At 73.3% G+C, this 57,671-nt stretch carries 23 protein-coding genes and 2 pseudogenes (2 of these 25 cut by a window edge); 8 read left to right on the forward strand and 17 right to left on the reverse strand.

The window, feature by feature from the left end:
- The 6 genes and pseudogenes from F1721_RS09040 to F1721_RS09065 form a co-directional block, all read right to left on the reverse strand.
- A pseudogene (locus tag F1721_RS09040) lies at positions 1 to 5,755 on the reverse strand (thioester reductase domain-containing protein) (its annotated part extends 506 nt beyond the left edge of the window); the annotation flags it as partial.
- 268 nt (positions 5,756 to 6,023) lie between these two features.
- Positions 6,024 to 14,051 (reverse strand): annotated as a pseudogene (locus F1721_RS09045) (SDR family NAD(P)-dependent oxidoreductase); the annotation flags it as partial.
- Between the two features lie 22 nt (positions 14,052 to 14,073).
- Positions 14,074 to 24,225 (reverse strand): type I polyketide synthase, encoded by a 10,152-nt coding sequence (locus F1721_RS09050; RefSeq protein WP_150066148.1) that lies wholly within the window; start codon positions 24,223 to 24,225, stop codon positions 14,074 to 14,076.
- A gap of 21 nt (positions 24,226 to 24,246) precedes the next feature.
- On the reverse strand, positions 24,247 to 32,268 hold the full coding sequence (locus F1721_RS09055) for a type I polyketide synthase (RefSeq protein WP_150066149.1): 8,022 nt from the start codon (positions 32,266 to 32,268) through the stop codon (positions 24,247 to 24,249).
- Positions 32,269 to 32,296: 28 nt separating this feature from the next.
- On the reverse strand, positions 32,297 to 33,583 hold the full coding sequence (locus F1721_RS09060) for a PucR family transcriptional regulator (RefSeq protein ID WP_211840393.1): 1,287 nt from the start codon (positions 33,581 to 33,583) through the stop codon (positions 32,297 to 32,299).
- Between the two features lie 2 nt (positions 33,584 to 33,585).
- Positions 33,586 to 35,160, reverse strand: coding sequence for an aminotransferase class III-fold pyridoxal phosphate-dependent enzyme (locus F1721_RS09065; protein WP_150066150.1), 1,575 nt, complete (start codon positions 35,158 to 35,160; stop codon positions 33,586 to 33,588).
- Between the two features lie 181 nt (positions 35,161 to 35,341).
- Between F1721_RS09065 and F1721_RS09070 the strand changes: the two genes are divergently transcribed.
- Positions 35,342 to 35,704 carry a YybH family protein gene (locus F1721_RS09070; protein ID WP_150066151.1) on the forward strand — a complete coding sequence of 121 codons (363 nt, stop codon included), beginning with the start codon at positions 35,342 to 35,344 and terminating at the stop codon, positions 35,702 to 35,704.
- Between the two features lie 53 nt (positions 35,705 to 35,757).
- On the opposite strand, the gene F1721_RS09075 is transcribed toward F1721_RS09070, so the two are convergent.
- The gene (locus F1721_RS09075) at positions 35,758 to 36,945 is read right to left on the reverse strand and encodes an acyl-CoA dehydrogenase family protein (protein ID WP_170301418.1); all 1,188 of its coding nucleotides are present in this window, start codon (positions 36,943 to 36,945) and stop codon (positions 35,758 to 35,760) included.
- A 190-nt stretch (positions 36,946 to 37,135) separates the two neighbouring features.
- Here F1721_RS09075 and F1721_RS09080 point away from each other — a divergent pair, with 190 nt between their 5' ends.
- Positions 37,136 to 37,633, forward strand: coding sequence for a flavin reductase family protein (locus F1721_RS09080; protein ID WP_150066153.1), 498 nt, complete (start codon positions 37,136 to 37,138; stop codon positions 37,631 to 37,633).
- A 44-nt stretch (positions 37,634 to 37,677) separates the two neighbouring features.
- On the opposite strand, the gene F1721_RS09085 is transcribed toward F1721_RS09080, so the two are convergent.
- From F1721_RS09085 to F1721_RS09100, 4 genes are all read right to left on the reverse strand, one after another.
- The gene (locus F1721_RS09085) at positions 37,678 to 38,136 is read right to left on the reverse strand and encodes a hypothetical protein (protein WP_150066154.1); all 459 of its coding nucleotides are present in this window, start codon (positions 38,134 to 38,136) and stop codon (positions 37,678 to 37,680) included.
- A 3-nt stretch (positions 38,137 to 38,139) separates the two neighbouring features.
- Positions 38,140 to 39,102, reverse strand: a complete 963-nt coding sequence (locus F1721_RS09090) for a ribonucleotide-diphosphate reductase subunit beta (protein ID WP_150066155.1) — start codon at positions 39,100 to 39,102, stop codon at positions 38,140 to 38,142.
- 53 nt (positions 39,103 to 39,155) lie between these two features.
- On the reverse strand, positions 39,156 to 39,956 hold the full coding sequence (locus F1721_RS09095; RefSeq protein WP_150066156.1) for an AfsR/SARP family transcriptional regulator: 801 nt from the start codon (positions 39,954 to 39,956) through the stop codon (positions 39,156 to 39,158).
- A gap of 455 nt (positions 39,957 to 40,411) precedes the next feature.
- Complete coding sequence (locus tag F1721_RS09100; protein ID WP_150066157.1) at positions 40,412 to 41,524, reverse strand: helix-turn-helix transcriptional regulator; 1,113 nt, start codon at positions 41,522 to 41,524, stop codon at positions 40,412 to 40,414.
- A gap of 535 nt (positions 41,525 to 42,059) precedes the next feature.
- Here F1721_RS09100 and F1721_RS09105 point away from each other — a divergent pair.
- The gene (locus F1721_RS09105; protein ID WP_150066158.1) at positions 42,060 to 43,307 is read left to right on the forward strand and encodes a phthiocerol/phthiodiolone dimycocerosyl transferase family protein; all 1,248 of its coding nucleotides are present in this window, start codon (positions 42,060 to 42,062) and stop codon (positions 43,305 to 43,307) included.
- A 58-nt stretch (positions 43,308 to 43,365) separates the two neighbouring features.
- Here F1721_RS09105 and F1721_RS09110 read toward each other — a convergent pair whose 3' ends face one another.
- Positions 43,366 to 44,697: a flavin monoamine oxidase family protein gene (locus F1721_RS09110; protein WP_150066159.1), complete on the reverse strand. Its 1,332-nt coding sequence runs from the start codon at positions 44,695 to 44,697 to the stop codon at positions 43,366 to 43,368.
- Between the two features lie 514 nt (positions 44,698 to 45,211).
- On the reverse strand, positions 45,212 to 46,057 hold the full coding sequence (locus F1721_RS09115) for an NAD(P)H-binding protein (RefSeq protein ID WP_150066160.1): 846 nt from the start codon (positions 46,055 to 46,057) through the stop codon (positions 45,212 to 45,214).
- 81 nt (positions 46,058 to 46,138) lie between these two features.
- On the opposite strand from F1721_RS09115, the gene F1721_RS09120 reads away from it, so the two are divergent.
- Positions 46,139 to 47,077, forward strand: a complete 939-nt coding sequence (locus F1721_RS09120) for an AraC family transcriptional regulator (RefSeq protein ID WP_150066161.1) — start codon at positions 46,139 to 46,141, stop codon at positions 47,075 to 47,077.
- 38 nt (positions 47,078 to 47,115) lie between these two features.
- Here the strand turns inward: F1721_RS09120 and F1721_RS09125 are convergent, their stop codons facing one another.
- A complete protein-coding gene (locus tag F1721_RS09125; RefSeq protein WP_150066162.1) occupies positions 47,116 to 47,886 on the reverse strand; it encodes a GolD/DthD family dehydrogenase in 771 nt (256 codons plus the stop codon).
- Between the two features lie 182 nt (positions 47,887 to 48,068).
- Between F1721_RS09125 and F1721_RS09130 the strand changes: the two genes are divergently transcribed.
- The 3 genes from F1721_RS09130 to F1721_RS09140 all read left to right on the forward strand — a co-directional run bounded on the left by F1721_RS09130 (position 48,069) and on the right by F1721_RS09140 (position 51,843).
- Positions 48,069 to 49,064 (forward strand): methyltransferase, encoded by a 996-nt coding sequence (locus tag F1721_RS09130; protein WP_150066163.1) that lies wholly within the window; start codon positions 48,069 to 48,071, stop codon positions 49,062 to 49,064.
- A gap of 75 nt (positions 49,065 to 49,139) precedes the next feature.
- Positions 49,140 to 50,924 (forward strand): FUSC family protein, encoded by a 1,785-nt coding sequence (locus tag F1721_RS09135; RefSeq protein WP_150066164.1) that lies wholly within the window; start codon positions 49,140 to 49,142, stop codon positions 50,922 to 50,924.
- 64 nt (positions 50,925 to 50,988) lie between these two features.
- The gene (locus tag F1721_RS09140) at positions 50,989 to 51,843 is read left to right on the forward strand and encodes an LLM class F420-dependent oxidoreductase (protein WP_150066165.1); all 855 of its coding nucleotides are present in this window, start codon (positions 50,989 to 50,991) and stop codon (positions 51,841 to 51,843) included.
- A 13-nt stretch (positions 51,844 to 51,856) separates the two neighbouring features.
- Here the strand turns inward: F1721_RS09140 and F1721_RS09145 are convergent, their stop codons facing one another.
- Positions 51,857 to 52,981, reverse strand: a complete 1,125-nt coding sequence (locus F1721_RS09145; protein WP_150066166.1) for an aromatic ring-hydroxylating oxygenase subunit alpha — start codon at positions 52,979 to 52,981, stop codon at positions 51,857 to 51,859.
- A 658-nt stretch (positions 52,982 to 53,639) separates the two neighbouring features.
- Between F1721_RS09145 and F1721_RS09150 the strand changes: the two genes are divergently transcribed.
- Positions 53,640 to 55,403, forward strand: coding sequence for a BCCT family transporter (locus F1721_RS09150; RefSeq protein WP_150066167.1), 1,764 nt, complete (start codon positions 53,640 to 53,642; stop codon positions 55,401 to 55,403).
- 125 nt (positions 55,404 to 55,528) lie between these two features.
- Here F1721_RS09150 and purU read toward each other — a convergent pair whose 3' ends face one another.
- Complete coding sequence (gene purU / locus F1721_RS09155) at positions 55,529 to 56,377, reverse strand: formyltetrahydrofolate deformylase (protein WP_150066168.1); 849 nt, start codon at positions 56,375 to 56,377, stop codon at positions 55,529 to 55,531.
- A 10-nt stretch (positions 56,378 to 56,387) separates the two neighbouring features.
- Positions 56,388 to 57,671 carry the 3' portion of an L-serine ammonia-lyase gene (locus tag F1721_RS09160; protein ID WP_150066169.1) on the reverse strand. Its footprint extends 90 nt past the window's final position, so only the last 1,284 of its 1,374 coding nucleotides appear in the window; its start codon lies off the right edge, out of view — the gene reads right to left on this strand; the stop codon is at positions 56,388 to 56,390.

The following is a 57,671-nucleotide window of genomic DNA, read 5'->3' on the forward strand; positions in this document are numbered from 1 at the left end:
CGCGGTCGCCGGAGATCGAGTCCACCCGGTACACCGAGACCGGGATCCCGCGCTGCCTGGCCAGCTCGATCATGCCCTCCGCGACCCACTTGGACTGCCGGTAGCCGTTGCTCAGCGCCTCCGGCGGACCGGCGGGGTCCAGCTCGGTGACGTGCGCCCCCGGTGGCTGGGCGTACACGCCGGTGGAGGAGACGTAGTGCACCGGCACGGTGCGGTGCCGACCGGCCAGCCGCAGGACCTCCTCCGTGCCGCCGACGTTGACCTGCTTCAGCTCCGGGTACGGGTAGATCCAGTTGACGTTCGCGCCCGCGTGGAACACCACGTCCGCGGTGCGGGCCAGCTCGTCGAAGGCCTCCGCGGTCAGGCCCAGCCCGGGTTCCCCGAGGTCGCCGCGGACGATCTCGACCCGGTCGAGGTCGACTCCCGTCTCGTACCACTCGATCGCCCGCCGCAGCCGGTCCGCCGCCTCCTGATCGTTGGCGCCGCGCACCAGGCAGTGCACCCGGGCGCTGGTGCGCCGCAGCAGGTCGCGCAGCAGGAACGAGCCGAGGAAACCGGTCGCCCCGGTGAGCAGCACGTGCTCCGGCTCGGCGGTGTGCGGCGCCGAGTCCGCGGTGACGTCCGGTGCCAGGCCGACCTCGCCGGTGAAGTCGACGCCGCCGGTGTCCGCCGCGGTGCCGAGCAGTTCGGCCAGCACCCGATCGGCCAGCGCTCCCGGGGTCCGGTGGTCGAAGACCGCGGTGGCGGGCAGCTGGACCGACACCGCCTTGGCCAGCCGGTTGCGCAGGTCCACCGCGGTCAGCGAGTCGAAGCCGACGTCCTGGAACACCTGGTCGGCGGCCAGCTGCTCGTCCCGGCCCAGGACCGCGGTGGCGTGGTCCAGCACGATGCGGCGCACCAGCTCGCGGCGCGCGGTTTCGTCCAATGTGGCCAGTTCGGTGCGCAGCGCGCCGCTGTCCACCGCGCCCGCCGCGACGGCTTCCGGGCGGCTGCGGGTTCCGGTCAGGCCGCGCATCAGCGCTGGCTGCGCCGGGTGGGTCCGAGCGGCGGCGAGGTCCACCGGCATGCCGATCACCGCGGGGTTCGGCTGAGCGGTCACGGCGTCCAGCACCGACATGCCCAGGTCGGCGGGCAGCAGCAGGAGACCTTCCTTGGCCATGCGCGCCAGGTGCACCTCGGTGAGGTGTTCGGTCATGCTGCTCGCGCCCTCCCACAGGCCCCAGGCCACCGACACCGCGGGCAGGCCCCGCGCCGCGCGGTGCGCGGCCAGCGCGTCGAGGAAGCTGTTGGCCGCGGCGTAGTTCGCCTGGCCCGGTGTTCCCATCACCCCGGTCACCGAGGAGAACAGGACGAACGCGGAGAGGTCCGCGTCCTCGGTGAGCTCGTGGAGGTGCCAGGCGGCGTCCACCTTGGGCCGCAGCACCGCCGTCAGGTCCTCCTCGGTCATCGAGGTGAGCAGTCCGTCGGCCAGCACACCCGCGGTGTGCACGACGGCCGACAGCGGGTGGGCGGCCGGGATCCCGTCCAGCAGTTGTCGCACGGCTTCCCGCTGGTTGACGTCGCAGGCGGCGACGGTGACCTGGGCGCCGTGCGCTTCGAGCTCGGCGACCAGTTCCGCGGCTCCCGCCGCGGCCGGGCCCCGCCTGCTGGTCAGCAGCAGGTGCCGGACCCCGTGCCGGGTGACCAGGTGCCGGGCGACGGTCGCACCCAGCGCGCCGGTACCACCGGTGATCAGCACCGTTCCCCCGGTCCGCCAAGCCGCGGGCCGAGGCAGCAGCGGCAGCCGCGCCAGCCGGGGCACCAGCGCGCGACCCGACCGCAGGGCGAACTGGGGCTCACCGACGGCCTGGGCAGCGGCCAGGACCCGCTCGACGGGTGGTTCGAGGTCGGGTTCGACGTCCACCAGCACGATCCGGTCCGGGTGCTCCGACTGCGCGGAGCGCACCAGCCCGCACAGCGCGGCACCGGTCAGGTCGGCCTGCTCGGCGTCGGTGGTGGCGACCGCGCCCCGGGTGAGCACGACGAGTTTGGTGCCGGTCAACCCGGTATCGCTCAGCAGGTCCTGCAGCTCGGCCAGGGCTCGTCGCAGCGCGCTGTGCGTGGGGGCGACCGGATCTGCTTGCGCACCAACGATGTGCGGTTCGAGCAGCAGCACTTCCGGTGGGTCGCGGCGGATCCGGTCGCGGTCCTCCGGGGAGCTCAGCCGCGCCCAGCTGGGCTGGTGGGCCGGGGTGGGGAGCGCGGTGGGCACCCAGGTCACCTGGAACACCGCGTCGCGCTCCGCGCCCTGGCCGGGGGTGATCGGCTCGGTGCCGATCGCCTCGACGGTGAGCACCGGCTGTCCGGTGGGGTCGGCGGCGCGGACCGCGAACTCGTCGTCACCGGTCGTGGTGAGCTGCACCCGCAGGCTGCTCGCCCGCGTCGCGTGCAGGCGGATCCCCCGCCAACGGCGCGGAACCAGCGCGGGGTCGCGCAGGTGTGGGAGCAGGGCGGCGTGCAGGAGCAGCGGGTGGATGCCGAACCCGGTGACCGCACCGGCGTGCTCGTCGGGCAGCGCGACCTCGGCGAACAGCTCCCGGCCGCGCTGCAGGACCGCGGTCGGGTCCGGCCCTCCGGCGATCGCGCCGTCCGGCGGCCAGTCGGCGGCGGGTTCGGCCAGCGCCACCTGCCGGGCCAACGCCCCGCTGGCCACCCGCTCCCACGCGCCGTCCTCCACGTCCTCCCGCGCGTGCACCGCGAACCGGCGTTCCCCGAGGGGGTCGGGGGACTCCACCGACAGCCGGAGCGCGGTGGCCGCACCCGCGGCCAGCCGGATCGGGTGGTGCAGGACGAGTTCCCGCACCACGTCGCAGTCGGTCTTGTCGGCGGCGTGCAGGGCCAGCTCGACCACGACCGCGTCGGCGACCTCGGGGTGGGCGGCCAGCCAGGGGTGCGCGCCGGTGGACAGGCGGCCGGTGAACAGCACCTCCGACCCGTCGGTGGGCGGGACGAACGAGCCGAGCAACGCGTGCTCGGCCGGGTTCAGCCCGAGGTCTCCCGCGCCGGACGGGGCTCCCGCTGGCAACCAGTACCGCTGGCGCTGGAACGGGTAGGTGGGCAGCTCCACCGCTTTCGCGGATTCGCCGAACACGCCGGACCAGTCGGGGCTGATGCCCGCCACGTACAGGCTGCCGAGCGCGCTGGCCGCGGTGCGCGGCTCGTCCTGCCCGGCTCGCAGGGCGGGCACGACGACGTGCCCGTCGCGCGGCGAGTCGTCCAGGATGCGCTGCGCCTGGGCGGACAACGTCCCGTCCGGCCCCAGTTCGAGCATCGCCGACACCCCGGCGGCGTCCAGTTCGGACACCGCGTCGAGGAAGCGGACGGTGTGCCGGGCGTGCTGCGTCCAGTAGTCCGGCCCGAACAGGTCCACCGGTCGCCCGGTCAGCGCGGACATGATCGGGATGCGCGGTGCGGCGCAGGTCAGCCCGGCGGCCACCCGGTGGAACTCCGCCAGCATCGGCTCCATCAGCGGGGAGTGGAACGCGTGGCTGACCCGCAGCCGCTTGACCCGGCGGCCCATCTCCGCGAACCGCGCGGCGACCGCTTCGACCCGCGGCCCGGCACCGGAGACCACCACCGAGCGCGGCCCGTTGACGCCCGCGATGCCGACCAGCGGCTCCGCCGCCACGGCCTGCTCCGCTTCGGCCTCGGTCGCCTCCACCGCGATCATCGCGCCACCGGCGTCGAGGCCGTCCATCAGCCGCCCCCGGGCGGCGACCAGCCGCGCGGCGTCGGCCAGCGGCAGCACCTCCGCCGCGTGCGCCGCGGCGATCTCGCCGACGGAGTGCCCGGCCAGCCAGTCCGGGCGCAGGCCCCAGCTGCGGACCAGCCGGAACAGCGCGGTCTCCAGCGCGAACAGCGAGGTCTGCGCGTACATCGTGCGGTCCTGCAGCTCGTCGCGGTGCATTAGCGCCTCGCGCACCGAGAACTCGGCGTGGCTGTCCAGTTCCGCGTCCAGCGCGTCGATCGCCTCGTCCAGGGCCTGGGCGAACACCGGGTGGGCGGCGTAGAGCTCCCGGCCCATGCCCGCGCGCTGACCGCCCTGGCCTGCGAACAGCAGAGCCAGCTTGCCCGCGCGGCCGTCGCCGGTCAGCGCCTCGCTCACCCCTTCAGCGACCGCCTGCAGCCCCGCGACCAGCTCCGCCCGGTCGGTGCCGACCACCGCAGCGCGCTTGTCGAAGTGGGTGCGCGTGGTCGCCAGCGAGAATCCGATGTCGACGGGACTGGCGTCCTGCGCTGCCAGGTGCTCGGCCAGCTCGGCGGCCCGCGCGCGCAGCGCCTGCCCGGTCGGTGCGGACAGCACCAGCGGAACGGCGGCGGATTCCGGCGCGGTCGCGCGGGGTTCCGGTTCGGGTGCCTGCTCCAGGATCAGGTGCGCGTTCGTCCCGCTGATCCCGAACGACGACACCCCGGCCCGGCGCGGCCGGTCCGCCTCGGGCCACGGCCGCGCCTCGGTCAGCAGCTCGACCGCACCGGAGGACCAGTCCACCTCCGGGGTCGGTTCGTCCACGTGCAGGGTCTTGGGCAGCAGACCGTGTCGGATGGCCTGCACCGCCTTGATCACACCCCCGACCCCGGCGGCGGCTTGGGCGTGCCCGATGTTGGACTTCAGCGAGCCCAACCACAGCGGGCGGTCCGCGGGCCTGTCCCGCCCGTAGGTGGCCAGCAGCGCCCGCGCCTCGATCGGATCGCCCAGCGTGGTCGCGGTGCCGTGCGCCTCCAGGAGGTCCACATCGGACGATTCGATCCCGGCGTCGGCGATGGCCGCCCGGATGACGCGTTCCTGCGCGGGACCGCTGGGCGCGGTCAGGCCGTTGCTGGCACCGTCCTGGTTGATCGCGCTGCCGCGGATCAGCGCCAGCACCGGGTGGCCGAGCCGCTGCGCGTCGGACAGCCGGGCCAGCAGCAGCAGTCCGACGCCCTCGGACCAGCCGGTGCCGTCGGCGGCCTTGGCGAAGGACTTGCACCGGCCGTCCGGCGCCAGGTTGCCCTGCGCGCTGAACTCCAGCCAGCCGTCCAGGCTGCCGGTGACGGTCGCTCCACCGGCCAGCGCCAGGTCGCAGTCGCCCGCGCGCAGCGCCCGGACGGCCAGGTGCGCGGCCACCAGCGACGACGAGCACGCGGTGTCCAGGGTGACCGCGGGGCCCTCCAGCCCCAGCGCGTAGGCGATGCGGCCGGAGGCGATGCTGCTGACCACGCCGGTCGCCAGGTGCCCGGCGTAGTCCTGCTGGTCCAGCGACTGGTTGTAGGTCTGCGCGGCGATCCCGGCGAACACCCCGGTCCGGCTGCCGCCCAGCGACCGCGGGTCGGTCCCGGCGCGCTCCACGGTCTCCCAGGCGACCTCCAGCAGCAGGCGGTGCTGCGGGTCCATCGCGGTGGCCTCGCGCGGGGAGATCCGGAAGAACTCCGCGTCGAACTCGGCGGCCCCGGGCAGGAACCCGCCGTGCTTGGTGTAGGTCTTGCCCGGCTTGCCGGGCTGCGGGTCGTACCGCCCGGCGACGTCCCAGCCGCGGTCCGCCGGGAACTCGGTGATCGCGTCCTGCTCGTCGACCACCAGCCGCCACAGCCGGTCCGGCCCGTCGGCCCCGCCCGGGAACCGGCAGCCCGCGCCGATGATGGCGATCGGCTCGCGCTGCGCCTCCTCCAGGTCGGACAGGCGCGCGCGGGTCCGCCGCAGGTCCGCGGTGACCCACTTCAGGTACTCGACGACCTTCTCGTCATCGGACATCGGGCACGTTCTCCTTCGGGCTGGTGGCTCGGCCGAGTTCGTTGTCGATGAAGTCGAAGAGCTCGTCGGTGGAGGCCGCCGCCAGCTCGCCGGGCCCGGTCTGCTCCCCGGTCAGCTCGGTGAGCAGCTCCCGCAGCCGTACGGCGATGGCCGCCCGGCCGTCCGGTTCCAGGTCTGCGCCCGCGAGCCGGGCTTGCCAGTCGTCCAGCCCGCGCCGCAGCCCGGGCAGCGGATCGTCGTCGGGGGCGAGCTGTTCCCGCAGGTATCCGGCGACCGCGCGCGGCGTGGGGTGGTCGAAGACGGTGGTGGCGGGCAGCCGCACGCCGGTGGCGGCGCCGAGCCGGTTCCGCAGCTCCACGCCGGTGACCGAGTCGAAGCCGAGGTCCTGGAACGGGTGGTCCGGGTCGACGTCGGCGGGACCGCTGTGGTCCAGCACCGCCGCCGCGTGCTCCCGGACCAGGTCGAGGACCAGCTCCTCCTGGTCGGCGGCGGACAACCCGGTGAGCCGGTCCGGCAAGCTCGGCACGGGTTCCCGGGCGTGCTGCGGCGTTCGGTCACGGGGCGCCGAGCCGTCCGCGGGCACCGGTTCTCCTGTGGTGTCCAGCCAGAACCGCCGTCCTTGGAAGGCGTAGGTGGGCAGCGGGACGGCGGTCGCCGGGCCGAACACCGCTGTCCACTCAGGACTGATCCCGGCGGCGTGCAGCGTGCCGAGTGCGGCGAGCGCGGTGCGCGGTTCGTCCCGGCCAGCGCGCAAGGCCGAGGTCAGCACGTGGTTCCCGCTGTCGAGGACCTGCTCGGCCTGCGCCATCAGCACGCCGTCCGGCCCCAGCTCCAGCAGCCTGGTGACCCCTTCGGCGTCCACGGCGCGCACCGCGTCGGCGAAGCGGACGGTGTCCTGCGCGTGCCGGAGCCAGTAGTCCGGTCCCAGCTGGTCTTCGGGTTCTCCGGTCACGGTGGAGACGATGCGCAACCGGGGCTCGGCGTAGGTCAGCCCGTCCAGGACGGTGCGGAACTCGTCGAGCATCGGGGCCATCAACGGCGAGTGGAAGGCGTGGCTGACCCGCAGCCGCTTCACCCGGCGGCCGGTGAACTGCCCGGCGATGGCGGTCACCCGCTCCTCGTCGCCGGAGAGCACCACCGAGCGCGGTCCGTTGACGGCCGCGATGCCGACCTCGGGCACCCCGTCGACGGCGGCCCGCAGCTCGTCCTCGGTGGCCTCGATGGCGATCATCGCGCCGTCCTGCGGCAACGCCGCCATCAACCGACCACGAGCCACCACCAAACGCGCCGCGTCCCGCAACGACAGCACCCCGGCGACGTGCGCCGCAGCGATCTCCCCCACCGAATGCCCGACCAGCCAATCCGGCCGCACACCCCACGACTCGAACAACCGGAACAACGCCGTCTGCAGCACGAACAAACCCGCCTGCGCGAAATCAGTCCGGTCCAGCAGCTCCGGATCGCCCGCCAGCACCTCGCCGACCGATGCGCCGGTCCACTCCGCCTCCACCGCGGCCAACGCCGCATCCCACGCCTCGGCGAACGCCGGACGTGCCCGGCGCAGGCCCTGCCCCATGCCAACTCGCTGCCCGCCCTGGCCGGAGAACAGGAAGGCCGTGCCGCCCGGTACCACTGTGGACGGTGCGATGGCGGAAAGGCCGTGCACCAGCTCGTCGACGTCCTCGCCGACCACGAACGCCCGGCGGTCCAGCGCGGCGCGGGTGGTGGCCAGCGACCACCCGACGTCCACCGGGTGCTGCCGCACGTGCTCGGTCAGCCGGGCGGCCTGCGCGCGCAATGCTTGGTCGGTGCGGGCCGACAGCACCCACAGCGCCGGTCCAGGCCGTTCGCCGGTGGTCGGCGCGGGCTGCTCCGGTGCCTGCTCCAGGACGAGGTGGGCGTTGGTGCCGCTGATCCCGAAGGCGGAGACACCGGCCCGGCGCGGGCGCCCCGGGTCCGGCCACTCCTGGTTCTCGGTGAGCAGCGCCACCTCACCGGTCCCCCAGTCGACCTGCGCGGTGGGCTCGTCCACGTGCAGGGTCTTGGGCAGCACGCCGTGCCGGATCGCCTGCACCATCTTGATGACCCCGGCGACCCCGGCCGCCGCCTGCGTGTGGCCGATGTTGGACTTCACCGCGCCCAGCCACAGCGGGCTCGCCCCTGGGCGCTGCCCGTAGGTGGCCAGCAATGCCTGCGCCTCGATGGGGTCGCCGAGCGTGGTGCCGGTGCCGTGCGCCTCCACCGCGTCCACGTCCTGCGGTCGCAGACCAGCGGCGGCCAGCGCCTGGCTGATCACCCGCTCCTGCGCAGGGCCGTTCGGCGCGGTCAGGCCGTTGCTGGCGCCGTCCTGGTTGACCGCGCTGCCCCGGATCACCGCCAGGATCCGGCGTCCGTTGCGCTGCGCGTCCGAAAGCCGTTCCAGCAGCAGGAATCCGACGCCCTCGGCGAATCCGGTCCCGTCGGCGCTGGCCGCGAAGGCCTTGCACCGACCGTCCGGGGACAGACCCCGCTGCCTGCTGAATCCGGTGAACAGACCGGGGGTGCCCATCACGGTGGCACCACCGGCGAGCGCGAGATCGCACTCCCCGCCGCGCAGGGCGCGCATCGCCACGTGCGTGGCGACCAGCGACGACGAGCAGGCGGTGTCCAGCGTCATGGCCGGGCCCGCCAGGCCGAGCGCGTAGGCGATGCGGCCGGAGGCGATGCTGGCCGCGCCGCCGGTGAGGAAGTGCGTCTCGTGCTGCTCGCCGATCTCGTCCGACCGGGGGCCGTACTCCTGGCGGATCAGACCGACGTACACCCCGGTGCGGCTGCCCCGCAGACCGGACGGGTCGATGCCACCGGCTTCCAGCACCTCCCAGGCCGACTCCAGGAGGACCCGCTGCTGCGGGTCCATGATCGCCGCCTCCCGCGGGCTGATGCCGAAGAAGTCGCTGTCGAAGTCGGCGGCGTCGGCCAGGAACCCGCCGGTGCGGGCGCAGCTGCTGCGCGGGCGCTCCCCGGTGGGGTCGTACAGCCCGTCGACGTCCCAGCCGCGGTCGGTGGGGAACTCCCCGATGGCGTCCACCCCGTCGACCACCAGCCGCCACAGGTCGTCGGGGTTGCGCACCCCGCCGGGGTAGCGGCAGGCCATGCCCACGATCGCGATCGGCTCGTCCGCGGCGGCCGCCACCGGCGCGGCGACCTCGGTGGTGGCCCGCTCCCCGAGGAGCGCGGTGCGCAGGTGGTCGGCCAGCGCGGCCGGTGTCGGGTAGTCGAAGGCGAGCGTGGCCCGCAGGCGCAGACCGGTGGCCGAGCCAAGGCGGTTGCGCAGTTCGACGGCCGTCAGCGAGTCGAAGCCCAGCTCCCCGAAGGCCTGGTCGGCGCGGATGCCGGAGGGATCGGCGTGGCCGAGGACCGTGCCGATGTGCTCGGTGACCAGCTGGAGCAGCTGGGCGCGCTGGTCCGGTTCGGGCAGCCGGGAGATCCGGGCGGCCAGGGCGCTGCCACCGGCCCGCCGCCCCGCTGCGGTCCGGCGGACCGCGCCGCGCACCAGGCCGCGCAGCGGTGCGGGCACCTCCGGCGCGGTGCGCAGGGCGGCGACGTCGACCGGGACGGCCACCAGCGCGGGGGCGTCCATCCGGAGCGCGGCGTCCTGCACGGCCATGCCGTGCGCTGCCGTGACGGGCCGCAGGCCGTCCCGGGCCATCCGCGCGTGGTCGGCCGCCGACAGGGACTCGATCATCCCCTCGGTGACCTCCCACAGCCCCCACGCCAGGGACAGCGCGGGCAGTCCCAGCCCGGCGCGGTGCGCGGCGAGGCCGTCCAGGAAGGCGTTCGCCGCGGCGTAGTTGGCCATGCCGGGACCGCCCAGCACACCGGCCGTCGAGGAGTACAGGACGAAGGCCGCCAGGTCGTGCTCGGCGGTCAGCTCGTGCAGGTGCCACGCGGCGTCCGCCTTGGACCGCAGGACCGCGGTCAGCTGTTCCTCGGTCATCGCGGTGACCAGCGCGTTGTCCCCCACGCCCGCGGAGTGCACGACCGCGGTGAGCGGGTGCTCGGCCGGGACTGCGGCCAGCAGCTCCGCCAGGGCCTGCCGGTCGGCGACGTCGCAGGCGGCCACGGTGACCTCGGCGCCGAGCTCGGACAGCTCCGCCACCAGCTCGGCCGCGCCGGGCGCCGCGGCGCCGCGGCGACTGGTCAGCAGCAGGTGCTTGGCACCGTGCTCGGTCACCAGGTGGCGGGCGACGATCGTGCCCAGCGCTCCGGTTCCGCCGGTCACCAGCACCGTGCCCTCCGGGTCGATGCTGCGCGGCTGCTCCAGCTCGGAGTCCTGCGCGGCGAGGCGGGGGACGAACAGGGCGTCGCCCCGCACGGCGATCTGCGGCTCGTCCCCCGCCAGCGCGGTGGCCACCGCTCCGGTGAGGTCCACCTCGGCGTCCGGCGCGGTGTCCACCAGGACGAGCCGGTCGGGGTGCTCGGTGCGGGCAGTGCGCACCAGTCCCGCCACCGCCGCTGCGGCCGGGTTGACGATCTCCCCCGGGTGCACGGCCAGCGCACCGCTGGTGCGCACCACGACGAGTTCCTCCCCGGCGAGCAGTTCCTGCAGCGCGCGCAGGGTCTCGCGGGTGGCGGCGTGCGCGGCGGCGAGCGGATCGCCCGCGGTGTCGGGGGTGAGCACGGTGTACTCGCCCGGTGGTTCGGTGCTCGGGGTGACCGGCGCGAACGTCAGCTGGAACAGCGACGAGCGGGCGGACGGGCCGCTGGGCTCGGTCAGCTGGTCCGGCATCACCGGCCGCGTGGTCAGTTCGTCCACTGTGCACACCGGGGTGCCCGCCGGGTCCGCGGCGTGCAGCCGCACGCTGTTCGGGCCCAGCGGGGTCAGCCGGATCCGCAGCGCGGTGGCGCCGGTGGCGTGCAGCTGGACGCCCGACCAGGCGAAGGCGAGCGCGGCCCGCCCGGCCCCGAGGTGGTGGTGGGCGTACAGGTGCAGCGCGGCGTCCAGCAGCGCGGGGTGGATGCCGAAACCCGGGGTCGGTTCGGCGGGCAGCTCCAGCTCGGCGTACAGCTCGCCCCCTCGCCGCCAGGCGGCGACCAGGCCCTGGAACAGCGGCCCGTAGTCCAGGCCGTGCTCGGCCAGCTCCGGGTAGACCTCGCTGACGTCGATCTGCTCCGCGTCCTCCGGGGGCCACGCCGCGTCCTCGACGTCCGGTAGCTCGGCGCCGGAGGTGAGCACCGCGCTGGCGTGCCGCGTCCAGGGGGCGTCGGGGACGTCCGGTCTGGAGTGGACGGTCAGCGTGCAGCTGTCCTCGCCCGGCGTCGCCACGAGCTGCAGCTGGATGGCCCCGTCCGCGGGCAGCACCACCGGGGCGTGCGTGATCAGCTCCTCCACTGTAGACGTGCCGAGCTGGTCGCCGACGTGGAAGGCGAGGTCGATCAGGGCCGATCCGGGCAGGATCGCGGTGCCCAGCACGGTGTGGTCGGCCAGCCAGGGCTGCGTCGCCAGGCTGATCCGGCCGGTGAACACCACCTCGTCGCCCTCGGCGGGCCGCAGCGCACCGCCCAGCAGCGGGTGGTCGCTGGGGGCCAGCCCCAGCCCGGCCGGGTCGGTGGAGCCGGTGCCGGTCAGCCAGTGGTGCTGGCGCTGGAAGGCGTAGGTGGGCAGCTCCACGGGCACCGCCGGGCCCAGCAGCGCCGACCAGTCCGGGGTGACCCCGTGGGCGTGCGCCTGACCGACGGCGCTGAGCCACTGCCGCTGGTCGCCCTGGTCGCGCCGCAGGGTGCCGAGCACCGCCACCGGCGCGTCCGCCAGCGTGTCCTCGATGCTGGACACCAGCACCGGATGCGCGCTGACCTCGATGAACACCGCGGGCCCGAAGTCCCCGGCGACGGCCCGGGTGGTGTCGGCGAACAGCACCGGCTGCCGCAGGTTCCGGTACCAGTAGTCGGCGGTCATGGCGGTCGTGTCGGCCAGCGAACCGGTCACCGTCGAGTACAGCGGCACCTCACCAGCGCCGGGGGCGAGGTCGGCGAGCTGCTCGCGCAGCCGGTCCCGGACGGACTCCACGTGAGCGCTGTGCGAGGCGTAGTCCACCGGCAGCAACCGGTGCCGGATGTCGCGCTCGGCGCACCGCGCGGCGAGCGCGGCGAGGTCCTCGGGTTCCCCGGCCAGCACGACCGATGCCGGGCCGTTGATCACGGCGATGTCGGCCAGCCCCGCCGCCAGCTCGGTGGCCTCCGCCGGGGAGACGGCCAGCGACAGCATGCCGCCCTTGCCGCTGAGCTCCTCCGCGATGGCCCGGCTGCGCAGGGCGACCACGCGGGCACCGTCGTCGAGGGACAGCGCACCCGCCACGACCGCCGCCGCGATCTCCCCCTGCGAGTGCCCGACCACCGCGGACGGCGCGACTCCCGCCGACCGCCACAGCGCGGCGAGGCCGACCATCACGGCGAAGGACACCGGCTGCACCACGTCCACCCGCTCCAGATCCGGCGCACCCGGAGCCGAACGCAGCACGTCCAGCACCGACCAGTCCACAAAGGACGACAGCGCGGCATCGCAGGCCACCAGCGCATCCCGGAACACCGGCGCCGACTCCAGCAGCTCCGCCGCCATCCCCGCCCACTGCGCACCCTGACCGGGGAACACGAACACCACGTCCGGGTCGGTTCCGACGGTCCGCGCGGTGTCCTCGGTTGTCACCGCGCGCAGCTTGTCCACCAGCTCGCCGGTGTCGCGGCCGAGCACGACCGCCCGCACGCCGAGCTGGGCCCGGGTCGTGGCCAGCGAGAAGCCGACATCGGCCGGGTGCTGGTCGGGGTGCTCCGCCGCGTGCTCGGCGAGCTTCGCCGCTTGGGCCAGCACCGCGTCCTCGGTCCGGCCGGAGATCACCCACGGCACGAGTTCCGGCAGGTCCCGGGGCTCGGCCGGGTCCGGCTCCGGGGCCTGCTCGACGACGAGGTGCGCGTTGGTGCCGCTGATCCCGAACGACGACACGCCCGCCCGCCGGGGCCGCTCCAGCTCCGGCCACGGACGGGACTCGGTCAGCAGCCGCACGCCGCCCGCGGACCAGTCCACCTCCGGCGTCGGTTCGTCGACGTGCAGGGTCTTGGGCAGCACGCCGTGCCGGATCGCCTGCACCACCTTGATCACCCCGGCGACCCCGGCCGCCGCCTGGGTGTGCCCCAGGTTGGACTTCACCGATCCCAGCCACAGCGGGCGGTCCGCGGGCCGGACGCGGCCGTAGGTGGCCAGCAGCGCCCGCGCTTCGATCGGGTCGCCGAGCGGGGTGCCGGTGCCGTGCGCCTCCACCAGGTCCACATCGGACGTCGAGAGTCCGGCGGCGGACAGCGCCTGCAGGATCACCCGCTCCTGCGACGGACCGTTGGGGGCGGTGAGCCCGTTGCTCGCGCCGTCCTGGTTGACCGCGCTGCCCCGGATCACGCCCAGGATCCGCTTGCCGGAGCGCTGCGCGTCGGACAACCGCTGCAGCGCGACCAGCCCGACGCCCTCCGACCAGCTGGTTCCGTCGGCGCCAGCGGCGAACGCCTTGCAGCGGCCGTCCGGAGCGAGCCCGCGCTGCCTGCTGAACTCCAGGAACACCGTGGGAGTGGCCATCACCGTGACGCCTCCGGCCAGCGCGAGGTCGCACTCCCCCGCGCGCAGGGCCTGCGCCGCCAGGTGGATGGTCACCAGCGAGGAGGAGCAGGCCGTGTCCACGGTGACGGCAGGTCCCTCCAGACCCAGGGTGTAGGCGACGCGACCGGAGACCACGCTCCCGGCCGTCCCGGCGGCCAGCAGGCCTTCCGCCTCCGGCGGCGCCTGACCCGCTGGCGGCGCGTAGTCCTGGTACATGGCACCGGCGAACACCCCGGTGCGGCTGCCGCGCAGGCTGCTGGGGTCGATCCCGGAGTGCTCCAGCGCTTCCCAGGAGACCTCCAGCAGCAGGCGGTGCTGCGGGTCGATCGCGGTGGCCTCGCGCGGGGAGATGCCGAAGAACTCCGCGTCGAACTCGCCCGCCCGGTAGAGGAATCCGCCGTTGCGGGTGTAGGTGCTGCCGCTGCGCTCCGGGTCCGGGTGGTGGATGAGCTCGGTGTTCCAGCCCCGGTCGGTGGGGAACTCGCCGATGCCGTCCCCGCCGGTGCGCACCAGCTCCCACAGCTCGTCCGGCGAGCTCACCCCGCCCGGGTACCGGCAGGCCGCGCCGACGATCGCGATCGGCTCCCGGACCTGGTCCTCCAGCTCGCGCAACCTGGTGCGGGCCTGCCGGGTGTCGGCGATCGCCTTCTTCAGGTACTCGCGGAGCTTCGCCTCGTTGGACATCCGCTCAGTCCTTTCCGGTCGCGTCGACGAGGCGGAAGAGCTCCGCATCGCTCGCACCGTCCAAATCGGGTTCGGCAGCGCCGCCGACGTCCCGGCACCGCTGCAGGAGCTGGGCCAGCCGATCGGCGACCTGCCCCCGGGCGTCCTGCGCCACCTCCGCCAGCAGCGCGTCCACCTCGTCGATCTTCAGCCGGACCACGTCGGCGGGCTCCGGGGCGAGCTGCGCCCGCAGGTGCTTGACCAGCGCGGCGGGTGTGGGGTGGTCGAACACCAGGCTCGCGGGCAGCCGCAGCCCGGTCCCGGCCGCGAGCTGGTTGCGCAGCTCCACGGCGGTCAGCGAATCGAAGCCCAGGTCCGCGAAGGCCTGGTCCGGCCCGATCCCGGCGGGGTCGCGGTGGCCGAGCACCCGGGAGATCTCGGCGCGCACCACCTCCAGCAGCAGCTGGTTCTGCTCCCGCTCGCCCAGCTGCGGCAGCCGCTCGGCCAGCCCGAGCGCCGGTCCCGCGGCGCGGCGCGGGGCTGCGGGCACCAGCCCTCGGAGCACGGCGGGCACCTCCGCGGAGCGCAGCGCGGTCCGGTCGATCGGGGCAACCACGACCACCGGGCGCGGGGTGGCCAGCGCGAGGTCGAACAGCGCGGTGCCGTCCCGCTCGGTGATCGGCAGCAGCCCGCCCCGCCGCATCCGGACCTGGTCGGTGTCCGACAGGCGATCGGCCATGCCGCCGCCCGACCACGGACCCCAGACCAGCGAGCGGGCGGGCAGCCCGCGGCTCGCGCGGTGGGTGGCCAGCGCGTCCAGCGCAGCGTTCGCCGCGGCGTAGTTGGCCTGGCCCGGGCCGCCCAGCACCCCGGCCGCGGAGGAGAACAGCACGAACTCCGCCACCGGCCCGGCCAGCTCGTGCAGGTGCCAGGCACCGTCCACCTTGGACCGCAGGACGGTCTCGAACTGCTCCTCGGCGAGACCGGTCAGCATTCCGTCGTCCAACGTCCCGGCCGCGTGCACCACGGCCGTGACCGGGTGCTCGGCCAGCAGATCGGCCACCGCGGCGCGGTCGGACACGTCGCAGGCCACCGAGGTGACCTCGGCACCGCGGGCGGACAGTTCGCCGACCAGCTCGTCGGGAGCACCTCGCCTGCTCACCAGCACGAGTCGCCGCACCTCGTGGTCGAGCACCAGGTGTCGCGCGATCGCCGAACCGAGCGCACCGGACGCACCGGTGATCAGCACTCGCTGATCCGTCCACAGCGGACCACTCAGCTCCGGGTCCACCGCGGCCAGCCGCGGCACGCTCGCCCGACCGGCGCGCACCGCGATCTGCGGTTCCCCGGCCGCCGCCAGCCCGGCCAGGTCGACCTCGGCACCGGGCTCGGCGTCGACCAGCACGATCCGGCCCGGGTGCTCGGCCTGGGCGGAGCGCACCATCCCCCAGACCGCCGCCCCGGCCATCGTCGGCACCTCCTGCTCGTCCACCGCGACCGCTGCGCTGGTGCGCACCACGACGGGCTCGTCGGACTCGGCGAGCGCGGTCCGCAGTCCACTCAGGACTTCCCGCAGGGCTTCCCGGACGGCGACGAGCGGGTCAGCGGCCGGTTCGGGCTGCTCGACCACCCGCACACCCGCCCCCGAGGCCTCCGGTGTCGCCAGGGGGTGCCAGGTGAGCTCGTGCACGGCGCCGGTGATCGGGGCCCGGGTGCTGAACTGCTCCGGGCTGATCGGGCGCGTGGTCAACCGCTCCGCGGTCAGCACGGGCTGCCCGGCCGGATCGACGGCGTGCAGGGCCAGCGAGTCCTCGTCCGACCTGGTCAGCCGCACGCGCAGCAGCTGGGCACCGGTCGCGTGCAGCTGGACGCCGCTCCAGGTGAACGGCAGGCGCGGCTGGGAATCGGCGTGCGCCGCGGGGTGCAGCGCCATGTCCAGCAGGACCGGGTGCACGCCGTACCCGTCCTCCTCCACGGCCACTTCGACGTAGAGGTCCGCCCCGTGCCGCCAGGCGGCCCGCAGGCCCTGGAAGGTCGGCCCGTAGTCCAGGCCCCGGTCGGCCAGGTCGTCGTGCAGGGTGGTCAGGTCGATCGGGACCGCCTCGGCGGGCGGCCACTCCTCGATGGGCTCCGGGGCGGGGACGGGGGTGCTGGTCAGGGTGGCGGTGGCGTGCGCGGTCCAGGCCCCGTCCGCCCTGGAGTGCACCCGGACCCGGGTGCTGCCGTCCACTTCGGAGACCGCCAGCTGGATCTGGCGCGGGCCGTCCAGCTCCAGCGGGGCTTCCAGGACCAGCTCGGCCACCGATGCCATACCGACCTGGGCCGCGGCGTGCAGGACCAGCTCCACCAGCGCGGTGCCGGGCACCACGGCCCGACCGAGGATGCGGTGCTCGGCGAGCCAGGCCGGTGCCTCCGGGGTCAGCCGCCCGGTGAGCACCAGCGCGCCGTCCTCGGCCAGCGGAACGGCCGCGCCCAGCAGCGGGTGGTCGGCGGGTTGCTGGCCGACGGCCGCCGGAACGCCGGTCGCCGGTGCGCTGTCCAGCCAGTAGCGCTCGTGCTCGAAGGGGTAGGTCGGCAGCTCCACGGTCCGGGCTCCGGCGAGCACCGAGGCCCAGTCCGGCTCGTGCCCGGCGGTGCGCAGCGCCCCGAGGGCGGCCATCGCGGTGCGCTCCTCGTCCTGGTCGGCCCGCAGGGCGTGCGCCACCACCCGGTCGTCGAGCGCTCGCTGGGCCTGCGCGGCCAGCACGCCGTCCGGGCCCAGTTCCAGGTAGGCGGTCACCGACTGCTCGTCGACCGCGGTCAGCGCGTCGTGGAAGCGGACCGGGGCGACGACGTGCCGCAGCCAGTACTCCGGGCCGGACATCTCGTGCTCGACCGGGCGGCCGGTGACCGCGGAGGCGATCGCGATGGCCGGTTCGCCGAAGCTCAGCTCCCCGAGGACCTCGCGGAACTCCGGCAGCACCGGCTCCATCAGCGGCGAGTGGAAGGCGTGGCTGACCCGCAGCGGTTTGACCCGCCGCCCCCGGTCCTTCAGCAGGCCCGCGATCGCTTCGGCGCGGTCCCGGTCGCCGGAGACGACCACGGCGTTCGGGCCGTTGACGGCGGCGATGCCCAACCGGTCCTCCCCGTCCAGCAGCGCGAGCACCTCGTCCTCGGTGGCCTCCACCGCGATCATCGCGCCGTCCTGCGGCAACGCCGCCATCAACCGGCCACGAGCCACCACCAAACGCGCCGCGTCCCGCAACGACAGCACCCCGGCGACGTGCGCCGCAGCAACTTCCCCGACCGAGTGCCCGACCAGCCAATCCGGCCGCACACCCCACGACTCGAACAACCGGAACAACGCCGTCTGCAGCACGAACAAACCCGCCTGCGCGAAATCAGTCCGGTCAACCAAGTCCGCATCCACATCGGCGATCGGCAGCCCGACCGCCTCGGCGGCGGCGTCCCACGCCTCGGCGAACGCCGGGAACGCCCGGTGCAGCTCCTGCCCCATCCCGGCGCGTTGCGCGCCCTGACCGGAGAACAGGAAGGCCAGCCCGCCCGGCCGCGCGGTCGTGCCGACCCCGGTCGCGGCGAACTCCGCCAGCCGTTCCAGCAGCTCGTCCCGGTCAGCGCCGATCACGGCCGCACGCTGCGGGAACGCGGTGCGGGTGGTGGCCAGCGAGAGGGCGACGTCGGCTACCGGCACCCCGGGGCGCTCGCGCAGGAATGCGGCGATCCGACCCGCCTGCGCGCGCAGCGCCGTGGTGGTCCGGGCGGACAGCACCAGCGGAGCGGGCGCCGCGGGCGGGGCGCTGCGCTCCTCCTCGGGCTCGGCCACCTGCTCGACGATCAGATGCGCGTTGGTGCCGCTGATCCCGAACGACGACACCCCCGCCCGGCGCGGCCGATCGACCTGCGGCCACGGCTGCGCCTCGGCGAGCAGCCGCACGGCACCGGAGCCCCACTCGACATCGGCGCTGGGCCGGTCCACGTGCAGGGTCTTCGGCAGGACACCGCGGCGCATCGCCTGCACAACCTTGATCACCCCGGCCACCCCCGCCGCCGCCTGGGCGTGGCCGAAGTTGGACTTGATCGAGCCGAGCCACAGCGGGCGGTCGTCCGGGCGGTCCTGCCCGTAGGTGGCCAGCAGGGCCTGCGCCTCGATGGGGTCGCCGAGGGCGGTGCCGGTGCCGTGCCCCTCCACCACGTCCACATCGGACGGTTCGAGCCCGGAGGCGGCCAGCGCAGCGCGGATCACCCGCTCCTGCGAGGGGCCGTTGGGCGCGGTGAGCCCGTTGCTCGCGCCGTCCTGGTTGACCGCGCTGCCCCGGATCACCGCCAGGATCTGGCGTCCGTTGCGCTGCGCGTCCGAAAGCCGTTCCAGCAGCAGGAGTCCGACTCCTTCGGCCAGCCCGGTGCCGTCGGCGGCGTCCGCGAAGGCCTTGCACCGCCCGTCCGGCGCGAGGTTGCCCTGCCTGCTGAACTCCACGAACGTCTCGGGGGTGGCCATGACGGTGACGCCACCGGCCAGCGCGAGGTCGCACTCCCCGCCGCGCAGGGCCTGGCCCGCCAGGTGCATGGCCACCAGGGACGACGAGCACGCGGTGTCGATGCTCATCGCGGGCCCCTCCAGGCCCAGGACGTAGGAAAGTCGACCGGACAGCACCCCTCCGGCGTTGGCCGCGCCGAGCACGTCCTCGTAGCCGCCCGAGCTGCCGGTGAAGCGCGCGCTGTAGTCCCGGTACATGGACCCGGCGAACACCCCGGTGCTGCTGCCGCGCAGGGACGCCGGGTCGATGCCCGCGCGTTCCACCGCTTCCCACGCGGTTTCCAGCAGCAGCCGCTGCTGCGGGTCGATGGCGAGCGCCTCGCGCGGCGAGATGCCGAAGAACGCCGGGTCGAAGTCCGCCGCGTCGGCGAGGAATCCGCCGCGCACCGCGCGCACGGTCTCCAGGTGCGGCCAGTTGCGGTCCGCCGGGAACTCCGACAGGCCCTCGCGCCCCTGCTCCAGCAGCTCCCACAGCTGCTCGGGGTCGCGCACGTCGCCGGGGAAGCGGCAGGCCATGCCGATGATCGCCACCGGTTCGTCGACCGCCGCCCGGCCGACCGGGGCGACCGCCGCGGTCGATCCGATGCCGAGGCTGGTGCGCAGGAACTCGGCCAGCGCGGCGGGCGTCGGGTGGTCGAACACCAGCGTGGCGGGCAGCCGGACGCCGACCGCCTTGGACAGCCGGTTGCGCAGCTCCACCGAGGTCAGCGAGTCGAACCCGAGGTCCTGGAAGGCCTGGTCGGCGGGGACGGCGGCCGGGTCGGCGTGCCCCAGGACGTGCGCCACCTGGTCGCGCACCAGCTCCAGCAGCGCCGCCCGCTGCTGCGGTTCGGCGAGCGGGTGCAGCCGGTCGGCGAGCCCTGCGGTCCCGCCGGAGGCCGCGCGGCGGCGCGTGGTGGGCGCGAAGTCCCGCAGCAGCACCGGAACCGCGTCGCTGGTCCGCAGCGCGCTCAGGTCCAGCGGTGTGATGGCCAGCACCGGCCCGTCGGCGCGCACGGCGGCGTCGAAGGCGGCCAGCCCCGCCTCGGTGTCGATGGCGGCGAGGCCGTCGCGGGCCAGGCGGGCGCGGTCGACCTCACCGAGGTGACCTGTCATGCCGCTGGCCTGCGCCCACAGCCCCCAGGCCAGCGATGTCGCGGGCAACCCCTGTTCGCGGCGGATCCGGGCCAGGGCGTCGAGCGCGGCGTTGGCCGCCGCGTAGTTCGCCTGGCCGGAGCTGCCGATCAACCCGGCCAGCGAGGAGTAGAGCACGAAGGCGTCCAGGTCGCCGGTGAGCTCGTGCAGGTTCCAGGCGGCGTCCACCTTGGCCCGCAGCACCCGATCGACCTGTTCGGCGGTCAGCGCGGTGACGAGCCCGTCGTCCAGCACCCCGGCGGTGTGGACCACGCCGGTCAGCGGCCGGTCGAGGTCCGCCAGCAGATCCCGCACCGCGTCCCGGTCGGCCACGTCGCAGGCCACCACGCGCACCTCGGCGCCCAGCTCGGCAAGTTCGGCGACCAGTTCTCCGGCACCAGGCGCGTCCGGGCCGCGCCTGCTGGTGAGCACCAGGTGCCCGACGGCGTGCTCGCGGACCAGGTGCCGGGCCAGCGCCGCGCCGAGCGCGCCGGTACCGCCGGTGATCAGCACGCTGCTCCCGGGCCGCCAGGTCGGTTCCCCGTCACCGGGCTCGGCGAGCCGGGTCAGCCGCGGCACCAGCGCGCCGCCGTCGCGGACCGCCAGCTGCGGTTCTCCGGCGGACAGCACCCCGGCGACGTCCACATCGGACGGTGCGTCCACCAGCACGATCCGGCCCGGGTGCTCGGACTGGGCGGACCGCAGCAATCCCCAGACCGCCGCAGCGGCGGGGTCCACGTGGTCCTCCTCCGTCGCCGCCACCGCGTTGCGGGTGCTCACCACGAGGGTGGATTCGGCGAACCGGTCCTCGGAGAGGAATCTCCGGGCCGCGTCGAGGGCTCCTTCGACCGCCTGCCGGACGGTGGCCCCGGTGTTCGGCTGCCAGCGCACCACCGCACCGGGTCGCTCGTCGTCCAGCCCGGACGTCGTGGTCCCGGTGGCGTTGGGCAGGGCGACCGGCCGCCAGGTCTCCGCCAGCAGCAGGTCCGCGCCGGGGGCGCCGAGCCGCCGGGCGGGTCGGGTGGTCAGCGAGTCCGCGGTGAACACCGGCCGCCCGGCCGGGTCGGTCGCCCGCACCTCGACCGCGCCCTCCCCCGCCGGGGCGAGCCGGACCCGCAGCCGGGTCGCCTCCACCGCGTGCAACCGGACGCCGCGCCAGCTGAACGGCAACCGGATCCCGTCGGCGAACTCCTGGTGGGCGAACACGTGGAGCGCGGAGTCCAGCAGGGCCGGGTGGATGCCGAACCCGGTCGGCTCGCCGGGCAGCTCGACCTCGGCGCACAGCTCGTCACCGCGGCGCCAGGCCGCGGTCAGCCCCTGGAAGGCGGGCCCGTACCGCAGGCCGCGCTCGGCCAGCTCGGCGTACGCCCCGGTGATGTCCAGCGGCTCGGCACCGTCCGGCGGCCACTGGTCGGTTCCCGCGGGCTCCGGGCCCGGTTCCGCGCTCAGCACGCCGCTGGCGTGCAGCTGCCACGGTCCCTCGCCCGCGCGGGAGTGGATCGTCACCGGGCAGCGGCCGTCCGGGTCGCGCTGCACGGCCACCTGGAGCTGGCGGGGTTCGGTCAGGTCCAGCGGTTCTCCGACGACCAGTTCGTCCACAGTGGTCAGTCCGAGGTGGTCCCCGGCGAGCAGCGCGAACTCGACCAGGGCGGCCCCGGGCAGGACGGCGGTGCCCCGCACGGCGTGGTCGGCCAGCCAGGGGTGGCCGCGCAGGCCGACCCGCCCGGTGAGCAGCACACCGTCCCCTGTCGCGGCGGTGATCGCCGCGGTGAGCAGCGGGTGGCCGGTGGCGGACGCCCCGAGCTCGCCGGGGTCGCCGCCCGACCGGGCGGGGTCGAGCCAGAAGCGCTGGCGCTGGAAGGCGTAGCCGGGCAGCGGGACCCGGACCGGGTCCGGCCCGTACGCGGCGGTCCAGTCGACGACCACCCCTCGGCTGTGCGCCTGCCCGAGGGCGGACAGGAACTGGGCGAGGTCGCCCTGGTCGCGCTGCAACGTGCCGAGCGCGCTCACCGCTTCCTCGGCCAGGGTGTCCTCGATGCTGGAGACCAGCACCGGGTGCGTGCTCACCTCGACGAAGACCGCCGGTGCCCGGTCGGCCGCGATGGTCCGGGCGGTGTCGGCGAACCGCACCGGTCGGCGCAGGTTCCGGTACCAGTACTCGGCGGTCAGCTCGGCGGTGTCCACCGGCCCGCCGGTGACCGTGGAGTAGAACGGCACCGCCGAGGACACCGGGGCGATCCCGGACAGCTCGGCCAGCAGCCGGTCCTCGAGGTCCTCGACCTGGGCGCTGTGCGAGGCGTAGTCCACCGGCAGCACCCGGTGCCGGATGCCGTCCCGCTCGCAGTCGGCGGCCACCGCCGCCAGCACCTCGGGAGCCCCGGCCACGACCACCGCGGCCGGTCCGTTGATCACGGCGAGATCGGCGTCCCCGGCGAGCGCCTCGGCCCGTTCCGCGGACACCGCCAGGGACAGCATGCCTCCCTTGCCGCTGAGCTCCTGCGCGATCAGCCTGCTGCGCAGGGCCACGATCCGCGCGCCGTCGGCGACCGACAGCGCGCCCGCCACCACGGCCGCCGCGATCTCACCCTGGGAATGCCCGACCACCGCCGCGGGCTCGACCCCGTACGACCGCCACAGCGCGGCCAAACCCACCATCACGGAGAACGACACCGGCTGCACCACGTCGACGCGCTCCAGATCCGGCGCCCCCGGGACCGAACGCAGCACGTCCAGCACCGACCAGTCCACGAAGGACGACAACGCCGCATCGCACTCCGCGACCGCGGCCCGGAACACCGGCGCCGACTCCAGCAGCTCCGCCGCCATCCCCGCCCACTGCGCGCCCTGCCCCGGGAACACGAACACCACGTCCCCTGAGCGGGCCCGGTGCACCTCGGCCCGCCCGTCGGCCACCGCCGCGAGCTCGGCGGGGAGGGTGTCCCGGTCGCCCGCCACCGCGGCCCGGTGGTCGAACCGCTCCCGGCCGGTGGCCAGCGAGAAGCCGACGTCCGCGGGGTGCAGTTCCGGGTGCCGGGCGACGTGCTCGGCCAGCCGCGCGGCCTGCTCGCGCACCGCCTGCTCGCTGCGCCCGGACAGCACCCAGGGCACCACCTCCGGCAGGCTCCGGGACTCCGGTTCCGAGTCGGGCGCCTGCTCCAGGACCAGGTGCGCGTTGGTCCCGCTGATCCCGAACGACGACACCGCCGCTCGGCGCGGCCGGTCCACCTCGGGCCACGGCCGCGCCTCGGTCAGCAGCCGCACGCCGCCCGAGGACCAGTCCACCTCCGGGGTCGGCTCGTCCACGTGGATGGTGCGGGGCAGCACGCCGTGCCGCATCGCCTGCACCATCTTGATCACGCCACCGACCCCGGCGGCGGCCTGGGTGTGCCCGATGTTCGACTTCAGCGAGCCCAACCACAGAGGCCGGTCCGCGGGCCTATCCCGCCCGTAGGTGGCCAGCAGCGCCCGCGCCTCGATCGGATCGCCCAGCGGCGTGCCGGTGCCGTGCGCCTCCACGACGTCCACATCGGACACCGCAACCCGGGCTGCGGCCAGCGCCCGCTGGATCACCTGCTCCTGGGCGGGACCGTTGGGCGCGCTGAGCTGGCTGCTCCTGCCGTCCTGGTTGATCGCGCTGCCGCGGATCAGGGCGAGCACCGGGAGGCCGAGCCGCTGGGCGTCGGAGAGCCGGGCGAGGGCGAGCACGCCGACGCCCTCCGACCAGCTGGTGCCGTCGGCGGCCTTGGCGAAGGACTTGCACCTGCCGTCCGGCGCCAGACCGCGCTGCCTGCTGAAGTCGATGAAGAAGCCCGGCGTGGACAGCACCGCCACCCCGCCAGCCAGCGCCAGCCCGCACTCCCGGTTGCGCAGCGCCTGCACCGCCATGTGCATCGCCACCAGCGAGGAGGAGCACGCGGTGTCCACCGTCACCGCCGGGCCCTCCAGCCCGAGGGTGTAGGAGATGCGGCCGGAGGCGACGCTGAGCTGGTTGCCGGTGACCAGGTAGCCGTCGGCCTCCGCCACCGCCGGGTTGAGCAGGCTCGGCCCGTACTCCTGCGCCATGATGCCCACGAACACGCCGGTGTCGCTGCCCCGCAGCGAACCGGGCACCAGCCCGGCGTTCTCCAGCGCCGAGTACGCCGCCTCCAGCAGCAGCCGCTGCTGCGGGTCCATCGCCTGCGCCTCGCGCGGGGAGATGCCGAAGAACTCCGCGTCGAACTCGTCGGCGTCGTGCAGGAAACCGCTCTCCCGCAGGTAGGTGGTGCCCGGCTTGTCGGGGTCGGCGTCGTGCAGGGCGTCCAGGTCCCAGCCGCGGTTGACCGGGAAGCCGGTGACCGCGTCCCGCCCCTCGGCCACCAGCTCCCACAGGTCGTCCGGATCGCGCACGTCGCCGGGGTAGCGGCAGCTCATGCCGACGATGGCGACGGGTTCGCCGGCCGCGGCTTCCAGCTCGCGGACGCGGCTGCGGGCCTGCTTGAGCTGCACGGTGACCTTGTTGAGGTACTCGCGCAGCTTCTCGGCTTCCGCCACGGTGCTTCACCTTCCTCGTGCTCAGGGGAGCTGGAGTTCCTCGTCGATCAGTGCGAACAGCTCGTCCTCGGACGCCTCGGCGATGTCGGCGGCGTCGCCGTCGAGGCGGTGGAGCAGGTCGGTCAGCCGCCGGACCACGGCCGCGCGGTCACCACCGCCGGAACCGGTCTCCAGCGCCCGGAACGCGCCCTCCATCCGGTCCAGCTCGGCGAGCACGTCGGGCACCGCCGCCCCGGTCAGCTCGGCGAGCAGGTGGTCGGCGACGTCCAGCGGCGTCGGGTGGTCGAACACCAACGTGCTGGGCAGCCGCAGCCCGGTGCGGTTGCCCAGCCGGTTGCGCAGTTCCACCGCGCTGAGCGAGTCGAACTCCCCGTCCAGGAACCCGACGTCCGGCTTGACCGCGTCGGCGTCGTCGTGCCCGAGCACATCGGCTGCCGTGCGCAGCACCAGCTCCAGCAGCCGCTGCTGCTTCTCCTCCGGGGTCAGCGGGGCGAGCTCGGCGGCCAGGGTCGGCCCGACCGCGGGTGCGCGGCCGCCGACACCTGCCAGGTCGCGCAGCATCGGTGAGCCGCCGTCGGCGGTCCACCGCGCCAGGTCCAACCGGGCGGTGACGACGGTCGGCACGTCGGCTCCGAGCGCGGCGTCGAAGTAGGACAGCCCTTGGGCCAGCGGCATGGTCGCCAGCCCGCGACGGCCGAGGCGAGCCAGGTCCACTTCGGACAGACTGTCGGCCATGCCACCGCTCCACAGGCCCCATGCGGCTGAGACTGCGGGGAGCCCGCTGGCGGCGCGGTGCGCGGCCAGCGCGTCCAGGAAGGCGTTCGCCGCGGCGTAGGCCGCCTGGCCGGGATTGCCCAGCACGCCGACTGCGGAGGAGAACAGCACGAAGGCGCTCAGCGGTCGGTCCGCGGTGAGTTCGTGCAGGTTCCACGCGGAATCCGCCTTGGCCCGCAGGACGGCGTCCAGGTCCTCCTCCGCCAGCGCTTCGAACGCCCCGTCGGCCAGCACCCCCGCTGCGTGCACGACAGCGCTGAGCGCGGGCACCGAGTCCAGCAGTGCTGCCAGGGCTTCGCGGTCGGCCGCGTCGCACGCCGCGATCTCGACCTCGGCGCCCAGCCCGGTGAGCTCAGCGGCGAGCTCAGCAGCGCCCGGCGCATCGGCACCGCGCCTGCTGGTGAGCAGCAGGTGACGCACACCGTGCTCCACGACCAGGTGCCGCGCGACAGCCGCACCCAGTGCACCGGTACCGCCCGTGATCAGCACTGTCCCGTCCGGCGGCAACTCGGGCTCGGTGTGCTCACCGGCGGTGTGCCGGGCCAGCCGGGGCACCAGGACCTCGCCCTGCCGAACGGCCAGTTCCGGCTCGCCGCTGCCGAGCGCGGCGGGGATCGCCGCATCGCTGTCGGCGTGCTCGTCGAGGTCCAGCAGCACGATCCGCCCGGGGTGCTCGGCCTGAACCGTGCGGAGGAAGCCGACCAGCGCCGCCCCCGCCAGGTCCGGCACGTCCTCCGGCGCAGCTGGCACCGCCGTGCCGGTGAGCACGACGAGGGTGGCTTCGGCGTAGCGCTCCTGCGCGAGCCAGTCGCGGAGTTCGGCCGCGACACCGGTGAGCGCCGCGCGGACGTCGGACAGGGCGCGCACGTCCAGCACCACCGTCCCGGGAACCTCGGTCAGCTCGGCGAGGCCGGTCACCCGGGCGATGCGGCTGGGCCCGGCGCCGGGAAGCTCGGCGGGCCGCCAGCGAACGACGTACGGGATCGCCGGGCGGGCGGCCCCGAGCTGCACCGGGAGCAGGCGCAGGCCGCGGGCTTCGGCGACCAGGTCGCCGCCCGGGTCGGTGACGGTGATCGCCGCGGTGTCGTCGTCCCCCGGGGAGATCCGCACCCGCAGCTCGGTGGTGGCGCGGCGGTGCAGCGCGATGCCGGACCAGGTGAACGGCAGTCGCAGGCTGCCGTCCGCGGCGAGCCCGGTTGCCACCAGCGGGTGCAGTGCGGCGTCGAGCAGCGCCGGGTGCAGGCCGAAACCCGCGTCCTCGGGCGCGGTGAGCTCGGCGAACACCTCGTCACCCGAGCGCCAGGCCGCGCGCAGCCGCTGGAAGGCCGGTCCGTACTGGTAACCGCCTTCGCCCAGCGCGCTGTACAGCGCCGCCAGGTCCACCGGTTCAGCACCGGGCGGCAGCCAGTCCACAGTGGATCGAATCGTCGGCGGCGCCGCGCTCAGCTGCCCCGAGCCGTGCCGGACCCAGTCCTCGTCCCCGGTCCGCGAGTGGACGGCCAGGGTGCGCCGCCCGGACTCGTCCGCCGGGCCCACCACGACTTGGAGCTCGGTCGTGGTGTCCGCGGTCAGCGGGAGCGGCGCCTGCAGGACGAGCTCCTCGACGGTGCCGCAACCGGACGCCTCGGCGGCGCGCAGCGCGAGTTCCGCGAAACCGGTGCCGGGGAACAGGATCCGGTCGAGCACGACGTGGTCGGCCAGCCAGGGCTGGCGGTCCAGCGACAGCCGACCGTGGAGCACCAGGCCGCCGTCGGCGAGCCGAACCGTGCCGGTGAGCAGCGGGTGGTCCTGCCCGCCGTGGTCCGCGCTCTCGGTGAGCCAGTACCGCTGGCGGCGGAACACCGTCGTCGGCAGCTCCACCGGGCGGGCGTCCGGCCCGCAGACGGCCGACCAGTCCGGGCTGCGGCCAGCGACGTGCAGGGCACCGAGCGCAGCCGCAGCGGTGCGCGCTTCGTCCTGCCCGGAGCGCAGCGCGGCCACCGCCGTCCGGTCCGCCGCCTGGGCGGTCAGCACGCCGTCCGGGCCGATCTCCAGCAGCGCGGCGGAGTCCGGCACCTGGGACAGGGCCTCGTGGTAGCGGACCGGGGCGATCACGTGCCGCACCCAGTACTCCGGGTCGCTCCACTCGTCGCGCACCGGGCGGCCGGTCACCGTCGACACCGCGGCGAGGTCCGGTGCGGCGAAGGTCAGCCCGCCGACGACCTCGCGGAACTCGGCCAGGACCGGTTCCATCAGCGGCGAGTGGAACGCGTGGCTGACCCGCAGCCGCTTGGTCCGCCTGCCCGACCGGGAGAACCGCTCGGCCACCTGCCGGGCCTGCTCGCCGTCGCCCGACAGCACCACCGAGCGCGGCCCGTTCACCGCCGCAACGGCCAGCAGCTCGTGCCCGGCGACCGCCTCGGCGGCCTCGTCCTCGGTGGCCTCCACCGCCACCATCGCCCCGCCCGCGGGCAGCGCGGCCATGAGTCGTCCGCGGGCGGCCACCAGCCGGGCGGCGTCGGCCAGGTCGAGCACCCCGGCGACGTGCGCGGCGGCGATCTCCCCGACCGAGTGGCCGAGCACCAGGTCCGGGCGCAGGCCCCAGGACTCGAACAGCCGGTGCAGCGCGGTCTGCAGGACGAACAGGCCCGCCTGCGTGTAGAGCGTGTTGTCGATCAGCTGGTCGTCGCCGCTGAGCACCGCGCGCACCGGGGTGTCCAGGTCCAGTTCGGCGTCCACGGCGTCCACCGCGGCGTCCCAGGCCCGGGCGAACGCCGGGTGGGCCCGGCGCAGCTGCTGCCCCATTCCGGCGCGCTGCCCGCCCTGGCCCGAGAACTGGTGGACCAGCCCGGTGGACCGCGCCCGGGCGATCCCGGCCCCGGTCTCGGCCAGCTCCCGCAGCCCGGCCAGCAGCTCGTCCCGGTCGGCCCCCACTACTGCGGCGCGGTGATCCCACTGCGCGCGGGTGGTGGCCAGCGAGAACCCGACGTCCACAACGGACAGTTCCGGCCGGGCGCGGAGGTGGTCGGCCAGCGCGGCGGCCTGATCGCGCACCGCCTGCTCGTCCTGGCCGGACAGCACCCACGGCAGCGGCGCACCGGGCGCGACCGGCTCCCGGGGCGGCTCGGGTTCGACCTGCTCGACGATCACGTGGGCGTTGGTGCCGCTGATGCCGAACCCGGACACCCCGGCCCGCCGCGGCCGCGCCACCTCCGGCCACGGCTGCGCCGCCGCGGGCAGGTGCACGCTGCCCGCCGACCAGTCCACGTGGTGCGTCGGCTCGTCCAGGTGCAGGGTTCCGGGCATCAGCCCCGCCCGCAGCGCGTGCACCATGGTGATCAGCCCGGTGACCCCGGCGGCGGCCTGCGCGTGGCCGACGTTCGACTTCACCGACCCGACCAGCAGCGGCCGGTCGGCGGGTCGGGAACCGTAGGTGTTGATCAGCGCCTGCGCCTCGATCGGGTCGCCGAGCTCGGTGCCGGTGCCGTGCGCCTGCACGGCGTCCACGTCCTCCGGTTCGAGCCCCGCGTCCGCGAGCGCGGCCCGGATCACCCGCTCCTGCGACGGCCCGTTCGGCGCGGTCAGCCCGTTGCTGGCGCCGTCCTGGTTGACCGCGGTGCCGCGCAGCACGGCCAGCACCCGGTGGCCGTTGCGGCGCGCGTCCGAAAGCCGTTCCAGCAGCAGCAAGCCGACGCCCTCGGCCCACGCGGTGCCGTCGGCGGAGCTGGCGAACGGCTTGCACCGGCCGTCGGGCGCCAGCCCGCCCTGGCGGCTGAACTCGGTGAACATGCCCGGCGTGGACATCACGGTGACCCCACCGGCCACGGCCATGCCGCTCTCGCCCCGGCGCAGCGACTGCACGGCCAGGTGCACCGACACCAGCGACGCCGAGCAGGCCGTGTCCACCGTCAGCGCCGGGCCTTCGAGGCCGAACACGTAGGACAACCGGCCGGAGGCCACGCTGGAGGTCGCCCCGGTCAGCGCGTGCCCCTCGTGCCCCTGCGGGGTCCGGTGCATCCGGCTGCCGTACTCCTGCGGCATCATGCCGACGAACACGCCGGTCCGGCTGCCGCGCAGGCCCGTCGGGTCGAGCCCGGCCCGCTCGAACAGCTCCCAGGCCGATTCCAGCAGCACCCGCTGCTGCGGGTCCATCACCGCCGCCTCGCGGGGGCTCAGGCCGAAGAACGCGCCGTCGAACCGGTCGGCGCTGTACAGGAACCCGCCCTCGCGGGTGCGGGAGGTGTTGGGGCGGTTGCCGTCCGGGTCGTACAGCCCGTCCAGGTCCCAGCCGCGGTTGTCCGGGAACGGCCCGATCGCGTCGACGCCGTCCACCGCCAGCTGCCACAGGGCTTCCGGGGTGTCCGCACCGCCCGGCCACCGGCCGCTCATGGCCACGATGGCGATGGGCTCCTGATCGGCCGCCTCGGTGCTCGCGACCTCCTCGGCGGCCTCGCCGGACAGCGACCGGACGACGGCGTCCGGCGTGGGGTGGTCGTAGGTGAGCGTCACCGGCAGCCGCCGCCCCAGCGCGGTTCCGAGCAGGTCGCGGAACTCGATCGCGCCCGCGGAGTCGAACCCGAGCTCCTTGAACGACCGCCCGGTGGGCACCTCGTCGGCCGCGGAGTAGCCGAGCACGGTCGCCACGCTCTGCCGGACCGCAGTCGCCACGTCGGCGCCCCGGGGCACCTCGACGAGTTCCGCGCGCTCCTCCGCCGGAGCGGGGTGCGTCGGCGGTGCGTCGTCCAGGCGGTACCGGGATCCCTGGAACTGGTAGGTGGGCAGCTCGACCACCCGCGCCCCGAGCGGCGCGTAGACGGCCGACCAGTCCACGTCACCGTGCACGTGGAGCCCGGCGAAGGCGCGCAGGAACTGGTCGATGCCGCCCTGTTCGCGGCGCAGCGTGCCGAGCACCAGCGCATCGGTGCCGGTGTCGTCGATGATCTGCCCGATGCCGTAGGCCAGCACGGGGTGCGCGCTGCTCTCGACGAAGGCGTGCATCCCGTCGCGCAGCGCGGCGCGCACCGCCCGCTCCAGCTCCACGGTCTGCCGCAGGTTCCGGTACCAGTAGTCCGGGGTCAGCTCGGCGGTGTCCAGCAGGTCCCCGGTGACGGTGGAGTAGAACGGGATCTCGGCCGTGCGCGGGGTGATGCCCGACAGCGCGGACAGCAGTTCGGCGCGCAGGCCCTCCACCTGCGCGGAGTGCGAGGCGTAGTCGACGGGGATCATCCGGGCGTCCACGCCGTCGGCGGTGTACCGCTCGAACAGCGCGCGCAGCGGTCCGGTCGCCCCGGACACGACGGTGCTGGCCGGGCCGTTGACCGCCGCCACGCTGAGCGACTGGTCGAGGTCGCCGCGCACCCGCTCCGCGGGCAGCGGCACCGACATCATGGCACCCGGTCGACCGTGCTCCGCGATCGCCTTGCTGCGCAACGAGACCACGGCAGCACCGTCCGAAAGGGACAGTGCACCGGCGACCACCGCAGCCGCGATCTCGCCCTGCGAGTGGCCGATCACCGCGTCAGCGCGCACGCCCACCGACCGCCACAGGGCGGCCAGCGACACCATCACCGCGAACAGAACCGGCTGGACCACGTCGACCCGCTCCAGCGGAGCGCTGCCCGGCACTGCGCGCAGCACGTCCAGGACCGACCAGTCCACGTGCTGCTCGATCGCCGCCGCGCACTCCCGCAGGGAGGCGGCGAAGACCGGGGACTCCTCCAGCAGGGAGACCGCCATCTCCGCCCACTGCGCGCCCTGGCCCGGGAACACGAGCACGGTGCCACCGGTCCCCGCACCTCGTTCGCCGCGGATCAGCCCGGGCGACGGCAGGTCCGACCGCAACGCGTCCAACCCGGTCAGCAGCTCCTCCCAGGTCCGCCCGACGAGCACCGCGCGGTGCCGGAAGTGCGTGCGGGTGGTGGCCAGGGAGAACCCGACGTCCACCGGGGAGAGCCCCTCGGCGTGGGCGCGCAAGGCCGCGGCCTGCGCGCGCAAGGCGGCCGGGGACTCCGCCGACACCGGCCAGGCCACCGCAGGCGGCTCTCTGCTCGGCTCGTCGTCGCTGGCGGTCTCGGGCGCGGTCGCCAGGACCACGTGGCAGTTCGTGCCGCCCATGCCGAACGCGGACACCCCGGCCACGACCCGGCCGTGCGCGGGCAGCTCGGCGAAGTCCTGCTGCACCCGCAGGCCGAGCTCGTCCAGCGGGATGTCCGGGTTCGGGGTGGCGAAGTTGAGGCTGGCCGGGAGCGCCCGGTTGCGCAGCGACAGCACCACCTTGAGCAGACCGGCGATCCCGGCCGCGCCCTCCAGGTGGCCGATGTTGGTCTTCACCGAGCCGACGGGCAGTGCGACGTCCCGGCCAGCGAACGCGGCGCCCAGCGCGGCCGCCTCCACCGGATCACCGACCTTGGTCCCGGTGCCGTGCAGCTCCACGTAGTCGACCTCGCCCGCCGCGACACCGGCCCGCTGCTGGGCCGCGGCCACCACCTCCCGCTGGCCGACCGCGGTCGGCGTGGTCAGGGTTGCGCTGGCCCCGTCGCTGTTCACCGCGCTGCCCAGGATCACGGCGTGCACGGGATCGCCGTCGTCGACCGCCGCGCGAAGCGGCTTGAGCAGCACGACCGCCGCGCCCTCGCCCCGCACGTAACCGTTGGCCCGCGCGTCGAAGGTGAAGCTGCGGCCGTCGCGGGACAGGGCGCCGAGACGCTGCGCCCGCACCGTGCTGTCCGGCGCCAGGTTCAGGTTGACGCCACCGGCGACGGCCAGCTCGGACTCGCCGCGCTGCAGGCTCTCCACCGCCAGGTGCACCGCGACCAGCGAGGAGGACTGCCCGGAGTCGACGGTCAGGCTCGGGCCGCGCAGCCCGAAGTGGTAGGAGATGCGGTTGGCCAGCAGGCCCCGGCTCACCCCGGTCAGGCTGTGCCGGGTGACCGCGTCCGGACCGCGGCGGGCGGCCAGCACCGCGAAGTCGTCGGCCATCGCGCCGACGAACACCCCGGTCCGGCTGTCCCGCAGCGCTTCCGGTCGCAGCCGGGCGTTCTCGGCCGCAGCCCAGGCCAGCTCCAGCAGCACCCGCTGCTGCGGGTCCATCGCAGCGGCCTCCCGCGGCGAGATGCCGAAGAACTCGGCGTCGAACCGGTCGGCGTCGGCCAGCACCCCGGCCGGTCCGTGCGGCCCGTCGACGATCGCGCTGCGCCCCTCGGCCAGCAGCCGCCAGAACGCCGCGGGATCCGACGCGCCGGGAAACCGGCAGGCCAGGCCGATGACGGCGATCGCGCTGGACGTGCTCATCTGCTCCCCTTCGCACCGAAAGACGTGATCAGGCGGTGGCCGCCATGCCGACCGGCTGCGAGACGCCGGTGCCGAGGACCTCGGCCAGGTGCAGGGCGGCGTGCACCTGCAACCGGTTGTCCTCCAGCGGACGTCCCCGCAGCTGCTCGGCCTTCTTCACCCGGTACAGCACGGTGTTCTTCGCGACGTGCAGCCGCCGGGCCGCGACCGACGGGCTCCGGTCCTCGTCCAGATAGCTCTTCAACGTCGTCCGCAGCACCCGCGCCGACGGGGTGTCCGCGGCCAGCGGCCCCAGCTCGCGCGCCACGAACGACGCCGCGGCCGACTCGTCGGCGGCCAGCAGCGCGACGAACTCCAGCGCGCGGTACTCGTGCACCGAGGACGTCCCGGTGCGGGCGCCGATCCGGGCTGCGGTCACGGCCTGCAGGTGCGAGGTGCGCAGACCGGCCAGCCCCGCGGCGGGCAACCCGACCGCCGCCTGCACGGCCTCCGGCAGCGGCTCCCCGCCCAGCTCGGCCCCCGGCGACGGCTGCGCTCCCCAAGCCCACAGCCCTGCGGCCCCGGCCGGGATCAGCAGCTTCGCCGCACAACCCGCGCGGCTCAGCAGCCGCACCGCGGTGCGCTCCAGGTCGGCGGCCCGCCGGTTGTCCTGCTCGGACCACACCAGCACGGCGAGGTGCTGCTGGGTGACGTCGTAGCCGAGCCTGCGGGTGGCCTTGTCCACCGGGACGGGTTCCCCGCGCAGCACGCCGCGCACCAGGTCCCGGCGCTGGGCGACCAGCCCGCTGTGCCACTGCTCCCGCTCCCGCAGGAACCGGGTGGACACCAGGCGGCAGAGGGTCTCCACGGCGTCGAACAGCACTTCGGACAGCTCGCACAGCAGCGCCACCGGGCGGTGCGCCTCGCCCAGCCGACCGCAGCTGGTCGTCAGGTCCTGGGTGATCCGCGCGTGCGCCATGCGGATCAGCGTCATCGGCCCGTCGAGCTCGAAGCCGCGCTCCACGTGGGTCCGCACCGCCGACTCGACGTCCGCGGTCAGCGAGTCCGGCATCCGCTGCACCCCGCACAGCCGCAGCGCGCACCACAGCGCGATGAGCTCCAGGAACTCGTGGTCCTTCGGGGTGAGCCGGACGCCGTTGCACTCGGCCAGCTCCCGGGTCAGCGCGGCCAGCAGGTCGCGCCCGGTGCACACCGCCCAGCCGACCCCTTCACGTCCGCAGTAGACCGCCACCTCGTCGAGCACCTCGGCGCGGCAGGCGGCTTCACCCACCGCACCGGGGTCCGCGGACAGCAGCATCCGCGCGGTGCCAGCCATCTCTAGAATTCCCGCTTGGCGATGAACGCGGTCAGGCCTTGGTCGTCACCGGCGCGCAGCAGGGCGCACAGCGCGCGCAGACCGGTGGCCAGCCGGTCGATCTCCTCGTCGGTGACCTGCACCGAGGGCTCCAGCCGCAGCGTGTTCGGGGCGCTGCCGGTGGGGAACAGCCGGATCCGGTGCTCGTGCAGCAGGAATCCGCTGGCCAGGAACCCGAACTGCCCCTGCGCCTGGAGCTGCGCGGCGAGGGTGGAACCGGACGTGGACAGGTCGCCGAACTCGACGCCCTGGAGCAGCCCCAGGCCGCGGACGTCGGTGATGATCTCGGGGTACTCCGCCCGAACCTCGTGCAGCGCCGCCGACAACCGCCGACCGCGCTCGGCAGCCACCCGGTACAGCGCGCCGTCCCCGGCTTCCAGCAGCTCCAGCACGGCGGCGGCCACCGAGGTGGACAGGCCGTCCTTGGCGAAGGTCGAGCTGTGCACCATCTCGAACTCGGGCCGGTAGCGGGCCGCCCGCACCAGCGTCACCGAGAGCTTGGCCAGCCCGCCGCCGATGCTCTTGGACAGCACGTAGTAGTCCCCGAGCAACCCCAGCTGGGCTGAGGCGAAGAACGTTCCGGTGCGGCCGGTTCCGCTCTGGATCTCGTCCACCACGACCGGGCAGCCGAACTCGGCGCCGAGCTCCTGGACCTGCTTGGCGAACTCCGCGGTCAGCGGCACGATGCCGCCCTCGCCCTGCACCGGTTCCACCAGCAGCGCGCAGAACACCGGCGCGTCGCGGCGCACCACCTCGGCGCGGGTCTCGGTGATCCGCAGGTCGTAGGCGGTGACGCGCGCGTCCTCGAAGACCGCCCGCAGCGCCTCCGGCTCGTTGGCCGGGGCGAAGGTCGCCTGCGCGGCCAGCGAGGCGAACGGCGACCGGTAGTCGTGGTTGTGGGTGAGCTGGCCGGAACCCACCAGCTTGCCGTGGAACCCGCCGCTGAGCGCGATGAGCCGCGGCCCGGTGGCGAACGCGGCGGCGTTGCGCACCCGGATCTCCTCCACCACCTCGTCGACGGCGGAGCCGACGGGCAGGCCCAGCACCGATCCGTCGACGGTCGCGCCCGCCAGCCCGGCGGACAGCGCGGCCCCGATGTTCTCGTCGATCTCGGCGCGCATCGCGTCCACCCGCTGCCCGCGGTCGAACTCGGCGTGCTTCAGCGCGACCTCGATGCCCTCGGCCCCGCTGTTGGCGAACACCCCGAAGTACGGTTCGTCCACATCGAACTCCCGGTGCAGGACCCGGTTCAGCGTGCGCACGACCTCGTCGGCCGCGGGCTGCGACGACAGCTGCACCAGCACCGGGGTCTCCTGCGCGAGCAGGTTCGCCAGGTGCGCCACCAGGTCCGGGTGGTTGTGGCCGAGCAGCAGCGCCCCGTACCCGCCGAGGAAGTCGGCGACCGGAACACCGGTGCCGTCCCGGCCTCTCGCGAAAACCGTGTTCCCGCGGGCCCGCACGTATTCCACGTCGAGGCCGACTTCGGCCGTCGCCCTGTGCAGAACACCGTCTACCAGTTCCTTGACCTCGGACGTCATAGCCCCTCTTTCCCGCGTCGGACTGAACACATCCTTTCCCACCGGGATAACCCGCCGCTAATTCGTCGATAACCAGTGCGCGGATTAGCCGAGAATTAGCGGTGGGTTATGGCGGGAGGCGATAGGCGCACTAATCTCTGTCGCAGTTCGGCACGATTTCCCCGGTGCAGAGGAGCGGTGGATGTTCGCGGAACTGCAGAGAAGGTACACCGACGCGTTCAACGCGGGTGACGTCGACGCGTTGCTCGCCAACTACATCGACGCGGGCGCCACCGTGGTCGAGCGGGGCGTGGCCCTGTCCAAGACCGGCGACCTGCGCGCGGCGCTGGGCGAGTACTTCGCCGCGGCCGAACCGCAGGTCGAGTTCGAGATCCTGCACACCTACCTGGCCGGTGACGTCGCCATGATCGTGACCGCGTGGTCGATCGAGGAGCTCGGCCCGGACGGCACCCGCACCACCCAGCGCGGCCGGGCCACCGACGTGCTGGTCCGCGAGGACGGCGAGTGGAAGTTCGCCATCGACAACCGCTTCGGCTCCAACTGACCCCGCGCGACGGCTCGCCCACCGGTTCCCCGGCGGGCGAGCCGTCGCAGTTCTCAGTGGATGACCGACACCGCGGGCTCGGTGCCGAGCAGCGAGCGGCTGTAGTCCTCGAAGGACACGAACTTGGAGAAGTGGATGTGGTGGCTGCCCACCTCGAAGTCCCGCCAGTACCGCTGCAGCGGGTTGGTGCTGGAGAACCCGCTGGTCCCGCCGAGGTCGACGCACTTCAGCACCGCCTGCCGCGCGGCCTCCAGCGCGGAGGTCCCGTGCATCCGCGCGCGGGTGCGGTCCTCGCGCGACATGGAACCGGCCGCCCGCGCCGCGTCGTAGATGTCCGCAGCGGTCAGCAGGTGCTGGTAGGCGGTGTCGACGTGGTGGGTGGCCTGGCCCAGCCACTGCTGCACGACCGGCGACTCCAGCGAGTTGGTGTAGATCGTGTCGACCAGCGGCTTGCCCTTGTCCAGGGTCGCCCGCACGGTGTCCAGCGCGCCGTGCGCCGCACCCACCAGCGAGGCGATGGACCGGTGCGCCACCGCGGCGAAGCTCTCCAGGCTCGGGAAGTTCGTCAGCCCGCCTTCCGGGCTCACGCCGTGCGCGACGGTCCGGCTGTCCGGCACGAACAGCTCGTCGTACTCCACGGTGTGGCTGCCGGTGGCCTGCATGCCCGCCACGTTCCAGGTGCGGTCGATGCGCCCGGCCCGGGGCGGGGCCGCCATCGACAGCAGCTCACCGGTGGGTTCGCCGTCGGCGACGACCGGCACCACCGCCAGGATCATCCAGTCGCCGATCTCGCAGCCGGAGATCGTCGGGAACCGCCCGGAAACCCGGTACCCACCGCTCACCCGGGTCGCGGTGGCAGTGTGGTTCCCGCCGTTGGCGCACACGTACACGTCCGGCGAAGCGCCGAACACCTCCTTCGCCCCCTCCTCGGGGAGCAGGGCGCCCAGCGACTCGGCCGCGCTGGTGATGCTGACCAGCCAGCCCGCCGAGGCGTCCCCGCGGCCGATCTCGGCGATGATCGCGACCTGGCTGCGGATGTCCAGCTCGTCCCCGCCGAACCGCTCGGGGACGTTCATCCGGAAGAACCCGGCGTCGCGCAGCGCGTCCGCGCACTCCGCCACCAGGGTCCGGTCCTCCTCGCCGCGGGCCGAACCGGCGCGCAGCAGCGGGATCAGGTCGTGGGCCTCGTCGACGAGCTTCTGGAGTTCGGGCGCGTAGCGCATATCGAGCTCTGCGGACATCCTGCTCACCTCTCCGTCCTTTTCGTGCCGTCCCCCGGATTTCCGCCCCTCAGTGAACATGAATCCGCCCGCTCCCCCACCGCGCCGCGGAGCCAAATTCCGGCTCCTGTTCTGGGCTCCGGTACCAAGCCCGCAGAACACCGGTCCCCCTAGGGTTCGCCTGAGAGCGGTTCCGATGCGAGGGGTGCCCATGTCCGCCATCGATCCAGCGCAGTTCCGGAGTGTTCTGGGGCGGTTCCCGACCGGGGTCGCGGTCATCACCGCCACCGGGCCGCAGGACCGGCCCGCGGGAATGGCGTGCAATTCGTTCACCTCGGTCTCCCTGGACCCGCCGCTGGTCCTGTTCGGCGCCGCGGTCGGTTCCGCGACGCTGCCGGTGATCCGGGAGTCCGGGCGGTTCTGCGTGAACGTGCTGGGAGTCCGGCACGAGCGGCTGTGCCGCCAGTTCGCCGCCAGGGGCGTCGACCGGTTCGCCGACGTCCGGTGGACGCCCTCGCCGTGGGGCCCGCAGCTGTCCGAGGCGATCGCGCGGATCGACTGCGCGGTGACCGCCGAGCACCCGGCCGGGGACCACCTGGTGGTGATCGGCCGGGTGGTGCGGCTGGCGGCGACCGGCGACGAGGCCCCGCTGGTGTTCCACCGCGGCCGCTACGGGTCGTTCGCCGCCACCGCGGACCTGCTCGGCTGACGCCCCGGCGCCGACCGCGGGTGCGGTCGGCGCCGGGTGCGCGGTCAGTCGAAGCTGGTGGGCACCAGCTCCAGCGCGGCCAGGCTCTCGATGAAGAAGAAGACCCCGCGGAAGAACACCAGGGCGTCACCGCGGACCAGCCGAAGCTGCTTGTCCACCACCATCCGCTGGTGGTTGAGCTGCCCGGCGAAGAACTGCCGCCAGGTGTCCCGGGTCCCGACGATCACGAAGTCCGCGGCCACCGGTTCGCCCGGCGCGATGATCTCCGCCGCGGCGCACTCCCCCTCCCGCCAGGTCAGTTGCAGGTAGGACGTGCTGCCGTCGCGCTCCTGCACCCCCAGCGCCCAGGTGAAGGAGTACGGTCCCCGCGTCGCCGCGATCCACTCCCAGTAGCTGTCCTGCTTGCGGGCCAACGTCTCCTCGCTCGGCCCGCGGTCGATCCGGTCGCGAGCGGCCTCGGCCCACTCCGCGCTGAGGAACCGGTAGGTCTGCACGGCGGTCATCGGTCAGCCTCCCGCGATCTCGGGCTGGATGTTGTTCACCATCTCCTGGATCTCCGGCGGCAGCGAGATGCCCACATCGGACAGCTTGTTGTTCACCTGCCGGATCATGAACTGGACGACCTCCTCCTCGGAGAAGCCCAGCGGTTCCAGCGGCGCGGGCACGCTCGCACCGCCGTTCATCGCCAGCTCGGTGCGCAACGTCTCGTGGATCTCGTGCAGCAGCCGCGGATCCTGCTGCACCGAGTCGCGCAGGAACCGCATGCCGAACTGGACGTGCCGGGCCTCGTCCCGGCAGGAGGCGATGAAACCCGTGTAGTAGCCGGGCAGATATCCCTTGTTGCGGCAGTAGGTCAGGGTCAGCTTCATGATCGTCAGCGCCAGCACGCCCTCGATCCACAGGAAGTACGAGGTGGCGTACCGCACCCGCTTGGCCGGGCTCTCCGGGTCCAGGCGCAGGTCCTCGGCCAGGTAGGACAGCAGGCCGAAGGCGCCCACGAACGTCTCGGGCACGTGCGGGAAGGAGGAGGTCAGCAGCTCCTCCACCGAATCGCCGGACAACCCGACGACCTCCCGGTAGAAGCGGTCGAAGAACAGCGTGTGCCGGGCCTCGTCCTCCAGCTGGGTGCAGAGGTACATCTTGGCCTCTTCGCTGCCGGTGAGCATGAAGATCGGCAGCTCGACCTCCACCTGGCGCTCCGCGTGGTGGAACGCCGCGGCGATCTCGGTGAAGGCCTTGCGCTCCACCTCGGTCATCTTCTCCCGCCAGTCGATGACGTCCTGGCTGAAGTCGAGGTCGTAGGCGTTCCACCGGTGCGTGAAGTACCGCTTGTACAGGTCGATGTAGTCCGGCAGCTTCTTCAGGTCCTTGTGCACGTAGTCGATCATGTCGTCGATGCTGACGTCCTTGAGCTCCGTCAGCGTCGAGCGCTCGACCGACTCCACCAGGGCCGATGACATCTGCGCCATCCGGCGATCTCCCATTCTCTCCGTCTTGCCGGGTCCGTGATCTCGGGGCGGCCTCAGCCGCGCCCGCAGGCGCCGGGGACCAGCTCCCCGGCGGGCACGGGTTCGAGTTCGTGGTTGAGGATGGCGTGCTCCAGCTCGCGCAGTTGCGGGCTCGGCTCCAGGCCAAGCTGACCGATCAGGGCGGCTCGCGTCCTGCGGTACAAGCTCAGCGCCTCGGCCTGCCGCCCGGTCTCGTACAGCGCCCGCATCAGGCGGCCGCAGACCTGCTCGTGCAGCGGATCGGCTTCCACCAAGCGCTCCAGGTCGCCGATCACGTCCGCGCAGCGGCCCAGCGCGAGGTCCGCGTCGATGCGGTTCAGCAGCACCGCCATCCGTTCGTTGTGCAGCGCCCGCAGTTCCGGCCAGGCATATCCGTGCTCGGCCAGATCCGTGAGCACCGGGCCGCGCCACAGGCGCAACGCCGCGCGCAGCGTCGCGCCCGCCCGTTCCGCCCGACCGGCCCGCAGTTCGGCGCGGCCGCGGTCGGCCAAGCACCGGAAGGTCGCCAGGTCCAGCGACTCCTCGTCGACGCGCAGCAGGTACCCCGGCCCGTCGCGCAGCAGCTCGACGGGGCGGGCCGCACTCCGCGCGGCGGCGAGGATGCCGCGCAACCGGAAGATCGCGTTGTGCAGGATCTGCCGCCCGGTCGGCGGCACCTTCGTCGGCCAGACGGCGTCGATCAGCCTGCTCACCGGCACCATCTCGTTGCGGTGCAGCAGCAGGAAGCCCAGCGTGGCGCGTTGCCGCACCCCGTTCACCCGCACCGAGCGGTCGCCGTCGTGCACCTGCAGCGGGCCCAACACCTGGAATCGCATGTCTCCCCCTCAGCGCGAAAGGGCCGGATCTCCGAAAATGCCGGAGACTCACGGCTTGCCTATCCCCCAACCCGTATCGCGCTCGTGCGCGGAATCGGCCCCGCGCGCCGAAGGATGAACGAATTGCACCACTTCCCGCCTCCAGTCCGCACCACTCATTTCGAACAGCGTTCATGACATCGTCGTCGATCACGATTGTGCAGCTGGCCGCCGCGCGCCCTCCAGCCGAGAACGGGCTCATGATCCTGCAGTTCCATTTCCGGAGAAGTGCGGCGGCTGCGGTGAATAGCCCTGATGACAGCACCGGCAGCGGGCAAACGGCCGATTCAGGCTTCCCTTAACACGATTTTCAGCCGAGCGCAAAATACCGCGGGGTAAACGGGGAGTCAAAACCGGGTGCGCGCAACGCTTTTCGCCCCCGGCGGGGCCGCTGGTGACCGCAGCGCGGGCCGGGCTCAGCTCTCCGGGAACAGGTTGTGCTTCATCACCGCGTACCCGAACTGGAACCTGCTGGCGGCGTCGTAGCGCTGCATGAGCTGGGCGATGTGCTTGCGCGTCGTGCGCACGGACAGGCCGAGGCGCCGGGCGATGGCGTCGTCCTTGGCCCCGTCGATGAGCATCCGGACGATCTCGCCCTTGAGGTCGTCGCCGATGGAGTCCACCGCGCGGCTCCGGGCGTCGAAGTCCTTCGCGGCGACCCAGGCGTGCTCGAAGCAGGAGCAGAAGAAGCCGACCAGCGTGGGGTCGCGCACCACCGCGGCCGCACCCCGGACCACGTCGTCGGCCGGGATGAACGCCACGCTGCGGTCGAACACGATCATCCGGGCGAACAGCGCTTCAGCGGTGCGGAACTGGGCGCCCGCCCCGGCCAGCAGGGCGACGTGCTCCCGGGTGACCTGGTCGAACCGCGCGGTGTGCTGGTAGAGCACCCGCATGCGCATTCCCCGGCCCAACAGCTCCAGATCCCGCTCGCGCGCTTCCGCCAGCTCGTGGGCCGAGCGGCCACCGCCGGGCTGCATGCTCAGCACCTCCGAGGTGCAGGTGGCGGCGGCCTTGCGCAGCAGGCTGCGCACCACCTCCACGTCCTGGACCACGTCCACCGTCGCGCTCTGCCGGCTGCCGAAGGGGCTGGCCCGGAACAGCGCGGCCATCCGCTCCAGCTCGATCCGGAACTGGTTCACCGAGGTCTGCCGGTCCAGCAGCTCCACCTCGATCGGGGCCAGCAGGCTGGTCGCGGCGATCACCGGGTCGACGGGGACGAAACCGTCGTCGCGACCGTGGAACCGGTGCACGAGGTGCAGCGCCAGCAGGTTGCCGACGATCACCTCGATCTCGTCGGCACCGCAGCCGAACTCCGAGGTGGCGTCGGCGATGGTGAAGCTGCCCCGCCCCAGGCTCCACTCGTAGAGGTCGAAACCGCCGGGGACGAGCTTCGGCACGCTCGGGAGAGCGGTGTCGGCGGATTCCCCGCCCGCCAGGTGGATCGCCAGCTCACGGCGCGGGTCGGTGTTCGACCGCTCGCTGCTCACCAGCCCGGAGCACAGCGCCGACCACAATCGCTTCCGCAATTCATCAGCACCACCCCCAGCACCACCGGAAGAAATCGGGCCCGTGTCGGACATCGAAGTCCCAACCCCCTAGGACTCGCACTCCGAGAAACTCACCGCACCCGCGCCACAAGATCAACAGCCTAGCACGGAAAGTTTATGCCGGTCAACAGTTTTCAGCGCGCAGCGGCCACATTTCAGTCCGGCACAGCACTCGCCCGACCGGCAACATGACGTGAATCACACCGGCGCCGAGCCGGTCCCGGCACATTCTGGATTTTCCCGCGATAGCTTGGTCCTGGCAATGATCGCAGCGCTTCGAGGCGCAATTTCAGCGAGAAGACCCGTTGAGCGGTACCCGGTGCGCTGAACGGCGCCCGGGGGCTGGTCGCGCTGCTCCATTCGAATCAGCGCCGAGATCCGCCCGCCGCACGGCAGTTCCGCCTCCCCTCCGCGGACATCGCGCCGAGGTCTCCCAGCACCGAAGCGCGACTGTCCACAACGGACGTCGACGCGCGCCCGTTCGCACTGCCTCGACCGAAGGAGATCCGCAGGAATGACAGAGACGACCAGCCTCGCCCCGCCCGTCCGCTGCCTCTCCCCCACGGAGAGCTGGTACACCGGGCTCGGGGCCTACGTGGGCTACGTCATGGAGGCGAGCGGGCACCTGGACGTGCCCGCGCTTTCCGCTGCGCTGCAAGCCATCCGGCGCGCCTACCCGGTGCTGGCCGCGCGCCTGCGCTCGGTCGCCGGGCACCAGGTCCTGGTCGCCGGAGACGACTCGCCGCCCGAGGTCGGCGTCCGCGACGGAGACATCGCCGAGCCGCTGGCCGGGTTCGACGTGGACCCGCACGACGCGCTGTCGGCGGTCCACGTGGTCCGCGACGGCGACCGGGCCGCCGTCGCGCTGGTGGTCCACCACGCGATCGCCGACGGGCACCACGGGCTCGCGGTGCTGGAGGCGTTCTGGTCCAGCTACACCGACATCGTCGAGGGCAGGCCAGCCGACCTCGGCACCCGCGGCTACCCGGACGCGGTGGAGAAGATCCTCGCCGACCGCGGGATCGGTGACTACGCCTACCCCGACCCGCCGACCGGGGAACCGGCCGCGCCCGCTCCGGCCGACCTCCCGGCGTTCGCGAACCGGTTCGTCCGCTGCGACGTCGACACCGCGAGCCTGCTGGACCTCGGCCACCGCGCGAAGCTCACGCTCAACGCGCTCGTCTCGGCGGCGATCATCCGGGCCGAAGCCGCCGAGCGCGAGCGGTCGATCAGCGAGATCCCGTACTTCATCACCGTGGACATGCGCAAGCGGCTGTCGCCGCCGGTGGAGACGACCGCAGGGACGAACGTGCTCAGCTTCGTCGGCTTCACCGCCGCCGAGGACACCGAGACCGATCTCCTCGGCTTGGCGCGCGCTGTCGCCACCCGTCTCCCGGAAGCCCTCGACGAGGGGACGAGCATCCGGCGGACCGCGATGGAGATCCGGGGATTCCTCGACCACCTGACCGGGCCGTCCACGCCGGGAAGCGTGCTGACGAGCAACATCGGCACGATCCCGGCGCTGCGCAGCCCGGCCGGGCTGACGCTGGAGAGGTTCCGCGGCTCGCTGTACAACAAGGTCCAGGACGCGAGCCTGCTCAGCCCGGTCCGGTCGGATTCCACCTATCTCTACGAGATCTACTCGTACCGGGGGAGGACGACCGTCGAAGCCCTGGTCGGCGACCCGGCGCAGCACGAGTCCGCGCAGCGCAAGATCGCGCTGATCGAGTCGATGCTGACCGCGCTGCCCGACGTCGGGTAGCGGCGGCCGGGTCCCCGCCGGTGATCGGCGGGGACCCGGCCAGGTGTCGCGAGCTCCGTCAGCCGACGATCGCGGCCGCCTGCTCGGCGGCGCGCAGACCGGACTCGAAAGCCCCTTCCACGAACCCGATCCAGCCGCTGGCGATGTCGGAGGTCGCGAAGGCGATCCGGCCGTGCGGCTGCTGGATCTCGGGCAGCTGCGCGGTGAGCTGGTTGGGCTTGCGCAGCGCCCAGGCGCCCAGCGCGTACGGGTCGCTTCCCCAGTCCTGGGCGCGGAAGTCGACCAGGGTCGCCTCCGGCAGGACCTCCTTCAGCGCGACCTCGACCGCCGAGCGGTCGCGGATGTCCAGGACCGGCAGCGCGTTGATGGCGAACATCAGCTGGCCGTCGTCCAGCCTGCCCTGGGAGATCACGGTGACCAGCTGGTCGCCCTCGACCCCGCTGACGGTCACGTCGTCGGGCACCCCGCGCACGTGCAGCCACAGCTTGCGCACGTTGGGCACGCCGACGCCCTGCTCCGTCGCGGTGGCGTGCACCTCCGGCAGGCCGGGCAGGAACTTGATCGTCCGCCACACGTTGAGCGGCACCGCCATCACCACGGTCTTGGCCGTGTAGCTCTGGCCGAGACCGGCCGTGACGGTGACCCGGTCCGCGTCCTGGCTGACCGCGCGGACCGGGGTGTTCAGGCAGACCGTCGCCTTCGAATCGTCGATGAGGGCCTTGATGAAGGCCGACATGCCACCGGCCGGGCGCAGCGACTGGCTGGTGTACCACTTGGCCGGGTCCCAGCCCGCCAGCGCCCACCACTGCGCGAGCGCGGTCAGCGCGCCGAAGGAGCTGGAGCCGCCGGACTGGCCCGCGGTGATGCCGGTGATCCAGTTCTGGTCGTCCTGCGACAGCTGCAGTTCCTCGATCCGGTCCCGCAGCGAGAGGTGGTCGACCTTGGCGACCAGGTCCTCCCGGGTGAGCGGTTCGCCGGGGTTGGGGAAGTACTCCTCCGACCCCTCGAACAGCTTGTCCAGCAGCCCGCCCTGGCGGGCCACCAGCTCCTCGATCGTGAAGTTGCCCGGCCCGTTCGGCGTCGGCATCACCGCGCGGGTCACCGCGGGCGCGCTGACGGTCCCGATGCCGTACCGGCGCATCGCGTCCATCACCAGCGGGTGCGCCGGGGACACGAACTGCCCGCCCAGCTCGACGCTCTGGCCCGCGAAGGTGTCCGTCCAGGTGCGCCCGCCGAGGCGGTGCCGCGCCTCGAGCACCAGCGTCTTGAGCCCCTTCGCGGTCAGCTCGCGGGCTGCGGCCGCTCCTGCGAACCCGGCGCCCACGACGATCACGTCGTAGTCCTGGCGCGTCACCGACGAATCGTCGTTGACTATGCGCGCTTCGGCCATTCTCAACTCCCCAGTCCGTGCTTCGGCATTGTCCGTGCCACTCCCGCATCGCTGAAGCGGATTCCACCAACGGCTCGCGATTTCCCGATCGCGACACCAGGTAGACGTATTGGCCGACGCGGATGGTTCCACATCCGGGAAAACCAGCGCGAAATCACCCGTTCAGCCTATCAAGTCGCGAGATTTCCTTGCCGTGGCAACGGTTTTCGTGAACCTGTCCGAACACGACGAGTCGCACCTGCCGCCGCCGAAAATGCGACAGGTGTGGTGTTTGGGAAACCGCCGGGGAAATTTCGCGTCAACGGCGTGCCGCGCCCGCCCGCGCACGCGGAAATTCGGTCGCCGACCGGAGATCTCCGGCACGGCATCCGTTTCCGCGATACCCCCGTCCGCGGAACGGGGCGGCACGCCGCGACCGCGCGCCGAGGGTCCGCGCGAAGCGCGAACACGGCCCTCCAGCGCGCGGGATCAACCCGCAGCCCAGCGGTTCGCCCTGGCGAGAACCGCTAAGGCGTCAGGCCGACCACCCTCCCGCCGCGGCGGTGGCCTTGGCGAACTCGGCGAAGGACCGCGGTTCCCGGCCGAGGGCGCGCTGCACGCCGTCGGAGACGTGCTCGTCCTTGCCGGTCCGCAGCGGCTCGACGACGTCGGCGAAGCCCTCCGCGTCGGCGGCCGGGAGCCCCTGCTCGACCAGTTCCGCGACGAACTCCTCGACCGACAGCGGCACGTAGCGGATCTCGCGACCGGCGGCCTCGGAGATGGTGGCGACCGCCTCGGCCAGCGTGAGCGCCCGGGGCCCGGACAGCTCGTAGATCTGCCCCGAGTGCCCGTCCTCGGTCAGCGCCGCGACCACCACCGCCGCGATGTCCTCGGCGTCGATGAAGCTGGCCGCCCCGTCGCCGCCGGGCAGCCGCAGCTCGCCAGCCCGGATCGCGTCGGCGAAGAAGCCCTCGCTGAAGTTCTGCGCGAACCAGCCCGGTCGGCTGATCGTCCACTCCAGACCGCTCTCCTTCACCGCGGCCTCGCTGTCGAGCAACGCGTCCCGGACGCCGCCGGGGTCCTTGGCGTAGTTCGGGTCCTCGATGCCGCGCCCCGAGGCCAGCACGATCCGCTCCAGGCCGTGCTGCACCGCCTTCTCGACGAACGGGCGGACGAGCCGCGTGCCGTCCAGCTGCACGACGTAGGCGGACCGGGCGCCCTCCAGCGCGGCGTCCCAGGTGCCGCTGTCGGCCCAGTCGAAGACGTGCTCGCCGCTGCGGGACGCGGCGCGCACCGGCACCCCCTTGGCCCGCAGCTGGGCGACGACCCGGCTGCCGGACTTCCCGGTCGCCCCGGTGACAAGAATTGGCTTTTCAGACATGACCCCAGCCAACCAGCCGAAATCGAGAGGATCCATGGCTAACAAGCTCCCCTCGATGTCCGCGCGTCTACACTTGGGGGCATGGACGCCGTGTCGGAGCTGCTGGCGGAGGTACGGGCGCGCGGCGCCGTCTTCCGGCAGGCGATCATGCGACCGCCGTGGGCCCTGCGGATGGCCAGCGGAGCACCGCTGACCCTGGCCACGATGCTGCGCGGCCACGCGTGGATCGTCCCGGACGAGCACGAACCGGTGCGCATCGAGGCCGGTGACATCGCCGTCGTGCGCGGCGACGTGCCCCACGCGGTGGCCGACTCGCCCACCTCCACGCCGGAGGCGGTGGTGACCAGCGCCGACTACTGCTCGTCGGTCGAGGGCGTCGAGCAGGCGTCCGGGTTGGCGCGGACCTGCGGCGAACCCGCCGACGAGTCCGCCGCCGTGCTGCTCAGCGGAGCGTTCGAGCGCCGGGGAGAGCTCAGCGAGCGGCTGCTGCAGGCGCTGCCGCCGGTGCTGGTGGTCCCGGCCGAGGAGCGCCCCTTCCCGTCCCCGGAGCAGGTGGCCGAGGAGGTGGCCCGGGACCGGCCGGGCCAGCAGCTGGTGCTGGACCGGCTGCTGGACCTGATGCTCGTCTCGGCCCTGCGCAGCTGGTTCGACAACCCGAACGCCGATGCCCCGGCGTGGTGCCGCGCGCTGGACGACCCGGTGGTGGGCGTCGCGCTGCGGCTGCTGCACGACACGCCCGCCCACCCGTGGACGGTGGCGGAGCTGGCCACCAAGGTCGGCGTGTCGCGGGCGGCGCTGGCCCGCCGGTTCACCGCGCTGATCGGCGAACCGCCGATGGCCTACCTGACGAACTGGCGGATCGCCCTGGCCGCCGACCTGCTGCGCAAGACCGACCAGACGGTGGACTCGATCGCGCGGAAGGTGGGCTACGCCAACGCTTTCGCGCTCAGCGTGGCCTTCAAGCGCCTGCGCGGCACCCGCCCCAGCGACTACCGCAAACCAGCGCAGCAGACCGGCTGACCACGCCTGTCCACATCGGACGGAAACGCGCGCCGGGGTCAGCGCGCCGTGTAGCCGCCGTCGACCAGCAGGTCGGTCCCGTTGACCATCGCCGCCGCGTCGGAGGCGAGGAAGACCGCCGTGGCCGCGATCTCCTCGGGGAGGGCGAACCGGCCGGTGGGGATGAGCGCCTTCAGCGCGTCGCCCTTCGGGCCCTCCCAGGCCTTGCGGCCGAGCTCGGTGAGCACCACCGTGGGCGAGATCGAGTTGACCGTGACACCGCGACCGGCCCACTCCGCGGCCAGCACCTTGGTCAGGCCGATCACGCCGAACTTGGACGCGCAGTAGGCGGCGTGCTGGTCGAGCGCGACGCTCCCGGCCTGCGAGGCGAGGTTGATGATCCGCCCGCAGCCCGCGGCGAGCATGTGCTTGCCGACCGCCTGCGAGACCAGGAACGTGCCGGTCAGGTTGACCGCCATCGTCCTGTCCCAGGCCTGCTGGCCGAGCTCCTCGGCCGGGGCCAGCAGCGCCACGCCCGCGCTGTTCACCAGGACGTCGACGCGCCCGAAGGCGGCCACCACGGCGCTCACCGCGGTCTCGACCGAGGTCGCGTCGGAGACGTCGCAGGCGAAGCCCCGCGCGCCACCGCCGATCTCCTCGGCGCGGGCCTGCGCCGCCTCTTCCTGCAGGTCGAGGATCGCGACCCGGGCCCCCTTGACGGCGTAGGCCGCCGCGATCGCGCCTCCGATTCCGGAAGCCCCTCCCGTGATCACCGCGACCTTGTCCGCCAGTCCGAAGCTCAGGTCCACGTTCGCGGGTTCGCTCGTCATCTGCCCTCTCCTCGTCGTTGCTCCAGTTGGAGCAGAACCTACCCAATGAGGTGCCCCGGGTGGACCGTTCGGGTGCCCTCCGATCACCAACCGGGCCGGGTGACGTTGGTGGCCGGGTCTCCCGGGCTCCCCGATCATCTGGCTGTCCGAAGTGCGGGAACGACCGAAGGGCAGGAGCGGCAGTGAACCTGGTGGAGCTGGCGATGAGCGGCTGGTACTCGAGGTCGATCTCGACGGCGGTCCGGCTGGGGATACCCGACCTGATCGCCGACCGACCCCGGAAGCTCGACGAGCTCGCCGCCGTCCTGGACGTCGACCCGGCGATGCTCCGGGGGCTGCTGCGGATGCTCGTCTCCGCCGGGGTCGTCGTCCGCGACGGCGAGGCCTTCGCGCTCCGGGAGGACTTCGCGGAGCTGCGCTCCGATCACCCGCGCACGATGCGCAACGTCTTCACCCTGTTCGCCGAGACCTACGACGACGCGTGGGCCGGGCTCGGACACACCGTGCGCACCGGTGAGTCCGGGTACGAGCACGTCTTCGGCGTGCCGCTGTACGTCCACCTGGAGCGGGACGCCGACGCCGCGCGCGTCTTCGACGCCGCGATGGCGGAGCTGGCGCGCCCGGTCGCCGCCGAGTTCGTGCGCCACCACGACTTCTCCGGGCTGAGCACCGTCGTGGACGTCGGCGGCGGCTCCGGCGCGCTGCTGCGCGAGGTCCTCGGCGCCAACCCGCACCTGAGCGGCGTGGTCGCCGACCGCGGGACCGTGTGCCGACGCGGGGCCGAAGACCTGCGGCGCTCCGGGGACCAGGACCTCATCGCGAGGTTGTCCTTCGCGCCGTCGGACTTCTTCGCCGACCTGCCTGCGGGCAGCGACCGCTACCTGCTCAAGAACGTCCTCTTCGACTGGAGCGACGCCGACCGGGTGCGGATCCTGCGCACCATCGCCGACGCCATGACCCGCCCGGCGGCGCGGCTGCTGGTCCTCGAACCGCTGGCGCACCACGAGGAGGACTGGTCGTCGCTGACCCGCGCGGTGTTCTGCGGCTCGGACGTCCCGGTGCTCGACGAGCACCGGCTCCGGGCGCTGCTCGACGAGGCCGGGTTCGACGTGCTCTCGACCGCCCGGCTGGAGTCCACCCAGCACACCCTCCTGGAGTGCGGGGTCCGCCGGAGCTGACCAGCGCGTGCCGGGAACACCCGGACGGGCGATCATGGAGGGCACGACGGTCCGCGTGCACCTCCGAGGGAGCAGATGAGCACCACGCACTCCGCCCCGGCCAAGGGCAGCCCGCTGCTGCTCGTCCTGTTCGCGGTGGCGCTGGCACCGACGTTCCTCGTCGGCTACGCGGTGGGTGCCGGGTCGGCGTCGGTGGTGGGCGGGTTCGTCGCCATGTACTCGCTGATCGCGTTCCTCGGCGGCCCGCTGCGCGCCGACCTGCGGCTGGCCGCCGCGCTGAGCCCGCTGCTGCTGTTCGCCGCGATCGTGCCGCGGCTGCTCGGCGAGGTCTCCCGGCCCGCCGCGATCGCCGTCCTCGTGGTGATCGTGTTCGTCGCGGCGCTGCTGCCGCTGCGCGGGCCGCGGTTCGTGACCGTCGGGCTCGGGCTGGGCATGGTCGCGCTGTTCGCCTACGGCATGGCGCTGATCGGACCGGCCGGTCCCTGGCAGGTCGTCGTCGCCGCGGTGACCGGCGTGGTGATCGCGGTCGTGCTGCGGGTGCTGCTCGGGCTGCCGGACCCGTCGAAGGCGACCCGCGAGAAGATCGCCGACGTCCTCGTCGCCGACGTCCCCGCCACGGCGGCGGCCTTCGACACCTGGCTGGCCGACGGCCGCCGCCGCTGGCTCGGCATCGCGCTCGGCGCGGCGTCCCGCTACCGCTTGGCCCTGCACGCCGCCGAGGCGGTCCAGCGCGCGGAGCAGGTGGACGACGCGCTGGACGCGCTGCGCGCCAGAGCCCGCGACATCGCTGAGCGGCTGCGGGCCAAGCGCCCCGGTGCCGCGCAGCCGGTCGAGAACAGCCCGGCGGTTCCCGCGTTCGCCGCCGAGGCCGCGGCCGCTCTGGACGCCGTCGAGCGGGCCGTGGACCAGCGGGACACCTCGCGGGTGCCGTCGGCCGACCGGCACCACCGGCTGCGGGACGCCGTCCTGCGGCCCTCCGTGCGGTTGCGCTCGATCCAGGTCCGGCACGCGGTGCGCACGGCGTTCGGGCTGCTGCTGATCCTGGTGATCACCGCGCACCTGCCCGCCGGTGATCCGCTGGTGGCGACCGCGCTGCTGACGACGTTCGGCATCCTGCAGGCGAGCTGGCGCGAGACCCTCACCAAGGCCCGGCCGCGCGTCCTCGGGCTGATCGGCGGTGCCGCCCTGACCGCGGTGAGCATCCTGGTGGTGCCCGCCGCGTACCTCCCCGTGGTCGCGCTGGCCGCGCTCGTCGTGGCGCTGTGGAACATGATGGCGCGGCCCGCGCTGGCCTACACGTTCATGGTCGTCGTGACGGTCGGGTTCAACACGTCGCTGCGGCACACCGACCCGGTCCGCACCCTGGTCGAGTACGCGGCCCTGACGCTCGTCGCGGTGCTCATCGGTGTCCTCGTCGGCTTCGCCGTCGTCCCCGGCCTGCGACCCGAACCGCTGCAGCGCCGGATCGTCGCCGCGCGGGCAAAGACCGCGGCGGCCCTGCGGGCGATGACCGGATCGGCCACCAGCCCGGAAACGCTCGCCCTGCACCGCGCCGCCGCGCAGGCCCGCGCGGAGCTCACCCCCGACCGCGAACAGCTCGACGACGACCAGCTCGCCGAGCTGGACCGCTTCCGCGCCGCGCTGCGCGACTTCTCGACGCTCGCCGCCACCGCCGCACTCGATCCCGACTCCGATCCCGACCGGCTCAACGCCGCCCTCGACGCGCTCGACGACCGGGCAGCGCCCGCACCGACCGACGGCCAAGCCCCCGAGTCGGTCCTGGCCGGTCTCGCCGAGCAGGTCCGGGCCACCGAGGCGCAGCTGCTGGCCACCCTCCCCCACCCCGGCGGTCGCTCCTGAGACGTTCCCCCACGGAGTGAAACATGTTCTAATCGGGGCGGGTCGGAGCGGAGGAGGGATGCCGGTGCGATACGGCGTCGTGCTGTTCACCAGCGATCGCGGCGTCTCGCCCGCCGAGGTGGCGCGGGCCGCGGAGGAGGCGGGGTTCCACTCCTTCGCCGTCCCCGAGCACACCCACATCCCGGTCCGGCGGGAGGCCGCCCACCCGGGCACCGGCACCGGCGAGCTGCCCGACGACCGCTACCGGCGCACGCTCGACCCGTGGGTCGCGCTGGCGACGGCGGCGTCGGTCACGCAGCGGATCGCGCTGTCCACCGCCGTCGCGCTGCCCACCGAGCACGACCCGATCTCGCTCGCGAAGACGATCGCGACGCTCGACCACCTCTCCGGCGGCCGCGCCGTGCTGGGCACCGGCTTCGGCTGGAACACCGACGAGCTGGCCGACCACGGCATCCCCGGCGGGCGGCGGAGGACCGCGCTGCGCGAGTACCTCGACGCCATGCGGGCGCTGTGGTCGCAGGAGGAAGCCAGCTACGAGGGTGAGTTCGTGCACTTCGGCCCGAGCTGGGCCTGGCCGAAACCGGTGCGCGACGGGCACATCCCGGTGCTGCTCGGCGCGGGCGGCACGGAGCGCAACCTCGCCTGGGTGGTGCAGCACGCCGACGGCTGGATCACCACACCGGGCGAGAACGACGTCGAGGACCGAGTGCGGCGCCTCCGGGAGCTCTGGCGGGAAGCCGGGCGCGACGGTGCGCCCGACGTCATCGCGCTGGCGGGCAAACCTGACCCCGGCACGCTGGACGCCTGGGCGGAATGCGGGGTGACCGAGGTCCTGTTCGGACTTCCCGACGCCCCCGCCGAAGCGGTCACCGCCTACATCTCCCGCCTCGCGACGCGCGTCGGCCTCCGCGCGGGGTGACCCGGGACGGATCTCAGGACTCGGCGATCTGCTCCTGGACCCACTCGTGGAAGGCCGCGATGTGGTGCTCGCTGGGCACGAAGACACCACCCCGGGCGTAGGCGCGGGAGTCCATCGACAGCTGGCAGCGCTCGCACGCCTCGAAGTCCTGCCGGTTGACCCGGTCGAACAGCTCGACCGAGTGCGACAGGTCGCGGCCGGACTCGACGACCTCCGGCAGGTACAGCCAGTCGCACTCGATCAGCGTGCGGTCCGGGGCCACCGGGAACATCCGGTGCAGGATCACGTGGTCGGGCACCAGGTTGATGAACACCTGCGGCTTGACCGTGATCGCGTAGTAGCGGCGGTCCTGGTGCTCGCCGATGCCGGGCAGCCGGTCGAGCCCGGCGCTGCCGTCCACGGTGAAGCCCTCGACGTCCGAACCGAACTCCGCGCCGTGGCCGACGTAGTACTGGGCGGCGAAGCCGTCGGCGAACTCCGGGAGCACCTCGGTGAGCTCGGGGTGGATGGTCGCGCAGTGGTAGCACTCCATGAAGCTCTCGATGACCTGCTTCCAGTTCGCCTTGACGTCGTAGTTGATCCGCGCGCCCAGGCTCAGGGAGGCGATGTCGTAGGCGTCGATCTCCCCCGCGTCGCCGAGCCGCTCGCCGACGTCGGCGATCACGGTGTCCTCGAACGAAGGCGGTTCGTCGGCCAGGCAGACCCAGGCGTAGCCCAGCCACTCGCGCAGGTGAAGCCGGTTCAGCCCGTACTCGGTGCGGTCCACGTCGGGCATGCTGGTCAGGTTCGGCGCGGCGATCAGCTTGCCGTCCAGGGCGTAGGTCCACGCGTGGTAGGGGCACTGGAAGGAGCGTTTCACCTGACCCGACTCCTCCGTGCACAGCTGCGCACCGCGGTGTCGGCACACGTTGAGGAAGGCGTTGAGCTCACCGCCGCGCCCGCGGGCGATCAGCACGCTCTCCCGGCCGACCTGCACGGTGCGGAACGCGCCCGGCCCCGCCAGGTCGTCGCTGCGCACCGCGCAGAACCAGCGCGCCTCGAAGATCCGGGACTGCTCCAGGGCGAAGATCGCCGGATCGGTGTAGAACTGGCCAGCCGGGGTGGCCAGCAAGCTCTCCGTCGGTCCGGTCGTCGTCATGGCAACCTCACTCGCGTGGTAGGGCAACCCGTCCTGATCGGGGTTGGCGGATCTGAACTCGTACCGGGACGGCTCGGCACAACACCTCGGGACCGCCGGTGCGGGAGGTGAACGTCTCGGTGTTGCGCGATGAGCACACCGTTTCTCTTCGAGGAACACACCATGAAGCCGGAGGCACCGCCTGTCAAGGCAGCGGGACCGGCGCTTCAGCGGAGCGATCCCACGTGGCACTGCGGCGGTTCGCCAGCACCGGTTGCCGCGAGCAGGCAAAACCCGCTCCGCGCGACCAGGTCTGACCACAAAGGACGGTCCGACGGGCGCGATGCTCTTCCGTCGGTCGAATTCCTTGTCCTTCAATGTGCAACACTTCGACGACCCTCTCCGCGAATCGCGATCACCCTCCTGCAGCGGTCTTTTCGGCACGCAGAGCACCGCGGCTCAGCGGAGTTGCTTGACACCCGGTCGGCCTCGCGGCATGGTCTAGCGCATTCGCGCTGCGGCTGGCCCTCCGCCGCCCATCAGCGCATTCGACCGCGACTCGCCGTCGAAGATGCCGCGAACGACCCGCTTTCTCCGTTCGGTCCGCGCTGGCGAGTTCGCGAAAAACGTCCTCCCGACGCGATGAGAGGAGGCGACGTCCCGTCGGACGTCGATCCACATGGCTCCGCGCAATCCCACCGCACCACCAGATCCCTCCCCCGGCGCACCTCGTGTCGACCGCACCGTGTTCGGGGTTTCCGCCCTGCTGGCCCTGGCCTTCGTCGGCTGGGGCCTGTGGCGCACCGACCTGCTCGGCGAGGTGTCCTCGGCCGCGCTCGCCTGGCTGATCACCAACGGCGGCTGGGCCTTCGTGCTCGTCGCCAGCGCTCTGGTGGTCTTCGCGCTGTGGCTGGCCGCCAGCCGCTACGGGCGGATCCCGCTGGGCGCGGACGGCGAACGCCCCGAGTTCAAGACGGTCTCCTGGGTCGCGATGATGTTCAGCGCGGGCATGGGGATCGGGCTGATGTTCTACGGCGTCAGCGAACCGCTGGCCCACTTCTCCGCCCCACCACCGGGAACCGTCCCGCCCAACAGCGACGCGGCCGTCGAGACCGCCATGGCCACTTCGCTGTTCCACTGGACGCTGCACCCGTGGGCGATCTACGCCGTGGTCGGGCTCGCCATCGCCTACAGCAGCTTCCGGCGCGGGCGCAGCCAGCTGATCAGCTCGGTGTTCGCCCCGCTGCTGGGCGTGCGGAAGTCCCAGGGGCCGCTGGGAAAGCTGATCGACGTGCTGGCCATCTTCGCCACGCTGTTCGGCTCGGCTGCCTCGCTGGGGCTCGGAACGCTGCAGATCGGCAGCGGGCTCCGCGCCAGCGGCTGGTTGCCGGACTCGCCCGGCGTCGGCCTGCTGGTGGCCGTGATCGCCCTGCTGACCGCCGCCTTCGTCGCCTCGGCGGTTTCCGGCGTGGCCAAGGGGATCCAGTGGCTGTCCAACACGAACATGGTGCTCGCCGCGGTGCTCGCGGTGTTCCTGCTCGCGGTGGGACCGACCGTGTTCATCCTCGGCCTGGTGCCCTCCTCGATCGGCAGCTACTTCCGCGACGTGGCCGAGATGACCGCCCGCACCGGGGCGACGGGCGGCGACGCCATGCACGAGTGGCTGTCGTCGTGGACGATCTTCTACTGGGCGTGGTGGATCTCGTGGACCCCCTTCGTCGGCATGTTCATCGCGCGCATCAGCCGCGGCCGCACCATCCGCCAGTTCGTCTGCGGCGCGGTGCTCGTGCCGTCCGCGGTCAGCGTCATCTGGTTCGCCATCTTCGGCGGCACCGCGATCGACGTGCAGCGCCGCGGCGCGGTCGCCACCGGATCGCCCGAGGCGCAGCTGTTCGACGTGCTGGCCCACCTGCCGTGGGGCGCGGTCACCGGTGTCCTGGTCATGGTGCTGGTGGCGATCTTCTTCGTCTCCGGCGCCGATGCCGCGTCCGTGGTGATGGGCACGTTGTCGCAGCGCGGATCGATCGAACCGCGCAACTCCGTGGTGATCTTCTGGGGCGTGGCGACGGGAGCCGTCGCCGCCGTCATGCTGATCGTGGGCGGTGGGAGCGACAACGCGCTCACCGGGCTGCAGAACTTGACGATCATCGTGGCGGCTCCCTTCACCGTGGTCATCGTCGCGCTGTGCGCGTCGCTGGCGAAGGACTTGCGCAGCGACCCGCTGATCCTGCGCTCCGAGAAGGGCACCGAGGTGATCGAAGCCGCGGTCCGCACCGGAGATGCCCGCTACAACGGGGAGTTCCAGCTCCAGGTGCGCAGCGCAGCCCCGGACGGATCCGCAGAGGAGGTGGACGAGTCCCAGCCCGTCAGCGGATTCGCGGTCGATCCCAGCACCGCAGGAGCGTCCGACCAGGAGTCGCCGGAACGCACCAGGACTTCCTGAATCCCCGGAAGGCACCCCGCCGCCCCGGCGGGGTGCCTTCATGCCGCAGCACTGTCCTCTTCGGACTTCCTTCCCGCACGGAACCGCCCCGACCCGCGCGACGGCGTGGTCGGGGCGGTTCGCCGTCACGGGAAGACGACGGTGCTGTGGCCGTTGAGCAGCACTCGGCGCTCGCAGTGCCAGCGCACCGCGCGGGACAGCGCGAGCGCTTCCGCGTCGCGCCCCACGGTTTGCAGCGCCCGAGGATCGTAGGTGTGGTCGATCCGGATGACCTCCTGCTCGATGATCGGGCCCTCGTCCAGGTCCGAGGTGACGTAGTGCGCGGTCGCGCCGACCAGCTTCACCCCGCGCTCGTAGGCCTGGTGGTAGGGCTTGGCGCCCTTGAAGCCGGGCAGGAACGAGTGGTGGATGTTGATCGCGCGACCGTAGAGCGCCTTGCTGGTCTCGTCGGAGAGGATCTGCATGTACCGCGCGAGCACCACCAGGTCCACCTCGTACTCCTCGACCAGCTTCAGCAGCCGGGCCTCCGCCTCCTCCTTGGTGTCCGGGGTGACCGGGATGTGCACGAACGGCAGCCCGGCGGTCTCGGCCATCGGGCGCAGGTCCTCGTGGTTGGAGACCACCGCCACGATGTCCGCGCCGAGGCTGTCGGCCCGCCACCGGTAGATCAGGTCGTTCAGGCAGTGGCCGAGCTTGGAGACCATGACCAGGATGCGGGCGTTGGTGTTCGGGCTGAACTCGTAGGTCATCTGGAAGTCGGCGGCCACCGGCTCGAACTCGCGCGCCAGCCGCGCCAGGTCGGTGCCCTCGGGTGCGGCGACCTGGGTGCGCATGAACAGCCGGTTGCGCACCGAGTCGTCGAACTGCCGGTGCTCGCCGATGTCGCAGCCGCGCTCGAACAGGAACCCGCTCACCGCGCGCACGATCCCCGTGCGGTTCGGGCAGCTCAAGGTCAGGGTGAAGGTGTCGCTCACGACGGTCTCCTCAGCACTCCACGATGTTGAGAGCCAGCCCTCCGCGGGCGGTCTCCTTGTACTTGTCCTTCATGTCCGCGCCGGTCTCGCGCATGGTCTTGATCGCCTTGTCCAGGGACACGTGGTGCGCCCCGTCGCCGCGCACGGCCATCCGGGCCGCGGTGATCGCCTTGACGGAGGCCACGGCGTTGCGCTCGATGCAGGGGATCTGCACCAGCCCGCCGACCGGGTCGCAGGTCAGGCCCAGGTTGTGCTCGATGCCGATCTCGGCGGCGTTCTCCACCTGCTCCGGGGTGCCGCCGAGGATCTCGGCGAGCCCGGCGGCGGCCATCGAGCACGCCGACCCGACCTCGCCCTGGCAGCCCACCTCGGCACCGGAGATGGACGCGTTCTCCTTGAACAGCAGGCCGATGGCGCCCGCGGTCAGCAGGAACCGCACCGCGTCGTCGTCGGTGAACCCGGGCAGGAACTTCCGGGCGTAGTGCAGGACCGCCGGAACGATCCCGGCGGCGCCGTTGGTCGGGGCGGTGACCACCCGCCCGCCCGCGGCGTTCTCCTCGTTCACCGCCAGGGCGAACAGCATGACCCACTCCATCGCGCGCAGTGCGTCGTTCTCGTCGGCGTTGGCCTCCAGCTGCGCGCGGAGCGCCGCCGCGCGGCGGCGGACCTTGAGCCCGCCGGGCAGCGTTCCCCCGGTGCGCGTGCCCCGCTCCACGCACTCGCGCATCACCGCCCAGATGTGCAGCAGCCCGGCGTGGATCTCGTCCTCCCCGCGCCAGGACAGCTCGTTGGCGAGCATGATGTCGCTGATCCGCAGCCCGGTCTCGCGGGTGAGGGCCAGCAGCTCGTCACCGGTGGTGAACGGGTAGCGCACCGGGGTGCTGTCCGCCACGAGCACCGGCCTGCCCGCCTCGTCCTCGTCGAGCACGAACCCACCGCCGACCGAGTAGTACTCGCGGCGGTCGAGCACCGCACCGGTCCCGTCGCGGGCTTCGAAGACCATGCCGTTGCTGTGGAAGTCCAGCCGCTTGCGGCGGTGCAGGACCACGTCGTCCTCGGCGGAGAACTCGATCTCGCGCTTGCCGCCGAGGCTGATCCGCCCGTCGGCGCGCACCGCCGCCACGGCCGGGTCGGCGGCCACCGGGTCGACCAGGTGGGGCTGCTCCCCGGCCAGGCCGAGCACCACCGCCTTGACGCTGCCGTGCCCGTGCCCGGTGGCGCCGAGCGAGCCGAACAGCTCGCAGCGCACGCGCGCCGTGCTTTCGAGGGCTCCCGACTCGCGGAGCCGGGTGAC

It is taken from the genome of Saccharopolyspora hirsuta (genome assembly GCF_008630535.1).
In the GTDB taxonomy this organism is placed as follows: Bacteria; Actinomycetota; Actinomycetes; order Mycobacteriales; family Pseudonocardiaceae; genus Saccharopolyspora; species Saccharopolyspora hirsuta.

Bases quoted from the DNA above. Each gene is read 5' to 3' on its own strand.
- F1721_RS09095 (WP_150066156.1), bottom strand. From the start codon at position 39,956: ATGCGATTCCAGGTGTTGGGCCCGCTGCAGGTGCACGACGGCGACCGC.
- F1721_RS09075 (WP_170301418.1), bottom strand. From the start codon at position 36,945: ATGTCCGCAGAGCTCGATATGCGCTACGCGCCCGAACTCCAGAAGCTC.
- F1721_RS09115 (WP_150066160.1), bottom strand. From the start codon at position 46,057: ATGTCTGAAAAGCCAATTCTTGTCACCGGGGCGACCGGGAAGTCCGGC.
- F1721_RS09070 (WP_150066151.1), top strand. From the start codon at position 35,342: ATGTTCGCGGAACTGCAGAGAAGGTACACCGACGCGTTCAACGCGGGT.
- F1721_RS09145 (WP_150066166.1), bottom strand. From the start codon at position 52,981: ATGACGACGACCGGACCGACGGAGAGCTTGCTGGCCACCCCGGCTGGC.
- F1721_RS09135 (WP_150066164.1), top strand. From the start codon at position 49,140: ATGAGCACCACGCACTCCGCCCCGGCCAAGGGCAGCCCGCTGCTGCTC.
- F1721_RS09150 (WP_150066167.1), top strand. From the start codon at position 53,640: ATGGCTCCGCGCAATCCCACCGCACCACCAGATCCCTCCCCCGGCGCA.
- F1721_RS09055 (WP_150066149.1), bottom strand. From the start codon at position 32,268: ATGAGCACGTCCAGCGCGATCGCCGTCATCGGCCTGGCCTGCCGGTTT.
- F1721_RS09060 (WP_211840393.1), bottom strand. From the start codon at position 33,583: ATGGCTGGCACCGCGCGGATGCTGCTGTCCGCGGACCCCGGTGCGGTG.
- F1721_RS09105 (WP_150066158.1), top strand. From the start codon at position 42,060: ATGACAGAGACGACCAGCCTCGCCCCGCCCGTCCGCTGCCTCTCCCCC.
- F1721_RS09110 (WP_150066159.1), bottom strand. From the start codon at position 44,697: ATGGCCGAAGCGCGCATAGTCAACGACGATTCGTCGGTGACGCGCCAG.
- F1721_RS09080 (WP_150066153.1), top strand. From the start codon at position 37,136: ATGTCCGCCATCGATCCAGCGCAGTTCCGGAGTGTTCTGGGGCGGTTC.
- F1721_RS09125 (WP_150066162.1), bottom strand. From the start codon at position 47,886: ATGACGAGCGAACCCGCGAACGTGGACCTGAGCTTCGGACTGGCGGAC.
- F1721_RS09065 (WP_150066150.1), bottom strand. From the start codon at position 35,160: ATGACGTCCGAGGTCAAGGAACTGGTAGACGGTGTTCTGCACAGGGCG.
- F1721_RS09120 (WP_150066161.1), top strand. From the start codon at position 46,139: ATGGACGCCGTGTCGGAGCTGCTGGCGGAGGTACGGGCGCGCGGCGCC.
- F1721_RS09085 (WP_150066154.1), bottom strand. From the start codon at position 38,136: ATGACCGCCGTGCAGACCTACCGGTTCCTCAGCGCGGAGTGGGCCGAG.
- F1721_RS09090 (WP_150066155.1), bottom strand. From the start codon at position 39,102: ATGGCGCAGATGTCATCGGCCCTGGTGGAGTCGGTCGAGCGCTCGACG.